Genomic DNA, 57,671 nt, shown 5'->3' with positions numbered 1-57,671 from the left:
CGCTGCGACTCCACCGCGGTCCACTGCGCCACCAGCTCTTCTACCCCGCGGGCAAGCCCCAGCACCGGCCCTGCGACTTTTTCGCCAACATGCGGAAAATCAATAACCTCCACGTCGTTGACCTTGGGAAACCGCGGCTCCGTCAGATTTCCCTTGCCGGGCTTGGCCTTCTCTTCCTTCGCGGCAGCGCGCAGCTGCCCGATGTGGTCACGAATGCCGGCCACGGATGCCGGCAGGTCAATCACCGTGGCCCCCGCCTGCTCAATCGCTTGCGATAGCAAGTCCGCACCCTCAGCACCCTCAGCGCTCTCTGCCGCAGCGTCACCGTCACCATCGCCCGCGGTCACAGACGCAACAAAGCAACCGGTGAGCAGATTGGTGGCGGTCTCCAGGGCTCCGTCGTCAAGCGGATCCACCAGCCATGCACCCGACAACCTCTCGCCTGCAAAGGACGGCGAGAGCTCCACATGCCAAATGACAACGGGCGATGTGGAACTACATACGGCAAGGGTCTGCGGAGCAGCAGCAGGCGTGGAAGTCATGAGGTTGATGGTATCGCGAGTGACGGATCCCACGCGGGGTAGCCTTTATCGCATGTTCGACTTTTTCAAGAAGAAGCCGCGCGAAACCATCAACATGGCCGCCGAGTACACCAACACCCCGCTGTCGAACCAGATGGTCATGCTGTTCGCTGAGGAACTGCCCATCCTCGACAGCAAGGAACGCGCACAGGTCTACCGCGCACTCGAGGCGTACGACGGCCCGCAGATCACCTCGCAGGAAATGCTGCCGGAAGAGATCCGAAAAATTATGGATCTATAGTCTCTCCGTACATTTCACTCGCTTTCCGACGGCCCGTGCGCGGCCTCAAGCGTGACCAACACCTCGGAGCGTCACGGGCGACGGAGCCGGTGCAAAGGGGTAGCCTAGCCTTGATGTCCACTAACACTAACGGCAAGTCCAGCACCGATGCTTCGAACGGTGCCTACGGAGCCGTACACACAGAAGCCAGGACCCTGACCGGTTGGGGTCGTACCGCCCCCGCTAAGTCCCAGGTGCTGTCGACGCCGGACTTGGATGAAATCGTTAACGCCGTCAAGGCTGTCGCAGACCAGAACTCCGACAAGCCTGCCCACCTGCGCCGCGGTGTAATTGCCCGCGGTATGGGCCGCTCTTACGGCGACCCCGCCCAGAACTCGGGCGGTCTGGTCATCGACATGCAGAAGCTCAACAAGATTCACTCCATTGACCAGGAGTCGGCGATTGTTGATGTCGACGGCGGTGTCACGCTGGACCAGCTGATGAAGGCCGCACTGCCCTACGGCCTGTGGGTGCCGGTGCTGCCGGGAACTCGCCAGGTCACTATCGGTGGTGCCATTGGTCCGGATATTCACGGTAAGAACCACCACTCTGCAGGTTCCTTCGGCAACCACGTGCTGTCGATGGAGCTGCTGGTCGCTGACGGCCGTATCCTGCACCTCGAGCCGGAGGGCTCTGCAGATGACCCGGACGGCAAGTTGTTCTGGGCAACTGTCGGCGGCATGGGCCTGACCGGCATTATTGTCCGCGCTCGGATCAAGATGACCAAGACCGAGACGGCCTACTTCATCGCTGACGGCAACATGACCCACACTCTGGACGAGACCATCGAGTTCCACTCCGATGGCTCCGAGGAAAACTTCACTTACTCCTCCGCGTGGTTCGACGCCATCTCGCCGGAGCCGAAGCTGGGACGCGCCGCAATTTCCCGCGGTTCGCTGGCAACCTTGGCTCAGCTGGAGGAATACGCCCCGAAGCTGGCCAAGGATCCGTTGAAGTTCAACGCTCCACAGCTGGTGACTGTGCCGGATATCTTCCCGTCCTTCACCATGAACAAGCTGACCATGATCAGCATTGGTGAGCTGTGGTGGCTGAAGTCCGGTACCTACCGCAACCAGGTGCAGAACCTCACGCAGTTCTACCAGCCGCTGGATCTCATCGGCGAGTGGAACCGCGGCTATGGCTCCAAGGGCTTCCTGCAGTACCAGTTCGTTGTTCCGCGCGAGGCCGTCGAGCCGTTCAAGGAGATTGTCCGCGACATCCAGCGCTCCGGCCACTACTCGGCACTGAACGTATTCAAGCTGTTCGGCGAGGGTAACCGCGCTCCGCTGTCCTACCCGATGCCGGGTTGGAACGTCTGCGTGGACTTCCCGATCAAACCGGGTCTCGGCGCCTTCCTCGATGATTTGGATAAGCGCGTCATGGAGTTCGGCGGCCGCCTCTACCTGGCCAAGGAGTCGCGCACTTCCGCCGCTAACTTCCACCAGATGTACCCCGAGATGCAGAGCTGGCTGGACACCCGCAACGAGATCGACCCGCACGGTGTCTTCGCCTCTGACATGTCGCGTCGACTGGAACTGCACTAAAAGAACCGAGAGGATTTAAGCCCCAATGATTAATGCTGTAGGCGCTGCCCAGTCCATCCTGCTGCTCGGCGGCACCAGTGAAATCGGCCTGGCTATTACCGCCGAGTTCCTGAAGAAGGGCCCGGCCAAGGTCATCCTGGCTTCCCTGCCGAACGATCCGCTGCGCGAGGCCTCCGCTGAGAAGATGAAGGCCGCCGGTGCTTCCGAGGTGGTCACCCTCGACTTCGACGCAACGGACTTCGACTCCCACCCGGAGGTCGTCGAGAAGGCATTTGCCGACGGCGACGTGGATATCTGCATCGTCGCGTTCGGCATGCTTGGCGACGCCGAGGAGCTCTGGCAGAACCAGCGCAAGGCCGTCCTGGCTGCGAACATCAACTACACCGGTGCGATGTCGATGGGTGTTCTGGTTGGTCAGAAGTTCAAGGCGCAGGGCCATGGTCAGTTCATTGCCATGTCCTCCGTTGCTGGTGAGCGCGTGCGTCGCTCCAACTTTGTCTACGGTTCCACCAAGGCCGGCCTGGATGGTTTCTACCTGAACCTGGGTGAGGCCCTGGAGGAGTACGGCGTCAAGACCCTGGTTATCCGCCCGGGTCAGGTCCGTACCCGTATGTCCGCTGACGTGGACGAGGCTCCGTTGACCGTGAACAAGGAAGATGTCGCCAAGCTCGCAGTGAAATCCGTCGAGGCCGGTAAGACCCTGGTCTGGGCTCCGCCGGCATTCCAGCTAGTGATGATGGTGCTGAAGCACATCCCGCGCCCGATCTTCAAGAAGCTGCCGATTTAAGAGCGGGTTTCGAAGGACTCGATAGAACTCAGCGGGGCTTGACGGGCTGACGTACCCACCTTTAGCTCCGCCGTTCGTCGGAGTCCGGTTCCTGTGCAAAACTTGAGGGCATGGTAGACAAGCAGGCCGAAACCTCGAGCGCTGACACCACGGGTGCCGACAACACTAGCGCCAACACAACGGGCGCACGATCCTACAGTGAGCTGGTTGACGAAGATCGCTACGAAATCTTCAACGATGACCAGCTCTCCCTCAAGGCTGCTCTGACCTACCTGTTCGCAGCGCTTGTGGGCGGTTCGGTTATCGCTCTAGCGTCCTGGTTTGTGTTCCACCGCCTGTCGCTGCCGGCCTTTGGCGGCTCGCAGCTGACCAGGGCAGTCGCAACAGCGCTGATTGTCATCACGCTGACGCTCACCACCGTCCTGCTGTATTTCTTCGCCACCAAGGGCAAAGATAATCGCCCCCGGTGGCTAACGTGGTTGACGTACCTGATGGCTTACATGTCACCGGCCATTTTGGCGGTCTCTGCCGTCGGCCTGCCACTGGGCTCGACCAGGCTGTGGTTGGACGGTCTGTCCGTCGACCAGGAGTTCCGCACTGAATACCTCACCAGGATGGCCTCGGAGCCTGGCCTGCATGACATGTCGTACATCGACATTCCGTCTTTCTACCCCGCTGGTTGGTTTTTCCTGGGCGGACGCCTGGCCAATATCCTGGGCATTGCCGGCTGGGAGGTCTTCCAGCCCTGGGCATTGATTACACTCGCTGCCGCTGGCTGTGTTTTGGTCCCGGTGTGGCAACGCCTGAGTGGCTCCCTGCCCGTGGCCACTGGCATTGCGCTGACAACCACGGCGGTCGCCCTGGCGACTGTCGCCGATGAGCCCTACGCCGCAGTCGTTGCTATGGGTCTTCCGGCGATGACCGTGATGGCCTGGCGCGGTCTCACCGGCGCCTGGTCCGCCATGTTTGGCGTGCTCGTCTTCCTGGGTATTTCTGCGACTTTCTACACTCTTTACACTGCCGTAGGCGCGCTTATTGTGGTCGTGTTGGCCGTGGTCGCGTGGACGTCGTCAAGCTCTTGGATGCCCGTAGTGCGTCTGATCATTATGGGCGTGGGATCGATGCTGATTGCGGCGACGGTGTGGGGGCCGTACATGCTGGCGGTTGCGACGGGGGCACCGCGCTCGGGCGCGACAGCGACGCACTACCTGCCCCCGGAGGGCGCGCAGCTGCCTTTGCCGATGCTCGCCGCCAGCGTAATCGGTGTGCTGTGTTTCATCGGTGTCGTGCGCATGCTGGTCAGCGCCACGGAGCCGGATGCCCGCGCGCTCGGCCTGGGCACGCTGGTGCTCTATGGCTGGGTAGTGGCCTCGATGGTGGCGACGCTGCTCGGACGCACGCTGCTGGGGTTCCGCCTCACCGCACCGATTACGTTTATGTTGATTGCGGCTGGTGTGGTCGCGCTTGCCGACGCCCGTCTCAACGGCATCGAGAAGTATTGGCCGCAGGCGGCACCAGCTCACATTGCCAAGCGTGTTTCCGCGGTAATGGCGGCAGTCTTGCTGCTGGCGGGCATTGGCTACGCGCAGTCGATTCCGAATAAGTTGCATGGTGCCATCGACTTGGCGCATACCGACACCGACGGTAACGGCGAGCGCGCGGACCGCTTCCCACCGAATGCCGGGGCGTGGTACTCAGCGGTGGACCAAACGCTGAAGGAGGCCGGGCTCGATCCGGCCCAGACAGTGGTGCTGACGGATGAGAAGAATTTCCAAGCACTCTATCCCTGGTACGGATTCCAGGCGCTGACCAGCCACTACGCTAACCCTCTGGGTGAGTTCGACCGCCGTAATCAGGCATTGGAGGAATGGTCGGAGATTCGCGACCCCGATGAGCTCGTGCAGGCCATGGATGAAACGCCGTGGCGCGGACCGGATGCCATTGTGCTGCGGGGCGAGGTTGAGACACCTGTTGGCGAGGATGCCGCTCCACTGACGTTGGACATCGCGGATGATATCTATCCGAACAATCCGAATGTGGTCTTCCGGAGCCTGAATTTTGCCCGCTCTGCATTTGAGAAGCACTGGGAGCTAAACCAGGTCGGCCCGTTCGTAGTGGCGGTTCGCAAGTAGGTATTGGCAAGTAGGTATTGGGCGGCTATCCCCTGCTATAAACGTGATTCCTGTTACTAATGTGGAAACTGTGATGTAACTTTCGCGTTGCAAACTCAAAGAAAAACGCCAATTACCGTAGTATCTTTCCTTGTGACTGCCGAAACTAAAGAAATCAAAGAAAGTGTCGACGGCTCACCCGAAGTGACCATCGACCGCGTGGAGAGACCGCCTATGGACGGCCCCTCTCCTACGACACTGACTCGTTGGACAGCGATTATCGCTGGAATCGTCGGTTTCATTTGCTTTGTCATCACACCGTTCCTCCCGGTCGTGAATACTCAGTCCTCCGTGTCTTGGCCTCAGCGCGACACACTGAACTCAGTGGATGCACCGCTTATGGCGCAGGCACCGTTGGATCTGAGCGTCGATCTGCCTCTGTCCCTGACGGATGAACTCTCCGACAAGCGGACAACCCTGTTGTCGACTATCCCCCCGACCGCGGATAAGCCGACCAAACGGGGTCTGATGGTGCGTTCGGGCAAGGACGGCCTCGACGTCATTCTGCGCGACAGCGTGGTGATGAGCCTGGATAAGAAGGAGCTTGCCAGCAACAAGGGCAAGATCCTGGAGATCCGCTCAAACGAGCATGAGACCACCGTCAACATCGACGGCGCCAAGAACTCAGATGGTGAGAAGCTCACCGCCACCACACACGGCGATTACCGTCCGCAGGTCACCGGTATCTACACTGACCTGCCCGCTGACGGCGACGCGGCCAAGGCCGTAGCCGATGGACTCGATGTCCACATGAACATCGACTCCCGCTACACCTCACACCCGACAGTGGTGAAGTACATCGTCATGTACTTGGGTCTGCTTCTGACGCTGGCTTCCCTGGTCGCGTTGGCTCGCATTGACCGTATTGATGGTTCCCCCTTCACTCCGCTGTTCAAGCGCGGTGCGTTGAAGCCAACTCCGCTGGACATCCTGGTCGGCACGATTTTGGTTGTTTGGCACTTCATCGGTGGCAACACCTCCGATGACGGTTACATCTTCACCATGGCGCGCGTCTCCGACGAGTCGGGCTACATGGCGAACTACTACCGTTGGTTCGGCGCTCCTGAGTCACCGTTCGGCAGCCCCTACTACGACCTGCTGTCGCTGATGGTGAAGGTGTCCACCTCGTCTCTGTGGATGCGACTACCGGCGCTGCTGTCCGCACTGCTGGTGTGGTTCATTATCTCCCGAATGGTTATCCCGCGCCTCGGCGACAAGATTGCCCAGCGCCGGGTGGCCTACTGGTCTGCTGCTGGTGTGCTGTTGGCCTTCTGGCTGCCGTACAACAACGGACTGCGCCCGGAGCCGGTCATTGCGCTGGGATCCCTGCTGACCTGGGTATTCATCGAGCGCGCAATTCTGACTCGACGCCTGCTGCCAGCTGCAGTCGCAGTGGTTATCGCCACGCTGGCACTGGGCTCGGGCCCAACGGGCCTAATGGCAGTTGCTGCCCTGCTCGCAGGCATCCCGATGCTGGTGCGCATTGTCGTTGAGCGCCATAAGGCTCTCGGTGGTGGTTGGCAGGCCCCACTGATGCAGATTGCACCGTTCCTGGCTGCGGGCACCGCCATCTTGGTCGGTGTCTTCGGCGACCAGACTTTGGCCACGGTCCGCGAGTCCATTCGCGTCCGCAGCATCATCGGCCCGTCGGAGCCTTGGTACAACGAGTACGTCCGCTACTACTGGCTGGTGCTGCAGTCGGTCGACGGCGCCTTCCCACGTCGTTTCCCGGTTCTGATTGCACTGGCGTGCTTGACCATCACGATTGCCGCGCTGCTTCGTCACCGCACCGTTCCGGGGGCTCTGGCCGGCCCGTCGGCACGCCTGGTGTTCATGTTCATCGGCACCATGTTCTTCCTGACCTTCACGCCGACAAAGTGGACGCACCACTTCGGCGTATACGCGGGCATCGCGGCTTCCCTGGCAGCACTTGCCGCCATGGCCATTAGCCATTGGGTAGCAGGTAACCCGCGCAACCAGCTGTTCTTTGCCGGTGGTATCACCTTCATCCTCGCTTTCTCACTGATGGGCATTAACGGCTGGTGGTATGTGTCGTCCTACGGTGTGCCGTGGTTCGACAAGACCATTCAGTTGCGCGGTCACCAGCTGGGTTCAGCAGTATTGGCTCTGGCCTTGCTACTGCTGCTGGCTGGTGCCGTAATGAACTTCGTCCAGGAGTTCCGCACCAAGCCGAAGTCGCAGGAAAAGTCGGCACGCGCGCGCCGCATCAATGCAGTTGCATCGTCCCCGATTGCGGTGACGACGCTGCTGGTGACGATGTTCATGGTGGCTTCGCTGGGCAAGGGCGCAGTATCGCAGTACCCGGCATACTCGGTCGCCGCTGGTAATATCCGCTCCTTGGCTGGTCAGACATGTAATATGGCGAGCGATGTGCTGATGGAAACCGATCCGAACGATGGCTTCCTGAATACCGTCGATGGCAAGCCGCTAGCGGAATCGCTGCGCGGTGGCGGCAAGAACCGTGGCTTCGACCCGAACGGCGTCCCGTCTAATATGAAGGCCGAAGCTGTGGACACCAGCCAGAGCCAGGCAAGTACTGCCGACACTGATGATCAATCTACTGATCCGGAAGCCACAGTTGAGGGCGGTTCCGCGTCGGGCACCGACGGCGGCAAGCGCGCCGACAAGGGTGTCAACGGCTCGCAGGTCGAGCTGCCATTTGGCTTGGATCCGGATAAGGTGCCGGTGCTTGGCTCCTACTCCGAGGACATTCAGCGTCCTGCAAGCCTGGAAACTTCCTGGTTCCAGCTGCCTGAGATTGACGAGGACCACCCGCTACTCGTCGTATCGGCGGCCGGCCGTATCTTCCACCACGACATCAACGGTGTGGCTCAGCAGGGTCGCAAGCTGGTGGCAGAGTACGGTCGCAAGGGCGGCGACGAGGATGGCTTCGAGGTCCTCTCCGAGTCGGAGCCGATTGATATCGGCCCTGCTCCGACCTGGCGTAACCTGCGCTTCCTGACCGAGGAGATCCCAGAGGGAGCGACCGCTGTGCGACTGGTCGCGGAGGACAATGACGTCTCCGAGGATCAGTGGCTGGCACTGACCCCGCCGCGCCTGGCCGAGCTGCAGTCGATGACTGATGTCATTTCGCCGGAAACTGCGACTATCCCGGACTGGCCGGTTGCCTTCCAGTTCCCGTGCCAGCGTCCGTTCGACCACTACGCAGGTGTCGCAGAGCTTCCGGAATACCGCATCACTCCGGACCGTGGCCTGAAGGTCGTCGGTGCAGATGTCTGGCAGTCGGTCGATGGCGGTGGTCCGCTCGGATTCTCCGACGCTGTGAATGAGGCTACGTCCGTACCGACTTACCTCAAGAACGACTGGCGCCGCGACTGGGGTTCCGTCGAGAAGCTCTCGCCACGTCCGAATAAGGACAAGGTCAAGCCGGATGTCGCCGAAATTGAGTATGAAGATATCACTCGCTCGGGTCTATACTCGCCCGGGAAGATGATTGTGAAGGATCCCTAGGCGAAAGAGCCTCGGTGCCTCCTTCACCTAAGGAGCCCGAGTGACTGCACAAACCCGTTCCATCGTTGTCGCCGCAATGGTTGTGACTGACCCGGTGGGGCGGGTTTTGTGCGTTCGTAAGCGGGGTACGGATACGTTCATGCTGCCCGGCGGCAAGTTCGAGCCGGGTGAGTCCGTCGATAACCCGGAGGTCACCGCCGCGCGCGAAGTCTCCGAGGAGCTCGGCGTGGACATCGAGCTATCGCAGCTGCGTCCGTGGAATATCGCCCGTGCGGCCGCCGCCAACGAGGCGGGCTTCGAGGTCGTCGGCCACCATGTGCGCTATGTCGGCGAGTTCACCGATGAGCTGGCGAACGTTCAGCCCCACGCCGAAATTGAAGAGGTCCGCTGGCTCGACCCCTGGCTACCGACCGGGAAAATCGCCCCTATGCTGGTCGAAACCACTCTGCCGAAGCTCCGCGAAGAGCTGCCCCAGCTTGCCGCTGGCCGTGAGCAGCCACAGCGCGCACTGTCGTCACTGACTGTCTTCTGCGGCTCCGGCTTCGGCAACGATCCCGCCTGGCGCGTCACCGCCGAACGCCTCGGCCAGACACTCGCGGAAAATCGGGTGGAGCTCGTCTACGGGGGCGCGGCGATTGGTCTTATGGGCACGGTTGCTAACGCGTCGCTTGACGACGGCGGCAGTGTCACCGGTGTCATCCCCGAGGTCCTGGTCAAGAAGGAAATTGCCCATCCGCGGCTGACTCACCTGGAAACTGTTGCGACTATGGCCGACCGCAAGTCGCGCATGTATGAGCTTGGCGATGCTTTTGTTGCGCTCCCCGGCGGCGCGGGCACGCTGGAGGAGTTCTTCGAAGTGTGGACCCAGCAGCACCTGGGGATTCATGCCAAGCCAGTGGCGTTGCTGGGTCCTTCGGGCTTTTGGGAGCCGCTGTTGGCTCTGCTCCGCAACGTTGTGGATGCGGGTTTTGTGCGGCCGGAGCTTCTCGATGCGCTTATTGTCGTCGACGACGTCGACAAGCTCCTGCCTGCGTTGCTTGCGTGGCGTGCGGGGCGGACGAAGTTTTAGCCCGACCCCAGACCCCACAACATCCTGCTAGTGAGCAGCAGCCAGCTGCTGCAGCTCAGCTTCGGTGCCGTTGAAGACGTCCTCGTCCACGTTGGTCGGGATGCCATCGACGCGGCCGGTGGAGGAACGCTGCCAGAAAGCCATACTCTCCCAACCGCCCGGCAGTGAGGTCGGAGCGCTGTCTTCGTAGGCGGCGAGCCACAGCGGGTAGTCAGTGAAGTCGGTCGAGTTACCCATCGGGTTCTGCCAGAACCAACGGTAGGTGTAAATCATCGGGGTTTCGCCGGTCTTTTCCTCTACGCGCTCGAGGAAGTCCTTGGTCCACTTCTGCAGCTGGGTCGGGTTGAGGCCATTATCCAGCTCGATGTCCAGCACCGGCGGCAGTGTCTTGTCTGTGGAGATTTGCTCATCGCGCTGCTGCAGTGCTTCTACGTACTGGTCAGCCTGCGCAATTGCGGAGCGATCCGGATGTGCCTTGTGGTAGCTGCCCACATACAGACCGGCCTTCGCTGCGGCGATGGAGTCCTCGAGGAAGTACTTCTGGTCACCTTCGACACCGTCGGTGGCCTTGATGAAAGCGAACTTCTGGCCGCTGGCTGCGACCTCGTCCCATTTCAGCGCGACGCCACCTGGGCGCTGCCACTTGGAGACGTCCACGCCGGTCGGCCCCATGTGGAAGCCGGTGCGCGCCGAGTTAGACGATGCATTCTCGGTGGATTGAGACTCAGCGCTCGACTCAGAGTTAGTGGACGAACCGTTGGCACCAGAGTCCTGCGACTCCTGAACAGTCAAGAAGTCGAGCGAGCCCTTGGAATCAGCAGCGGACGGGTTGGAGTGTGCAGATGCGTCCTGTGTTTGTGCGTCTGCCGGTGCAATAACACCCAAGGTCAGCGGCGCAACGGCCACGATACTTGCCAAAGTGGCGCGTCCCGGGCGTCGCTTCAGCACCGCGGTCGCGGAAAGTGGAAGAAATTTCATGGTTTGCACCTTACCCCCTAAACCACTTCAGCCCCATTCGTAAGCCTAAACTTATTCCACCCCTCCAGTCACAGCTTCAATCCGTCCTTGCCCCTAGACTGGCGGCATGACAAATAGCACTAATACTGAGACCCAGTCCGCAACGTCCCAATTCTCAACAACTCCTCGCCCGCAGGATGACCTCTACTTGGCCACCAACGGTGAGTGGATTAACAATCACGTCATCCCGGCTGACCGCCCCATCGATGGCGCCTTTTACAAGCTGAGGGATGAGGCGGAGGAAAACGTCCGCGAGCTCATCACCACTGCCGCCGATGCGGATCCGAATTCCCGCGTCGCTCGCTTGTACAACTCTTTTATGGACGAAGCCGCTATTAATAACGCCGGCGCTGCTCCACTCGCGCAGGATTTAGAAATGATCGCCTCCGCCGAGAACGCACATGAGCTGGCGTTGGCGCTCGGCCACCTCGACCGTCTCGGTGTCGGTGGTGCGCTCGGGTACTGGGTGGAGAAGGATTCCGGCTCGGACCTGGACGCTCTCTATCTGTTGCAGTCGGGTCTCGGCCTCCCGGATGAGGCTTACTACCGCGAGCCGGGTCACGCCGACACCCTCGCTGCCTATGAACAGCATGTTGCCGCTATGTTGAAGCTCCTCTCCTCGCATGACGACGGCGCGGGGGAACTCTCCACCGCGCTTGCTGCATTCGAGTTGGTGGACCCGGCCGCTGCGGCGGCGCGCATCGTGGCTTTTGAAAAGCGAATTGCCGCTGGTCACTGGAATGTGGTCGATACCCGCGATGCACTGAAGACCTATAACAAGACGGCCATTGCTGACCTCCCCACCGGCTTCCCGGTCGCGGAGTGGCTCGCGGCCACCGGTGTCAATGAGACGAACCAGACTGCCATCGACACCATCGTGGTGATGATGCCGTCGTACTTCGAGCACTTAAGCAAGCTGTGGCAGGACACTGACCTGGCAGATCTGCGCCTGTGGGCACTGTGGCGCGTCCTCCACCAGCGTGCCGCCTACCTGTCGGATGACTTCTCCGCGGAGAGCTTTAACTTCTACGGCCGCACCTTGCAGGGTTCGACCGAGCAGCGTGCACGCTGGAAGCGTGGTGTTGCCTTTGCGGACGGGGCGGTTGGGCATGACGTCGGCAAGCTGTATGTGGAAAAGCATTTCCCTCCGGAGTACAAGGAGCAGGTCCTGGAACTGGTGGACTACCTGCTGGCGGCGTACCGGGAGCGCATTTCGCAGCTGCCGTGGATGACGAAGGCGACGCAGGAGCGGGCACTGGAGAAGCTGTCGCTGTTTAAGGCCAAGATTGGTTACCCGGAGCGTTGGCGTGACTACTCGGCGATGGAGCTCGGGGATTCACTGATGGACAATGCTCGCGCTGCCAGCGCTTTTGCGCATGATTATGAGGTGGCAAAGCTGGGCACCCCGGCCAATCGCGATGAATGGCATGGCACTCCGCAGACGGTCAATGCTTTCTACAATCCAGTGGTCAATGACATCACGTTCCCGGCTGCGATTTTGCAGTCTCCGTTCTTCTCACCGGACGCTTCCCCGGCGGAGAACTTCGGCGGTATCGGTGCGGTGATTGGCCATGAGATTGGTCATGGTTTCGATGACCAGGGCTCGCAGTATGACGGTCACGGCAACCTTCACCAGTGGTGGACCGATGAGGATCGCGCAGCTTTTGAGAAGCTGACCTCCGCACTGGTGGACCAGTACGAGGGCCTGGTTCCGCAGGCTCTGCGCGAGCAGGCCGAGGAGGGCGCTGACCTGCCCGGTGTCAACGGTCGCTTCACCCTGGGAGAGAACATCGGTGACTTGGGCGGGCTTGGTATTGCTGTCGTCGCTTTCCGCCGTTTCCTCGCTGCCCGCGGAAAGGAACTCGGGTTGGAGGACACCCCCGAGACCTACCGTGACCTGTTCAAGCAGTGGGCACTGGTCTGGCGTTCCAAGATTCGTCCGGAGTTTGCACGCCAGCTGCTTGCCATTGACCCGCACTCGCCAGCGGAGTTCCGCTGCAACGTCATTGCCAGCAACATCGATGAGTTCCATGAGGCCTTCGGCACTTCAGCGGGGGACGGCATGTGGCGTGAGCCGAATGAGCGCGTGAATATCTGGTAATTCTGCGGGAACCCAACCTGCGCTGCCTTATCCTCCGATGCTTTCCGGGCTCTCCGATGCCTTCCGCAGCCTCCGGGGACAGCCAACGCCTCACCGTTTACTACAAATGCAAAAGCTGACTTTTTGTTTTTGCAAACGTGGAACTAAAATCACAGGTGAGGCGCACGCTTTCCCGATGATCAAGTCGGGCAGGGCCCAATCAAGCGAGGTTCCTGTTACATGTGCGCTTGCTAAGTGCTCTTGCTGGAGGAGGCCGCTGTGGACACTCGCGACATCCAAGCACTCACCGCCGTCAAACTCTATTACGGCGAGGGGCTCACACAGTCTCAGGTTGCAACCGAACTCGGGGTTTCCCGTCCAACGGTCTCTAAGCTGCTCAACCTTGGCCGTGAGCGCGGTTACGTGCGCATTGAAATCCACGATCCGCGCGAGGAAGCCTCAGAGACCGCTACGCAGATGCGGGATCGCTACCAGCTCAACGATGTGCGCCTGGCGCAACCGGCACGCGCTGGCAACGCAGTCTTGCTCCGCGAGTTGGGGCGTGTGGGCGCCGAGCTTCTCGACGAGCTGGTGGTCGACGGTACCCTCGTCGGTGTTTCGTGGGGTAAGACCATGTACTCCGTATCCACGCAATTGAAGTCCAAGGATGTCTCGGGCGTGGAAATTGTGCAGCTCAAGGGCGGAATGAGTCATTCCGATAAGTCGACGAATGACATCCGCACTATTGGCGGGTTCTGCCACGCTTTCCATGCCTATGCCCGCACATTGCCGCTGCCGGTGATTTTCGATTCGGTCGAGACCAAGCGCATCGTGGAACAGGATCGGTTCATCGCCAGCGTATTGGCGCTTGGCCGGACGGTGGACATTGCCGTTTTCACTGTCGGCGCAGTCGACCATGATTCACTGGCCTTGAACTTGGGGCAGCTGTCGGCAACCGAAAAGGACTTACTCGTGGAGCGCGCAGTGGGCGATGCCTTCTCACGCTTCTACCGCCCGGACGGTGGCATTGCGCTGCCAGAGGTCGATGCCCGCACGGTAGGTATCAGCCTCTCTGACCTGCGCCGGATCCCCACTCGGGTACTTGTGGCCGGTGGCGCACACAAGGCCGAGGCTATCGATGTGGCCCTTCGAACAAAGTTGGCCACTCACTTGGTCATTGACGATGCCACCGCCGAGCGCCTACTTTCGCTCGACTCATCGGACTCACTGGGCTCGCCAGACTCACCCCCTAGCTCCACCCCTCCCTCTGCCACGGATTAGCTGTCTCGGGACGCATCAGTACAAAGAACTGACACCCGGGCCCGAGAAGCGTCTCTGCCCTCTTCGACCGATAGACTTAAGCGAGCGCAGATGTCCGCATATATGTTGCAGCCGCTGTCCGGTCGGAGAGGACGATTCTTTAGGTGTCACCAGCACAGCAGATCAAGCACACACTCCAGGCCTACGAGTCGGCGGACGCATCTTTTGCTCAGTCCGCGAAGAAGTTGCCACCCGTGGGGTGGAAAGGTGCGCTCTACGCTCTCAAGCGTGCGGGTATCGAGTTTTTCTTGGAGCTCGGTTTCGACGCCGCCGCGAAGTTGACTTACTACACGGTGCTAACCTTCGCACCCGCACTGCTTGCGATTTACTCAATTGCCACGCTGATGTTGGCCGGTTACACCGATGACCTCAACCGACTGACCGAGGATTTCATCCGCAGCTACATTCCAGCTGAGTATGCCGAACCGATTCGCAATGTCATCTCAACGATTATCGGCTCCGCCACGGGCGGTCTCGTCGCACTGACTATCGGTATTGTCTTTGCGCTGATTTCGTCGTCGGCCTACACGCGCGCATTTTCGCGCACGGCTAACTCCATCTATGGCGTGTCCGAAGGCCGCACGCTTATTCGCTACCACCTGCTCATGGTCGCCATTACGCTATTGCTACTCATTGGCACGGTGGTGCTGCTCATTGCGATTATTGTCAATGACCAGCTAGTTATCACCATCGTCGAACCGGTTGCCCGCCCGTTGGGCATTGAATCGACCACGCGACAGGTCATTGACTTCTGCATCTCCGTCTGGAGTTGGCTGCGCTGGCCGATCATTATCGTCATGTCGATGATCCTGATTGGCTCGCTGTACTACTTCACACCGAACGTGCGCATGCGCAAATTCCGCTGGCTCAGTACCGGTTCGGCACTGGCAATTATCAGCTCGCTGATTATTGGCAAGGCATTGCAGCTTTACCTGTTCAACTTTGCGGCTTCAAACCCCTACGGCGCCATGGGTGCCGTCATTGCTCTCATGACTGCACTTTGGGGCATTAATGTCGTCGTGGTCTTCGGCTTTAAGCTGGATGCCGAGGTTGAGAGGATGCGCCAACTGCGCGCCGGCCTGCCCGCAGAGCGATACATCCAGCTTCCACCCCGAGCTACCGCGGCCGCCGAGGGTGAGCAGAAGATCCATCAGAATCTAGAAAAGCAGGCGGCCGAATTCCGAACTGAGGAACCCGACCGCCTGGATAAAATGCCAGCAGAAGCAACTGAAGATTTTTCCTCGCAGCCTGCTGCTGAGACTGACCCTGCTACCGATCCGTTCAAGAGGATCGACTAGCAGGGCCAGTAACTAACCACACAGCACCTAGCTATAGCGCAATCACACCCACAATTGCAGCGTTGAGCAGGTTGGTGCACAGGCCCGCAATCAGCGCCAGCGGACCGTTCTTGGCAATCTCACCGCGACGCTCCGGCGATAGCGCACCGAAGGAACCGATCTGAATTGCAATGGAAGACAGGTTGGCGAAGCCAGCCAGGGCGAAGGTCGCCAGCATGATGGACTTCGGATCCAGCGAGTCGACGTGCTCCGAGAACGAGGTGTAGCCGACGAACTCGTTCAGAATCGTCTTCTCACCAATGAAGCTACCGACCAGCCCTGCGTTCTCCCACGGCACACCAATCAACCAGGCAATCGGCGCGAAGATCAGGCCGAACAGCCCCTCCAGTGACCAGTTTTCCTGACCGAACCAGCCGCCGATGCCGCCAATCATGGCCGACAGCATCGCAATCACAGCGATGAACGCAATCAACAGACATGCCACAACCACAGCGATACGACCGCCGGCCAACGCACCCGATCCTAGCGCGTCAATGACGTTCTTCGACTCAGTGTCGCGGACATCCTTCACCGACGCATCCAGATCGGATTCCTCCGTCTCCGGCCAGAAAGTCTTCGCAATCAGCAGCGAGCCCGGCGCGTTCATTACCGATGCCGCCAGCAGGTACTCCAATGGCGCACCGAGCAGGGAGTAACCAATCAACGTCGATCCGGCCACCGACGCAAAACCGCCCGACATACATGCGAACAGCTCCGACTTGGTCAGTTTCGGAATATACGGCTTAACGACGAGCGGAGCCTCCGACTGCCCGAGAAAAATCACCGTGGAAGCGAAGACGGACTCCACCTTCGAGGTTCCCATAATGAACTTCAGTGCGGACCCGACATATTCAACGAAGTACTGCACTACCCGCAGGTAGTAGAGGGCGCCGAGGACCGCGCCCAGGAAGATGATCACTGGCAGCACGTTGAGCACGAAGACGAAGTTTTTACCCGTGCCGTCGAAAAGATTACCGAAGACAAACGAGGTGCCCTCATTTGTAAAGTCGATCATCTTCTCAATGGCACCGGCCACGCTCTTCAACGCCTGGAAGCCGGGTTCCCACTTCAGCACTACCAGCGCGAACACCGCTTGCAGCAGCAGGCCAACGCCGAGTGTGCGCCAGTTAATGGCTTTCCTGTTCTTTGAGATAGCAATGGCAAATCCGATGACGAGGATGATGCCCAGTAAGCCTTGCAGTCTATCCATGACTAAGGTCTTCTTTCTTGATAAAAGAGGCTGTGGTGATGATGCCTACAGGTCCTCGGGACCAAAGGCGTAAGGGAGAATTTTTTCAAAGTCAATGCTGGCCGGAGCGCCTAAACCACCATTTTCCGGGCGCTCGGATTCCACAATGACACGCTTGCACCCAAATTCGTGCAGGACCTGCCGACAGGCACCACAGGGGTGGCACGGTGCCGCCTTTCGCCCGACAATGGCACAGGCCGCAATCTTATGGTTGCCGCCGTGCTCCGCGACCATGCGGAACACGGCTGTACGCTCTGCGCAGTTGGTCAACCCATAGGACGCATTTTCCACGTTGCAGCCTGTGACCACCGTGCCGTCGTCAAGCAGAAGTGCGGCACCGACCGGAAAACCTGAATAGGGGACGTACGAGTTTTCCGTGGCTGCGTAGGCCTTAGCCAGTAGTTCTTCGTCTGAAATGTAGGACATTGTGCTCTCCCTCCCCGAGCCTGTTCGAGGTGTTTATGCAAACATACTTATGTGGGTACAAATGGAAAGTTGCCTATTGACATTTGTTCTAGTGCTGATGATAATCGGAATCAGCAGAGTTCACAAGACCAATATCGCTAAGCACGATCGCCTATAAAAGGAGCGAACAATGGCTGAAAAGTTCGATGTAGTTGACGTCATCAAGGTAAAGCGTGATGGCGGTGAGCTCAGTCCGGAAGAGATTTCCTGGGTCATTGATGCCTACACTCGCGGTGTCGTGGGCGATGAACAGATGGCGGCGCTGAACATGGCCATCTTCATCCGCGGCATGAACCGTCGCGAGATTGTGGATTGGACTCAGGCGATGATCGACTCGGGCGAGACCATGAGCTTCGCATCGCTGAGCAAGCCCACCACGGACAAGCACTCCACCGGTGGTGTCGGCGACAAGATCACACTGCCGCTGGGCCCACTGGTGTCCTCCTACGGCGTGGCCGTCCCGCAGCTGTCTGGCCGTGGCCTCGGCCACACCGGCGGCACCCTGGACAAGCTGGAATCCATTCCGGGCTGGCAGGCTGATGTTCCGAATGACCGCTTGATGCAGGTCCTGGAGGATTCCGGCGCGGTCGTCGCAGCAGCCGGTGCGGGCCTGGCACCTGCGGATAAGAAGATTTACGCGCTGCGTGACATCACCTCGACGGTGGACTGCATTCCGCTGATTGCCTCGTCGATCATGTCCAAGAAGATTGCGGAGGGCACCTCCAGCTTGGTGCTGGATGTCAAGGTCGGCTCGGGCGCCTTCATGAAGGATCTGAATCAGGCCCGCGAACTGGCCCGCACCATGGTTGACCTGGGCAACGACGCGGGCGTGAACACCCGCGCGCTGCTGACGGACATGTCCACGCCGCTGGGCCTGACCATCGGCAACGCCCTCGAGGTCCGCGAATCGGTGGAGGTTCTCGCCGGCGGCGGCCCCGCAGACGTCGTGGAGCTGACCTGTGAGCTGGCCCGAAACATGCTGGAGCTGGCCGGCGTACACGATGCTGACGTGGAGCAGGCTCTGAAGGACGGCCGCGCAATGGATTCGTGGAAGAAGATGATCCGCGCTCAGGGCGGCGATCCGGATGCCGCGTTGCCGGTGGCACCTCACACGCACGATGTGGTTGCGCAGGCTGACGGTTACCTGACCAAGCTGGATGCACTGGCTCTCGGCGTTGGTTCCTGGCGCTTGGGCGCAGGACGTGCTCGTAAGGATGATCCGGTGCAGGCCACTGCCGGTATTGAGATTTTCGCCAAGCCGGGAGACAAGGTGGTCAAGGGTCAGAAGCTGCTCACGCTGCACACTGAAACTCCGGATAAGTTCGAGCGCGCTCTCGAGTCCATCGAGCCGGGCATTGAAATCGGCGACACCGCGCCGACAGCCGAGCGCGAGATTATCCTCGATCGCGTGTCCTAGAAAATTTCTGACGGGCTCGCGCCGGCGCCACTTCCCCGCCCCGAGCCCGCCATCTCCCTACTTTGACGCTCTCTCCCAAATTTCCGAAAGGACTTGATTTCTCCCATGACTTCCCGCGCTGATGTTGCCAAGATGATTGACCACACCCTGCTCAAGCCAGAAGCCACCTCTGACCAGGTCAAGGCTCTTATCGCCGAGGCCGCCAAGCTCGGCACCTACTCCATCTGCATCTCCCCCTCGCAGCTCCCAGTCGAGGTGCCTGAGGGCCTGCACATCGCCACTGTCGTAGGCTTCCCCTCCGGTGCGGTGAAGGCCGAGGTCAAAGCCACCGAGGCCGCCCGCGCCGTGGTCGATGGTGCCGAAGAGATTGACATGGTCATCAACATCGCCTTCGCCAAGGAGCACCGCTTCGACGACCTTGAGGCCGAAATCAAGACTGTTCGCGATGCCATTCCGGGCAAGGTTCTGAAGGTCATCATCGAGTCGGCCGCCCTGACCGATGAGGAAATCATCGCAGCTTGCAAGGCCTCCGAGTCCGCAGGCGCAGACTTCGTCAAGACCTCCACAGGTTTCCACCCAGCTGGCGGCGCTTCCGCTCACGCCGTGAAACTCATGCGCGAAACCGTGGGCGACCGCCTTGGAGTCAAAGCCTCTGGCGGTATCCGCGATGCCGCTGCCGCTGAGGAAATGATCGCCGCTGGCGCCTCTCGCCTGGGCCTTTCTTCCTCCGCCGCTGTCCTCGACGGTCTGAAGTAGGCTAACCCCGATGCTCTCCGAACAGCTACAAGCCACCATCACCGATTGGATCGCCCACGATCCGGACTCGGCCACCGCCGCTGAGCTCTCCTCGCTTTACGACGAAGCCAAGGCCGCCAACCCCGATGCGATTGCCGAGCTGGAAAGCCGTTTCGCCGGGCCACTCGAATTCGGCACTGCAGGTCTTCGCGGTGTCGTTGCCGCTGGTCAGTCTCGCATGAACCGTGCCACGGTCATCCGTGCCACCGCTGGCCTGGTTGCGCATCTGAAGAACATTGTGGGCGACGACTTCACCGTGGTCATTGGTTGCGATGCCCGCCACGGCTCCGCCGATTTTCACCGCGATGCCGCCGCGGTTGTCGCCGCAGCCGGTGGCAAGGCCCTGGCTCTGCCACAGCAGCTGCCCACACCGGTGACCGCCTTTGCCGTGCGCCACCTCAATGCCGATGCCGGCATCATGGTCACGGCCAGCCACAATCCACCGAAGGACAACGGCTACAAGGTTTACCTCGGTGGCCGCGCGGTGGAGTCGGATTCCCGCCGAGGCGTCCAAATCATCGCGCCCCATGACAAGCAAATTGCGGACGCCATCGCCGCTGCTCCACCGGCTGATGAGGTCCCGCGTGACTTCGATGCCGTCGAGCAGGTTGGTCCTGAACTACTGGACGCCTATGTGAAACGGGCGGCTGCGCTCGCAACGACGTCGTCAAGCGAAGAGAAGCAGGCAGCGAAGATTGTTCTCACCCCGATGCATGGTGTCGGTGGCGAGACCATCGTGCGCACACTGAACGCGGCAGGTTTCTCGAATGTCAGCGTGGTTGAGAAGCAGTTCGCGCCGGATCCGGAGTTCCCGACGGTATCGTTCCCGAACCCGGAGGAAGCCGGGGCGCTGGATCTTGCGTTTGAGCTGGCACGTGCTGAAGACGCGGATGTCATCATCGCGGCTGATCCGGATGCGGACCGCTGCTCGGTAGCTATTCCGGACAGCGGCGTCGATGGCGGCTGGCGACAGCTCTCCGGCGATGACATCGGTGCGTTTCTGGGTGAAGTCATCGCTGCGGATGCCGAGGCCCGTGGGATTGCGACCGTGACCAATGATGAGGGCGCAGAGTTTCCGGCCACAATGGCTAACTCGATTGTGTCCTCGCGCCTGCTGGGCAAGATTGCCGCAGGTCACGGACTGAATTATCGCGCTACACTGACCGGCTTTAAGTGGATTGCTGGTGTGGACGGGCTCGTCTTCGGCTACGAGGAGGCCATTGGCTACTGCACTGACCCGGCAGTCGTGCGAGACAAAGACGGCGTATCTGCGGCGGTGCGTGTCGCCGACGCGGTGGCGCGACTGAAGGGCCAGGGTCTTGGCATCCAGGACCTGCTGGATGATGTTGCCCGTGCCCACGGTCTCTACAAGACCGCCCCGTTGACCTTCCGTGTCGAGGACCGGTCGCTGATTACCAAGGGCATGGACACTCTGCGCGCCAACCCGCCTGCACAGCTGGCCGGAGCGAAGGTCACGCAGGTCACGGACATGAATGATGGCCTAGACATGGTCGACGCCAAGGGCGAGAGCTATCACATCCCGCCTACTGACGGCATTCTCATCCTCACCGAGGCCAACGACCGCGTCATTGCCCGGCCTTCCGGCACGGAACCGAAGCTGAAGTGCTACCTGGAAGTCGTGCTGCCGGTCGCTTCGGCCGCGATTCCGCACGTGGCCGCGGCCGAGCGGCTCGACCAGATTAAGGCCGAACTCAAGGAAATCCTGGGGATGTAGCCACTAAGCAGCTAACCAATAGGCAGCTACCAGCTACACCTCGCAACAAACTGGGGTGCGCATGAACAAAACGGCCGAAAAATGGCCGTGGGGTTTCACGCGCACCCCAGTTTCGCATGTGCAGCCCGGAGTCTTGGGCCGGCTCACAAGTTACTGACTAGGTTTATGACAAAAACAAGCAGAAATTAGTGCCGAAACTGACATAAACTTAGGCAGTTTCTCGATGGTCACAACCTCATTTGAAGCTCACCACCTCATTTCGGGTCTAGCTAAACCCGTCCTTGCCGCATTTTGCGCAAGACATGCGTCTCCTAACATGCTTTACAGTTTTCCCAGTAATACAATAAAAGCCGTTAACCGTGTCCCCAGGGGATGGAACACCATTCGCTACGCGGGTTGGGCTCATCACAGGGGGAACACTTCCTCCTCGTGATTGGTCGTCCAGCATGTCGCATAACGAGTCCCCCAGCTCAGACCCCAACTACAATTCGAATCCTTCCACCGGTTCTTTCGGCCCCGTGTACCCGAACCAGGCACCTCAACCCCAACCACAGCCGCAGCCCCAATTCGCTGCGCAGCCGGCACCAACTTTCGCTTACGCAGCCCCGGCGTATCCGCAGCAAAGATCAGGTACTTCCGGCGCAATGATTGCGCTCATTTCAGTGCTGGTCGTGGTCCTGCTGGGCCTGGTTGGCGCGGTACTTTATGTCACCCTGAGTAAAGATGACTCGGTAACTGCGGCCGACACACAGACGGCTGCCACTACACAGGCCGCTGCCGATGCTTCGAGCCAGCCCAACCCACCGGTCACACAGACTGAGACCGTGGTTGTTCAAGATTCGAGTGGCTCATCCGGTAATTCGGGCTCGTCTCGCTCATCGGGCCTGGCTGGCGGCAACCTCTCCAGCGCATGGAAGGGCACGTCCTCAACGAGCGATCCGTTCGTTCGAAATGTACACAGCGCCTACGTCCGCTATCGCAATTCCACTGGTGCGGAATCCGGCACCATCACGGCCTACAGCCCAACGACTGGCCTGACCTACAACATGTGGTGCCGTCCTGCTGGCGGCAACATCAAGTGCACGGGCGGCCGTAACGCAGTGGTGTACATCGGCTAACGCATACCGCCCACCGCCACGGTCACAGCACTCCAGTCCGCGACCTACGCCACTGCGTCGTCTAGGCCGCCAGCTAGGTCGTGGAAAATGGCCCGGTTGAGACGAAATGCCTTCTTCGCCTCGTCGACCACGGCATCTTTATCGGCATCCGAAATGCCCAGCTCAGACAGACTCCGTCGGTAGCCGTCGCGGTAGGGCTTAATTTTTCCGATAGCGGAGAAGTCATAGAATCGGGTTCCCTCCGCACCGATGCCGTAATGCTTGGCCAGCATGGACGCAATCACCTGACCACCAGAAAGATCGCCCAGGTAGCGAACGTAATGGTGTGCCAATGCGGCGTTGGCGTTGCCGTTGCTTTCGATTTCACGAAGCTCGGCCACGTAGTTCTTTGTCGCCTCCACTGGCGAGATCTTTTCCCGCCAGTCAGGCCCCACCAAATGTTCAAGGTCGGCCGCCAGAGCCTCCAGGCGCTCCAGCTGCGCATCGTAGACCGCTCTGACCTGCGGCGACTCCGCAGTGGACCGCACTGCCTGCTCCAACGCTTCGTACACAAAGTAGAGCTGACCAGTTAGATCGATGGCCGCCTGCGCATTCAGTTCACCCGCAAGCAGCCTCGACATGAAGTCGGAGTTCTCCGCTTCACTGTGGACACCCGCAGTCTCCACTTTGAGTCGCTCTGCCAGGGGCTGAGCAGCCTGCTTGTCACCTTCTTTAATCGTGTTTTCAACCATGATTTTCTTCTTTCTCTGTGAGGTTCGGAGACTGGGGTGAGAGATTGTGGCCCGCACGCTGAGGCACCAGCACGGGGTTGCCCGCGGAGTCCTGAAGCACTTCCACACCGATGCCGTAGACTTCGCTGACGGTCTGTGCATCCAGGGTTTCCGCAGGCGGGCCTTGCTTTACGACGCGCCCCTGCGCCACCACCACAACGTGATCGGCATACGCCGCTGCGGCGGACAAATCGTGCAGGACCACGACCACGGCTTTGCCCGCCGCCGCGCGGGCGCGCATCATTCCCATGATTTTTTCGGCGTGGTGGAGGTCCAGGGCTGCGGTCGGTTCGTCGAGAAGCACGACAGGAGTGTCCTGGTAGAACACGCGCGCGCTGTGGACGCGGGCGCGCTCGCCGCCGGAGAGGGTCGGGACTTCCCGGTCAAGGAGGTGCGCGACGTCGCATTCAGTGATGACTTCCGCGAGCAGCTCTTCGTTCGGGCAGCCCCAGGGGTTGCGTCCGAAGTTGATTACTTCGCGGCTGGTGAATGGCACGGACAGTTCTTGGCTCTGTACCAGGACGGCGCGGTAGCGGGCCAGGTCGGCGATGGAGAGCTCGGTAATGGAGTGCTCGCCGATCCGGACGTTGCCGCCGCTGAGCTCATGGTCGCCGGAAAGCGCTGCGAGCAGTGTCGACTTTCCAGCACCATTCGGGCCGACCAGCGCGGTGACTTTTCCGGGCTCGGCGACCACGGAAATATCGTTGAGAATGCGGTGACCGTCCAGGGTGATGCTGACATTTTCGGCAGAAATGCCCAGGCCAGAGTGAATTTCCATTAGTGCACCGCCCTCTTCGAACGCAGGAGCAGCCAGAAGAACAGCGGGCCACCGACGATCGAGGTGAGCATTCCCAGCGGCAGGTCCGCACCGGTGATCATGGTGCGGGCCGCGAGGTCGGCCAGCGTTGTGGCCAGCGCGCCGCCGAGGATGCATGCAGGAATCAGCGTGCGATGCGCTGGTCCCAGCAGCAGTCGTGCAGCGTGCGGCACGACCAGGCCGATGAAGACGATGATGCCGGAAAATGCCACACCAGCCGCCACGACCAGGGACGTGCCAAAAATGATGGCGCGACGCAGCGTGACGACGTTAATACCCAGGTGGCGGGCTTGCGCTTCACCAAGACTCAGAATGTCCAGCTTGCGGTAGCTGACCCACATGGCAATTACGGCCGGAACTGTCACCAACGTAATAATGACAACCTGCGTCCAGGTGGCACTGGCAAACGAGCCCATCTGCCAGAACACAATGCGGTCGCGGGCAGCCGTGGAGGCTACGAATGTCAGGAGCGAAACCAGACCACCACAGATGGAGTTCACAGCCACACCGACCAGAATGATTCGAGCGATATCGCGGCCACCGTGCGCATTGGCGGCCACAATAGCCGTGGCTACCGCGCCACCAATAAAAGCTGAGACCGCAATGGCCCAGCTGCTGGCGAAGACACTCAACACTCCGCCGAGCACTCCGGAAAGCCCGGCGGCGGTGCCCAAAACTGTGGCGGTGGCAGCGCCGACCGCGGCGCCGGAGGAAACGCCGATGAGGCCGGGTTCGGCAAGCGGGTTGCCGAACACCGCTTGCAGCGCCACACCTGCGAGGGCGAGCCCCGCGCCAACGAGGCAGGCCAGCGCGATGCGCGGCAGTCGCACTTGCCACAGCACGGTGTCGATGGGCTCTGGCGCGTCACCGAGACCGCCATTGAACACTAGCCTCACCATTGAGCTCAGTGATTCGCCGATGGTAGCGCCGAACTGCCCCACGGAGGCCGACCAACCTATTGCCAGCACCAGCGCTAGGGCGAGTCCAATGAAAACGGCCACCTGTCTGAACGGACTAGTTTTGTTCGCGGTTGTCTGCATTGCTCAGCCAGTCACTTTCCCGCAGTCTTGTCAGCGCCATCACCAGCACCGCCACCGTAGAGAGCATCCGCAATGGCGCGAATCGCACGCGGCGACTGCGAGTCAAAGGACAGCAGCTGCGAATCGGGCACGTCCACAACGGACTCATTCTGGCCCGCCGGGGTCTGTGCGATGCCCGGGATCTCCTTCAGACCTTCAATCCCGCCGACGGACTCCAGGCCACCGGTCATCACCAAGATGGTGTCGGGAGCCGCAGCAATCAGGGACTCCGGAGTAATAGGCGTGAACGCACCCTCAATACCCACGCCCTCACCGGCATCGACACCGCCGAGACGAGTGATCAGAGAACGCCCACCAGAATCCGGTCCCGCAATCATGGCCACACCGGTTCCGCGCACGTAGAGAATCATCATCTTGCGGCCATCGGCCTTGGCCTGCGCGTACTCGGTCGCAGCCGCCAGCTCCTTGTCCAGGTGCTCCTTCACCGGGCCAACTTGGTCAGCCAGGCCGACTGCGCCCGCAACTTCGTCGATAAGCGTGTTGATGGTCTCGGGAGTGCGCTCGTCCGACACATGGACGACGGTGATCCCCGCTTTTTCAAACGTGTCGAAGACACGGCTAGGGCCAATCGTGCCATCGGTAATGATGAGCTCCGGCTTTAGCTTCATCACCGACTCAGCATTGACTGCATGCCCGCCGATGGTGAGGTTCGGCAAATCCTTTACCGCCGGGAAATCGGAGGTGGAGTCGCGCCCCACCAGACGGTCTCCGAGGCCAAGCGTGTAGACCGCACGACTGAGTGCTCCCGCCCGGTCAAGCGTGAGAATACGCTGGTAGTCCTTGTCCGCCGCCGGTTTCGGGTCTTTCAGCAGCACTTCGGGGTTTTCCGAAGGCAGGTTCGCATGCGCGGCACCGTGAGCGGAAATGTTGTCGGCGCGCGGAACCGTCGTCACGCCAGCGCTTGACGACGATGCCCCCTCCCTCGCGGCATCATCGGAACCACAGGCGACTAGTCCTGCGACTAGGACAACACTCAGCAGTGTTCCGGCAAGACTGCGAACGCGACAGGCAGGCACGGTGAACATATTCCCCCTCTGTGAGCTGACGCTGCACGGAGATAGACGACAAAAAGAATGACTAAATAACGACTAACACTAGTAACAAAGAGCTTAGAAAGGACTTTGCTCTACTCACCCAAAGAATCTTAGGCTATCTTTTAGTTCTAGGTTAGCCTACCCTTAAATAAAGATAGTAATTTCTACAGTTTTTCGGAAGGACGTTACCTCCTATGACTACTCGTACACTCCAGCGTCGCGCGGCTTTCCTGGCTATTCCGGCCGTCGCCGCACTTCCACTTCTCGCCGCCTGTGGCGCAGATGACGCGTCCGATGCCGCGCAGGATGCTGCCAACGCCTCGGAAACCACCAGCTCGGCTGCAGATCAAGAAACCGACACCGACGCCAGCGCCGGCGAAGTAACCATGGAGGCCGAGCCGGTCAACGACCTCTCCGAGGGCGATGTCATCTCCGTCGACCTGTCTGGTCTCGACCCCGACTACGGCTACTACGCCGCACTCTGCGCCGCCGAGAAGGCTCCAGGCAACCCCGTCCCGGACTGCACCGGTGACCGCAGTGCCGGCACCCAGTCGCAGCAGTGGATTACCAAGAAGTCCGGCGGCACCACCACCATCGCCGACGACAACACTGCGCACTTCGAGCTCAGCGTCGTCCCCAACGGTGAGGCCGTGGACTGTACTCAGCAGGAGTGCGTGCTGAAGCTCTTCGGCGACCACAGCGAGGGTTTCGAGGACATCACCGAAATCCCGGTTACTTTCGCAAAGTAGCCAAACCACACACGCGCAGGTGTCGCAGACCTAGGCTAAGAGCCATGGAAACCGACCAGCCTGCGACTGCCAAAGAGGCGGCACCGCGCCGCATCACACTCCTGCCCGGCGACGGCATCGGCCCCGAAATCACCGATGCCTGCCGAGGACTCATCACCGGCGTCTTCCCCCACTGGGAACTGAAAGAGGCACATATTGGCTGGTCACAATGGTGCGCGCACGGCAATCCCATCCCACAGGAGACCTGGGAAACACTAGAGCGCAGCGATGCCGCTCTCCTCGCGGCGATTACCTCCAAGCCCGCTCGCGAGGCCGAGGAAGAACTAGCACCGCATCTGAGCGGTACCGGCCTGACTTACCGCTCCCCTGTTCTCCAGCTGCGCCAGCGCCTCGATCTCTTCGCCAACATCCGCCCGGTCACCCTGCCCGGCGCGGCTGCCGACTTCACCATCGTCCGCGAAAACACCGAGGGCCTCTACAGTCACGACTATCTCCTTCCGCCTCACGACGCCCCGGCCGACTCCTCGCACCACCACCTGTGGGCAGAGGTGGTGGAGGACTCGACGGTGGCTCGCGCCGTCGATAAGCGTGGCGAAGTTGCGGTTTCTTTGCGCGTAACGACGTCCTTTGCGTGGCACCGCCTTGCGCAAGCGGCGGCCAAGTTGGCTCTCGCGCGGCAGGCGGCAAACCCCGATTCGGAGGCCACGCCGACGGTGACGGTGGCGGACAAGCCGAATATCCTGCGGGACTCTGCGCGTGTGATCCGCGGGGCGGTTGAGCAGGTGGCGGAGGAGTATCCGCAGGTCACATTCGATTTTGCCAATGCGGATGCCGTGGCAATGCAGCTGGTAACCGACCCGGCGCGCTTTGATGTCATCATCGCGGAGAACCTTATCGGCGACATCCTCAGCGACATCGGTGCTGGGCTGATTGGCGGGCTGGGGCTGGCGGCGTCGGCGAATGTGGGCGACGACTTTGCAGTTTTCGAGCCGGTACACGGTTCGGCACCTGACATTGCGGGTCGCGGCGTTGCTAACCCGGCTGCGTTTTTGCTCTCAGCGGCAATGTGCGCGGAACATCTTGGGGCACCGGCCTCAGAGCTTGCGCCCGCAGCCAAGCTGCGCCAGGCCGTCTACGCCGCCACACGCACCGCGCCGACGTTGGACCTCGGCGGCATCGCGACAACTAGTGAGTTTGTGGCTGCGGTGCGGGCGGAGCTGGGGTTGTAGGCATTGACTCGATTACGAAGCGTAATTAAAGTGGTTGCTATCAATCCCAGCCGTTGACCCTCCGCTGATAAGGAGAGCGCCGATGACTGGGATTACTCATAGGGGGAGGGCCAAGAAATATGAGTAGAAACAGATATAGTGCTGCGCGAGCTGTGCCTTTACGTGAGATCACTAACGAAGACGATCCTTTACACGTTAACTACACCGGGAAACGGGCCCCGAGGACGACGACGAAGAACTCTGAGCCCCTACTGGAACTGGCTGAGGTCAATGCCTTCCAGCGGGTCGGACTCGCGGATGTCCTCCTCCGGCGGCAGCGGCACCTCGCAGAGCACAACTGCCGCACCACACGGGTCCTGCACGGTTGCCAGCGGACCGAACTCGGTGGCCTGCGGGGCGACGAGCACGGAACCGCCCAGTTCCTCAGCCTTAGCGACAGCGGTGTCGATGTTCTCCACGCCGAGGTACGCTAGCCAGCCAACGAAGCTCTTATCGGCCGCATCGGTCTGTGCGGCAACCGAGCTGGCTACCAAACCTGCGAACGGTGCCCCGTCTTCCATCGCGACTGCGAAAGTGCCGTGCTCGTTCTTGTTGCGCACTGCGATTTCCCAGCCAAAGAAGTTGTGGTAGAAGTCCGCGACCTGCTCAAAGGTCTCCTCCGGGCCTGCGACCAGCTCGAACCACACCGGGGTGCCGGGCTCGCCCGCTGCAATGAAGGCCTGCTCACCCGGCTGTTCCAAAAGTCCAATGAGGCCACCGGCGGGGTCGGAAACGACGGCCATCGTGGATCCGTCGACAAGCGGGGTCGGTTCCTGGAAGACCTCAGCGCCAAGCTCGCGCGCCTTCTCGACGGCACCAGTGGCGGAGTCGACATGGAAGTTCACGCGCCACTGGTTGACGAAGGCATCCTCAGCGTCCTTATCGGCCTCAAGCAGCACCGACACCGGCATTCCGGACAGCATGGCAACGCGGCGACCAGCGGATGCCTCGCGGGCATCCTCATGGATTGGCGCGGTATTGCGATAAGCCCACCCGAGAACGCCGCGGTAGAAGCGCTCGGTCTTACGCGGTGCGGCGGAGAGCAGGTCTACGCGCAGGGGCATGCCAAATTCGGCGGGAAATGCGGGCATGAGTTACAAGTTCCTCCACTTTTCAGGATCAAAGTCATCGTCGGCGGTGGCCTCATCAAAGTAGTCATCATCGACTTCATCGGCGGTGGCCACGCGTGCCGACATACCGGCAACAGAGACGACGTCCCCTGGACGCAGCACCTTGCTACGGCGAGTGTCGACCTCACCGTTCACGCTGACCTGGCCCTCAGCAATGAGTTCCTTGGCCAGACCGCCCGTTTCCACCAGGTTGGCCAACTTCAGGAATTGCCCGAGACGGATGGACTCGTCCCGGATTGCGACATCGATAGGCTCCATGCCCTTAAGTGTGTCATACCCGGCGAAAATGGTCGGAGTTTGGCTGGTTCAGAGAGGTTCAGAGCGTCTCATGAAACCTCTATTTCAATAAAAACTCTGAACCTCTGCGGAGCGAAGCAGCGCATCCTAACATGCTTTCCATGTCCTATTCACGGCCAACGAGACGGCCCCTTATCGCCAGCGAAGCACCACCTCGCCCGCCGCTGCGCCATATTGTCGCCGCCTCGGTCGCCGTGAGCCTGCCGCTGATGACCCTGGCACTCATCTCAACTTCTGTCTCTGACCTGCTATTTTTGCCTCCTATTGGCGCTGCCATGGCGCTTATCGTCGGCGCACCGAACCTGCCCCTGGCTCAGCCACGAAATGTCGTGGTCGGACACCTCATCGGCTGCACGACTGGCATCGCAATTCTGCACATGCTGGGTTCGACCATCATTGCTGCAGCGGTTGCCGCCGGCGTTGCCTTCGCGCTCATGCTTCTTGCTCGCGCGGCTCATTCCCCTGCCACCGCTACTGCTATGGTCACCGTACTGATGCCACACGGCCATGGGCTTGCCAACGACTTCCGCTTCATAGGCTTCATTTTCGCTTCGTCAATCATGATCGTGGTGCTTGGCATCCTCGCAAATCGACTGCGCGGCCTTCGGTATCCCACCTACTGGTGGTAGGTGGATTCGGGGCCAAGCGCTCCGGCTAAAAACGGCTATCAGTGGGATAATGACACTCATGCCAAAGCAGTGGATTAACAACACGACGACCGAAAAGATTGTCATCGTCGGCGCTGGCGGTTTTGGGCGCGAAGTGGCTAGCCATATCCGCGATATCAATGACTACGCCGTGGAAAACGGACTGCCACAGCAATGGGAGATTTTGGGGCTCATTGATGATGGCACCCCGGATATGACCTATTTCCACAAGCTAGGCATCGAGTACCTAGGCGATACCAATATTCTCAAGGATCTGCCTAAGGACGTGCACTACGTAGTTGCAATCGGCAACGGCGCTGCTCGACGCTCGATTGCTCACCGTGCAGATTCCACTGGACTTATTCCTGCAACTTTGGTTCATCCTGACACAACAATTGGTGCTGTGGTCAGCATCGGTCCGGGCACAGTTGTATGCCCTGGTGCGCGAATCACTTGCAACATTGAAATCGGCGCTCACTGCCAAGTTCACGTAAACGTGGAGGTCGGCCACGATGCCGTGACAAATAATTTTGTAAGTATCTTCCCGCTGGCCGCCATCTCTGGATTCGTCACTCTCGGTGCGGAATCCACCATTGGGGCTAACTCCGTTATCAATCCGGGCGTGGCCGTCGGCGAAGGTTCATACGTTGGTTCCGGTGCAGCAGTGAACAAGGATGTGCCCGAATACACGCTAGTCGCCGGGGTTCCCGCAAAGGTTAAGAAAACACTGCGATAACAAAAATGCGCTAGCTTAAGAGCCCAACGCTAGCTAGAAGTCTCCTGGCAAGTGCTCTCCTTCTCCTGCTGGCCAGTAAACTGCGTCATCGTCGCCTGGCCTTCCTCCGCAATCCCATCCCGCTTAAGCACGACCAGGATGGTGTCGAGGAGGATTTTGGCGTCGGCAAGCAATGACCAATTGTCGACGTACTGAACGTCCAGCTCAAAGCGATCCTCCCAGGAAAGGCCGTTGCGCCCTGACACCTGTGCGAGGCCAGTGATGCCCGGTCGAACTTCATGGCGACGTGCCTGGCGAGGCGTGTAGAGGTCAAGGTATTTCACAAGCAGTGGGCGCGGGCCGACGAGGCTCATGTCGCCGCGCAGGACGTTAATGAGCTCCGGGAGCTCATCCAAGCTTGTGGAGCGCAGGAGTTTTCCCACCTCGGTGAGGCGCGAGGCGTCGTCTACAAGCCCTTTTGCCGGATCGAGGTGATGCATCGTCCGGAACTTGAGCATGTTAAACAGTTCGCCGTCCTTGCCCGGACGTTCCTGACGGAACAGGACTGGCTTGCCCATAGAGGTTCGCACTGCCAAGGCCGTGGCGCCCAGCACCGGGGACAGCACAATCAGACCTGCCGCCGAGGCTGCGATGTCGATGCCACGCTTGACTGCTCGCTGCGCGCGGATGCCCAATGAATCCACTGGTTATCTCCTACTTTTCGTTGAACATTTCGTGCAAGAGCTTTTCGGCACGCGCATCGACCTCCGCGTTCGGGCGCGTCCTAACCAGCCAACCAATCGCACCTGCCGCCCCAGCCGTCGCAAACGCGGCTGCCGCAACGCGCAGTTTGGTGTTGTCATTCTTGTTGTCAGGCGCGCTTTGCTTGACGACGGTCACCGCTGGCCCCGACTCCGGAACAACCTGCTCTCCGCTATCGGCGACCATGACTGGTTCGGGCTCGGCTGCGGGTACTGGTTCTGGTTCCACTTCAGAGACTGGTTCCGGCTCCGAATCCGTCTCAGATACAGGTTCATCGGCAACTCGCTCGATAGCATTTACCGCCTGCACTGGCTCAGAAGTGAGTTCCTCTTCCTCGGTACTTTCGGTCAACCTAGTCTTGTCACTGCGGAACAAGGAAACGATTCCCACCACAAAGGCAACGAAGAATGCGATTGCGATTTCAAGACCAATTCGCGGCAGCGTCCGGAACCAGTAAATATGCAGGCCGCCCCAAATACGGTCACCCAGACCAGCCGCGAAAGTCACTGCAGTAATAAACAATGCTGGCGCCCACCAGCGCGTCTGCAGTGCAGCATGTCCGCGAGCAACTCCCCAGTTAAACAGGGCAATGCCGAGTCCGAGTACTAATCCGCCGATGACGACACCAATGCTGCCCCACATCCAGTACCACTCACCGGTAGCGTTAGCGGCCACCGAATACCAGTCGTACTTCGGGATTGCCTTCTCTGGCTTCCAATACTTAACCAACTCGTACCCCACTGCACGAGGCAAATCCCAGCTCTCCGGCGCAATCGGCGTTAGCGGAGTCAGCAGGTTTTTTCCGCCTTGAAATTCAAAGCGTCCCTGCTCATGCAGGTCGACCAGATTTGCGAAGGTAACAAATGGATCAGTCAAAGATTCCAGACCAGTGCGGTTAGCTGAATTACCCTTATTGATGCTCTCCTGGTGAGCTTTACGCAGCGTTGCAAACACCATCAACGCACCAGGGCCCATAACAATGGCCAGAAGCTTGATCCAAAAACCCCGCACACGAATCGCGAACAACACCAAGAGCCCAAGCCCCACAGCTGCGATACGCAAGCGGCCTTGTCCACTATGAATATCTAGGACGTACACCGCCGACATGCCTAGCACTACTGGCAATGACAAAACCAGGAGAATCACCGATCGCGACCACCAGGCACCAAAGGAAACCAGCAGGATTCCCACAATTGCCGGGCTTTCAATAATGATGCCAGGCAGTAGATTAGAGGCGCGGAATTGGTACGAAAACGCGTACAGCGCAAGGCCGATGAGGATGAAAAGCCACCGGCCAGGAAGCACCTTTTTATCGAAACGAATTTCTCGACCAAAGCGCCAAGAAATCATGGTCACGAGAAAGGTCAGCAAGTAGGTGAGGCCAACGGCCGTGCGCAACGCTTCGGTTGAAACTCTTGTGTCATCCCACGCTTCGTAAGCAGGAAAAGCTGCCGTAAACAGGGTCACAAGCGCAAATACGCCCAACGGTGTGATTGTCCGACCGCCGTTGCCCAAGAAAGTACGCAGGCAGAAAAAAGCCAACAAAATGGTACCGATCTGCGCCCCCTGCAGCGGATCCGTCCACGATGTCACTACGACGACTGAGAATAGCCACAGAACCGCCTCGATAGCTGTCAGTTGCGATATCCGGGCTATTCCCGTGTCGATAGCTTTGGTCATCCCAGCACTTCCTTCAGAACACCAATCACCCGCGCGACGTCGTCATCGTCCAGCGCCGGACCACTAGGAAGAGTAATGCCGCGGGAGAAAAGATTCTCAGCGGTACCGTTGATGGTCGCTCGCGCGCCCTCATACACCGGCTGCAGGTGCATCGGCTTCCACAGGTGACGAGCCTCGATGTTGGACTCATCCAGCGCCGCAATCACGCTGTCCGGGCTCAGCACGCCCTTATCGACGGCATCCTGTGGCAGCACAATCGAGGTCAGCCAGCAGTTCTCGGTGAACCGCTCGTCGGAGTCAGAGAGCAAGCGGGTACCTTTACCAGGGGCATCGTCGTCAAGCGAGGCGAGCAAATCTAGGTACGCGTCGCGAATCTGGCGACGGCGAGCAATCATGTCGTCCAGACGCGAATGCTGCGCCCGCCCCAGCGCGGCAAGCAGATTGGAAAGACGGTAGTTGTAGCCGATTTCGGTGTGTTCGTACCAAGCGACGGGCTGACGCGCCTGCGTGGACAGGTAGCGCGCGCGGGCGATGAGATCAGCATCGTTGGACAGCAGCATGCCACCGCCGGAGGTGGTCATGATTTTGTTGCCGTTGAAAGACAGCGCGGCGGCACGGCCAAAGCTGCCGGCCGGCTGATCATCGACGCTGGCACCGAGCGCCTCGGCGGCGTCCTCGATGAGCGCGATGCCGAGTTCTTCCAGGCGTGGCGCGAAGGCCGGGTAGTCGGCGCAGCGGCCGAAGAGGTCCACAATCATCACGGCGGGAACGCTCTTGCCCTCGGCAAGCAGTTCATCGACGGTGCGGAGCAGCAGCTCAGGGTCGATGTTGCCGTCCTCTGCGGCATCGACAAACACCGGCGTAGCGCCGACGTAAGCGATGGCGTTGGTCGTGGCCGCGAAGGTCATGGTGGAAACCGGGATGTAGTCACCTTCACCAATCCCCAGCGCGAGCAGCGCCAAGTGCAGGCCAGCAGTTCCAGACGACAGCGCGAGCGCGTGCTCAACACCGCAGCGCTTGGCAATCTCCGCTTCAAACGCGTCTACCTCGGGACCCAACGGAGCCACCCAACCAGAGTGGAGTGCACGAACGACGGCCTGTTCTTCTGCTTCGGTGACTGTCGCGAGCGAAAGAAAGATCCGCTCATTGGGCTTGTTAGTGTCGGCGTTAGTCATTACTTCTGAACCTTTCGAACGCGGTTGAGTACCTCGATGAGCTGGTTGTACAGGCTGTCACGAGCAAAACGCTTCTCACCCAGTTCGCGGTTTCGCTGTCCCGCTGCGCGCATCTCATCGCGGTCGGAGATGATCTCAGCGAATCGCTTGGCCGCAGTCGGAATATCGCGCGAGAGACGCCAGCCGGCATCGTGCTCGGTTGCGGCTTCCTCCAGCCAGCCACCGTGGTTGAATACCACCGGACGCGATGCGGCCATGGCATCGAAGACCTTGTTCAGGGAGTTGCCTTCCAGGCAGGGGTCATCACGCAGCGGTGATAGCGCGATATCGGCGGCAGACACGTACTTGGCGACATCTTCCTTCGGCTGACGGCCGAGGAACATCGCATCGGCATCGAGGCCAGCGTTCTCGGCGCGCTGGTACAACGCATCCGAGTCGCTTCCCTGCCCCAGCAGGACAAAGCGCACATTCTCCACGCCATCACGACGCAGCTGCGCCGCCAAATCCACAAGCCACTCCAGCTGGTAGGACATGCCAAAACCACCGGCGTAGACCGCCACCACGTCATCGCCCCAGCCCTGCTCCTTGCGGAAAGCTGCACGCTGCTCGGCCGGGACATCAAAACGCTCAAAGTCCGACGCATTCGGAATGACGGTCACGCGCTTCTTCGGAGCGACCTCTTTGACGCCATCGGCCATCGACGGCGACAGCGCCACGACCTCGCTCGATGCCGCATAAAATGCCTTCTCCAGTTGCTTGGCCAGGAAAATCGCCACCGGATTATTGAGGTAGCCCAACTTGATTGGCACCTCTGGCCACAGGTCACGAATCTCCGCCACCAACGACGCACGCTGGGTAAACTTCGCCACAATTCCCGGAACCGCCACAGTCAGCGGAGTCGAGGACGCGTAAATCACGTCGGCAGGCACACGGGCAGCAACCGCGGAGGCGCGCACCAGGAAGTTGAAGAAACTGACGATGCGCTCGCGCTTCGACATTTCATTGCGGTACGGAATCGCTAAACGACGCACGTGGATGCCATCGACCGTTTTATCCATGGCCTCATCGCGACCACAGATCATTGTCACCTCGTGGCCTGCAGCGGCCATTCGGCGGGCAAACTCGTAGGGTCGGGAACCACCCGGCTCACCGGGGAGAACAAAGTGCTGGTGGATATAAGTGATTCGCATTGTTTAGCTTTCCTCGATTACGTCGACGGGAAGTTCTTCGTTGGTGGTTGATGGATTTTTCGGGCCTCTGCTCGGCTGCATCAACGCCACTGCGGCAACAACGGCTGCTGCAAAGTAGACAACTGCGCTGGTCCACGCGAGACCGAGGGCGTCTCCGAGAAGAATGCCAATCGGGTAACAAATGACAGCGATAACGGCGGAAATGAGCTCCACTCGGCCAATTCGACGGGGATTGTCGCTGCCGAGAATTTCACCGCACAGGTGTCGGTAGCAGCCGAGCACCACGGCCGCGATAGTCAGTGGCAGCACCAACTCCCGAGCAGGCTCAAACTCATGGCCGAATACCGGCACGATGAGGAAGTAGAGTGCCATACCACCGAGCGCACCAAGCGCGCCGTACGCTGCAGTGACTATGCCAAGGTGTCGGAGCACACGAGACGGGGTGAGTTCGCGACCCCTCTGGTCGCTGGTGCGCTGATCGGCGACTGACTGCGCGACCCAGTACAGCGGCTCTGTCGCCGTCGCCACGACCACGAAAAGGCCTAACGACGCCGGCGAGGCCAGCGCCGGCAGTAAAACGCGCCCCAAGCGTGTGGTCGTCAGCGGTCCGAGACCCGATGCGATGAACGGAGCATTTGTACGAGCCGTCTCTACCACTCCGCCGACACGGGAATCGGTATGCTCGCGTGACTTCGCCAGCGACCAGATTGCCAGGGGCAGCGCCGGGAAGATGTAGGCCGCAGCCCACCAGCGCCAGTCCTCGACTCCAGCGAAATACAGCGCAGTGCTAATCAGCAGCACTGAGCCCTGGAAACAGACGAATACTGCGACGAAGAAAGACACTCGATGGCGGCTGATAGCCATCGCACGAACCATGGAAAATGACACGGTAACCAAGGCGACAATGCCGGCCATTGCCGTCCACGGTCCGTAGACGACACCTGCGATGGCACAGGCAATCAGAGCGACCACAGTCATGGCGAAACCACTCGGAATGAGACCGTGGTCGTAATCATCGCGGCGCAGCAAAAGCCGATCGGCCCCAAAGCCGACGAAGGGCGCCACAATATAGGCGAACTGCAAAACGGTAGCGACCTCGCCTCGACCGGCGGGCCCCAGCACTCGCGCGGAAAGAATACTGACCACAAAGGCGACGACTGCGGCGAGCGCTGAAGCTGCCGAAATCGTCGCAACTGTTCGAACTCTTTGCGCCAGCTGCCCGGAGTTAGAGGAGCTGGTGGTTGTCACGGTGGGGAGTCATCCTAACTATTTTGCTTTCGAGCTAGCGGTTGCAAGTGATTGTGCATCAGCGGGATACGCCGCAATACTGCTTTGCGCCCCACCGAGCTCTGCAAGCCAACGACGTGAAGCATCGTGATTATGTGTGCACTGGAGAATCCGCGAATTCAGCCGTTCCGGCTCAACACGTACCTCAGTGATCAGCGGATGACGATCACCAATCTTGGGAACCTCGCGGTCATCAACCAAGTCCTCGGAGATCTTCTCACCTTCGCGAAGACCCGTGTAGACAATCTCTACGTCTGCGTCATGGAGCCTGATAAGGTTCTCCGCCAGCTCAGCAATCTTGACCGGCTTACCCATCTCCAGCACCAGAGTCTCACCGGACTCTGCAATAACGGTAGCCTGCAGCACCAGCTGCGATGCCTCCGGAATGGTCATGAAGTAGCGCTGAACGTCAGGGTGCGTCACCGTAACCGGGCCGCCCTCTTCAATCTGACGCTGGAAAGTCGTAATGACCGAGCCACGCGAGCCAAACACGTTACCGAATCGGACAGATGCCCAGACACCTTCGTGAGTTTGCCCCATGTGCGCAGTCAGACGTTCTGCGGCGCGCTTGGATTCACCCAGAATCGAGGCTGGGTTCGCAGCCTTGTCCGTGGAAATATTAATAACGGTTGAGACATTGGCCGCAGCGGCTGCATCCAGGACGTTCTGGGTTCCGATGACATTGGTTTGCACTGCTTCTGCAGGGTAGCTCTCCAGCAGCGGCAGGTGCTTGAGAGCTGCAGCATGGTAGACAACATCGGGCTTGCGCTCGGTGAAGATCTGCGTCAGCATTTCCGCGTCACGGATATCAGCCAAGACGGTATCGGAGCCGTCGAGAAGCGCCGAACCCGTCAGCGACAGCTGAGTGGCATGCAAGCCGCCCTCATCGCGATCCAGCATGATAAGTTCTGCCGGCTCAAAGCGGTGAACCTGTCGGCAGATCTCGGAACCGATAGAACCGCCAGCGCCTGTGACCAGCACCTTCTTACCGCGGATTATCGAAGCGACCTTGGATTCATCCAGGTGTAGGGGCTGACGGCCAATGAGGTCGGCGATGTTAATTTCGCGCACCTGCGAGGTAGCGACAGCGCCACGGTGGCGCGAGTACTCCTCCACCGGCGGCAGAATGAGCAGGCGCAGGGACGATTCCTCACAAATGTGGTTGAGGACGTTGATGCACTCAGTGGACAGTGGCTCATCAGTCGCAATAATGACCGACTCCGCCGAAGTGCGCGATGCGACTTCGCCCAGCTGATCAATGCCACGAATCACGCGGAGACCATGGATACGAGAAATATGGTTCTCGCCGCTTTCTTCGGGATCGACGATTCCAACCAAGTGGAAGCGGTTCTCACGGGAAATACCGGAATCCGTAAGGCTGTTAATAAAAAACTTGGCTCGACGGCCTGCACCGAGAACAATCAAGCGATCATCCGTCTGGCGGGAACCAAAGTTGTTGGTGATCCAGCGAGCGAGAGTTCGGGTATAGATACTTGCCAAAGTTGCGACACACCCACCGGCGAACGGAACGTACCACGCAATTTCCGGGACGGTCTTCAGAATTTGAGCCAAACCAGTGGCTGCGGTAGCGCCACCCATGCTGATGGTCAGCAGAACAATATCTTCAGTTCGACTGCCGGGCCATACGCGTTGCGGGTTAGTGTACTCCCCGAGCAGCAGGCCTAGCAGGACAATGACGACTACGGCGACGGCGACAACCAAAAAATTAGTGCCTGATATCTCAGAGAAAGATACCAATTCCCCGCGGACGATTCCGTTAGCGGCGGACAGCGCAACCAGCCAAGCGAGTACATCAAATACACACCAGGCGAGCTGCTTCCAGTCTCGGATAAACATTCTTATGCCTTTTACTGCTGGTTAAATTTCCTAACGCACAATGCGTTCCACAGGCTTGGCATACTATGCGATATAAACTACATTTACAGCTCCTACCCCAAAGGGCTACCCCATCGTTCGGGTAGCCAAAAAGCCACCCTTTCCACCCATCATTCTCCCTGGTAAAACAATGTTTCACCAACTATTTACCGAAGCTTCAATCTGTTTACATTCATATAACTAGCTGTACAAACTAACTTCTAACGTAACCACTTCCTGACGATTGCAATTAATGCAAAATCACCTCTTTATTGAGATGCTTATTCAAGGAAGTATTTGCGTGAATACTCAAACAATCGTTTTTGACAAAAGGGTTACACTTCCCCCGTGAGCACATCATCAACGCGTCGGGCACGCGCTTTCATCATCCGAAAGCCCTTCCTTGCTGCACTGATTACTGCCGTTTCAGTTCTAACGGTGATGGCGCTGTTGCTTGCTACCCTGATGCTGATTCAAAACCGGATGAGTCAGACACAGAACGTCGCCGACACATCGGCCACGCACCAAGAGACACTGCTCATCCTTGGTGTCGATAGTCAAGACTCATCCATGGTGGGACACCGCTCAGATGTCATCATGCTCATGCGTATGCGTCACGATCCGGAGTGGATTGACATTGTCTCTGTGCCGCGAGATTCCCTGGTAGATTTACCCGACTGCGCTGGTTCTCACGCCACCGAGCACTCCGGCAAAAAGGACAAACTGAACTCCGCATTCGCCTACGGATCCGTCGCCGATGTCGATGACCGCGGATCAGCCCAAGCGGGCATGGACTGCGCAGCCATGGCGATTACTGAAGAAGCTGGGATTCCCATCGATGACACCATCGCCACCACTTTCAACGGTGTCACCGGCATCATCGATAGCCTCGGCGGCGCAGACCTCCCCGTCGATGACGGCGGTCGCATCGTCCGCGAAGGCAAAGGTGAGCAGCACTTTTCCGGCCAAGGTGTGGTCACACAGCTTCGCGCTCGCAAGACCGAAACGGGTGGCAGTGACCTCTCGCGCATCAACCACCAGCAGGAAATTCTGGGAGCGCTACTGGATTACTACCGCAGCGAAGGAATCATTGACAGCAGCGGCTCCGTGAACTCCATGAAGGAGTTCACTGCCCTCCTCACCGCCCTAACTAATGGAACGGCCACTACTGTCAGTCTGAATGATGTCCGCAGCCTGATGCAGCGCGCCGCGTCCACACCGGTGTCCACCGCGACACTACCGACAGGCCCTGCCGACGATGGTGTCAATGCGGTCTGGACACAGCAGACCACACAGTTCTGGCAGGCCTACAAAAACGGCGAAGACCTGCCCAAATAAAAGCACTCTTACATGCACCCCTATTAAATACGCAACTAGTATGCGTATTATTGATATATGTCGTCGCCCGCCACACCAGAACCCCAAGCCCCCACAACCAAACCACCTTCTAAACCTGGCAAGAGTCACCGCATGTCCTGGCATCGCAAGGCCAGTATGCCGGTGCGCTGGTGGTTCGCTGCCATCATTGTGGCCGCATTAGTCCACCCATTTGTCTCCGATGGGCGCTGGCTGTTGGTGCACCTCTTTACTCTCGGCGCCGTCACCAACTCCATCCTTATCTGGGGCCGCCACTTCACCGAGAAACTACTGAAAATCGATGTGCCCGATGGCAATCGGCACATTCAGTTAGCAAACATTTACCTGCTCAACGTAGGTGTTGGCGCAACGGTCGTCGGCAAGCTGGGTGATTGGTGGCCAGTGACCACGGCCGGCGCGGCGGTCGTCGGCGTCGCCGTCGCATGGCATGCGATTTCCCTCGGACGCGACCTGGTAGCGAAGCGCAATCGACCATTCGCCATCTCCGTTGCGTACTACGTCGCGTCGGCATGCCTACTGCCGATCGGCGCCGCGCTCGGCGCCATCCTCGCATCTCCGAAGGGCGAAGCGCTTCACGACGACCTCCTACTGGCACATGAAGCCATCAACCTCATTGGCTTCCTCGGGCTCGCGGCCTGCGGCACGCTCATCACCATGTTCCCAGCGCTGTGGCGAACCCAGATGTCGCCGCATTCCCGCCCGAAGCTGGCACTAGTAGTACAGCTCATAGGTATCGCGACTACCACAATCGGTGCACTGACCAGCTTCAACTGGTTCGCCTCCGTCGGCCTTGGCATCATCACTATCGGCTGGGTCATAGCCGCCATTCCGTGGGCGCACAACGTCATGACTGTCGCTAAAGACCCCCGCGACCGCCTCAGCTACCCGGCGCTGTCTGTTGCGGCTGCGGCCGTCTGGCTGATCGGCACACTCACAGTTGCCACAGTCAAGGCGCTTGACGGCAGCTTCGTAATCTCATCCCTTACGCTGCCGCTGGTAATCGGTTTCGGCGCACAATTGCTTATCGGCATGATGAGCCAACTCTTGCCCGCTACCATCGGCGGAGGTGCTGGTCCAGTCTCCGCCGGTATGAAGGAACTTGACCGCGCGGGAGCATTCCGCTGGTCGACCATCAATATTGGTCTGGCACTGTGGCTAATGCCGCTGCCGTCCTGGACCAAAGTAGCGGTCTCCGCAATGGTCTCCCTTGCCTTGGTGTCCTATCTGCCACTTGTCGGCCGTGCCGCGAAGGCTCAGATTGGTGCGCTGAAAGAAAGTCAGAAGGCACGGGCCAACAAAGAAGCAACGCCGAAGCCGGTCGAACTGCACGCAACTGCACGTCGACTCGGTGCTCAAACTACCGCCGCTCTGGCTGTATTGGGCCTGGTAGTGACTATTGGTGTTGCGCTGAGCGGTGGCGGTACGGGAAGCATTAAAACCACCAGCGATGTTGCGCCCACCGGAGAAACCGTCGAGGTCACGGTTACCGCCAACGATATGACCTATACCCCGAACGTTATAGAGGCAAACCCCGGCGACCGACTGGTCATCACCATGGTCAACGCTGATTCCCAGGTCCACGATCTGCGCTTGGCCACCGGCGAGGACACCGGACGTGTCGCCCCTGGCAACTCCGCCACCATTGAAGTGCCGGTTGTTCCCGGTGACATTGACGGCTGGTGCACCATTGCTGGTCACCGACAGATGGGCATGACCCTCACAGTCAATACAGGTAGCACTGATCATTCACACCACACCGGAGGTGGCAACCACGCTGACCATGCCACTCCCGGTGCGCTCGGGAATGTCGGCGAGCAACCCGGCCCGGATTCCCCCACCATCAACCCGCTATTAGAACCCGCCGAGGACGCCACGGTTCACCACGTCACCCTGAGAGCCAGCGAGTTCACCGGCTACGCTGCCCCTGGAGTCGAGCAGCAGCATTGGGTATTCAACGGCAAACCGCTGGGGCCAACCCTGCGCGGCAAGGTGGGCGACGAGTTCGTCGTCACGCTCATTAACGATGGCACGATGAGTCACTCCATCGACTTCCACGCGGGCATCGTTGCACCGGATGAACCTATGCGCGACATTGCCCCTGGTGAACAGCTTGAGTACCGCTTCCGTGCCGACCGGGCGGGTATCTGGATGTACCACTGCGCAACCATGCCCATGTCCATGCACATCGCTGCCGGCATGCACGGTGCTGTCATTATCGACCCACCGAATCTCACCGAAGTCGACCACGAAGTTCTTCTGGTGCAGTCGGAAAGTTACTGGGGCGAGGACGGCCCCGATGCCGACAAGACCATGGCCGAGGACCCCGATATCTACAAGTTCAACGGCTACCCCGACCAGTATCTCACCCACCCGATTCGTATTCGCGCAGGTGAGACGGTACGTTTCTGGTTACTGGCCGCAGGCCCCAACAAAGGCACGAGCTTCCACATCGTCGGCACGCAGTTCCATCGCGTGTACAAAGAGGGAACACTTTTGCTTGACGACGGCGTGGGCGGCGCCCAAGCCCTTGACCTCGGTGCCGCGCAGGGTGGTTATGTTGAGGCCGAATTCCCGGAGCCAGGCACGTACCACTTTGTTGACCACCAGATGGTGCATGCCGAAATGGGGGCACGCGGCAACATAGTGGTGAACTAAACCAGGGTTTACAACTTAATTGGAGCGTCTTCTGGCTCCACCGCGCGAGGCAGGTTGGACTCGCCCATCAGGTACTGGTCCACAGCCTCGGCGCAGGCGCGGCCTTCGGCGATAGCCCACACAATCAAACTGGCACCGCGGCCATTGTCACCGGCCACGAACACCGGACCGTCGAAGTTCTGCTCGATGTCGCTGCGCACGGCAAGGTAGTCGTCGTCACGCATCATCACACCGCGATCGTTGAACTGAATACCCAGCTCATGCGGCAGGCCCCCGCGCTCCGGACCGGAGAAGCCCAGAGCAATGAGAACTAGGTCGGCATCGAGCTCGAAATCCGTGTCCTCCATGGGCACGCGCTTCCCATCGATGACCTCGACCTCGTTGGCGGACAGACCGGTCACGTGACCGTCCTCGCCGTGGAAGGAGACGGTGTTGACGTTGAAGACGCGCTTGCCCAGCGTCTCACCGGTGACGCGAGCGTTAAGGCCGAGCGCCTCGGTAACCTCTGGCGGCTCGGAACCGGTGATGGTGTACTCACCTTCTTCGTGGGCAGTCGCCACGCGCCAGACCAGCGGGTACATCGGCCACGGAGTCGACGCCGCACGGGACTTCGGAGCCCGCGGACGGATATCGAACTGCGTGACGGACGCAGCACCTTGACGCAGCGCGGTACCAAAGCAGTCAATACCGGTGTCGCCACCGCCAATGACGACAACCTTCTTGCCCTTGGCATCAATTGGCGGGCTGTCGAGCTCGCCTACGGCAACGCGGTTGGCACCCGGCAGGTACTCCATAGCCTGGTGAATGCCCTCGAGGTCACGGCCATCGACGGGCAGGTCACGAGCCAGCGAGGCGCCGGTAGCTAGGACCACTGCATCGAAGTCGGCCAGGTCAGCGGCTGTCGGTGAGATGTAGGTGCGGAACTCAGTACCCTCAATCTCCATCTGCTCAAGGCGACGGTCGAGGAAGCGCTGCTCCATCTTGTAGTCCGGAACGCCGTAGCGCATCAGACCACCGATCTTGTCGTCACGCTCGAAGACCGTGACATCATGCCCGGCGCGAGTGAGCTGCTGTGCTGCAGCAAGGCCCGCCGGCCCGGAGCCGATGACAGCAATGTGTTGGCCGGTGTCGAAAGTCGGCACAATCGGCTGCACCCAGCCCTCATCGAAGCCGCGTTCAACGATGGCCAGCTCAATATTCTTAATGGTCACCGCATCGTCGTTGATGCCGAGCACACAACCGCCCTCGCACGGAGCCGGACACAGGCGACCGGTCCACTCGGGAAAGTTATTGGTGGCGTGCAAGCGCTCGAAAGCCTCGTGCCAGCGGTTCTGACGAACCAGGTCATTCCACTCCGGAATGATGTTGCCCAGAGGGCAGGCCGAGTGACAAAACGGCACGCCGCAGTCCATACAGCGGGTCGCCTGCTGTTGCAGGTGCTCCTGACTAGCCTCCTCATAGACTTCTTTCCAGTCCATCAGACGCAGCGGAACCGGGCGATGAGCAGGCTCTTCGCGTTGGAACTTCATGAAACCCTTCGGATCAGCCATTGCTTACTGCCTCCATGATTGCCTCGTTGATGTCAGCGTCGTTGTCCTTTGCCTTCGCGACTACGTCGAGAATTCGGGCGTAATCACGCGGCATAATTTTGATGAACTGTGCAGCCGGGAACCGAGTCTTAGAACCCGTGAGCTTGCGGTGCTTCGACAGCGTTGCCTCCAGCCAGCTGATGTCCTCATCGTCGAGCGGCACGATGTCGACCAACTCGGTGTTGATGTTCGCTCGCGTCGCCTCGTTATCCAGCAGGTAGGCGATACCGCCACTCATACCGGCGCCGAAGTTGTGACCGACCGGGCCCGCCACTACGACGCGGCCACCGGTCATGTACTCGCAACCGTGGTTACCGATGCCCTCGACCACGGCCGTGGCACCGGAGTTACGCACGCAGAAGCGCTCGCCGACGGTGCCGCGGACGAAGATTTCACCGCTAGTGGCACCGAAACCAATGACGTTGCCGGCAATCGTGTCGGTAGCCACATCCGCGGTTGGCGGGGCCGAACGTGAAGGTCGGACCACAATCTTGCCGCCGCATAGGCCCTTGCCGACGAAGTCGTTGGCATCGCCCTCCAGCTTGATAGTCACACCGGCTGGCAGGAACGCGCCCAGCGAGTTACCGGCAGAACCGAGCAGGTTGACGACGATAGAGTCGTCGGCAAGCCCCTGCTTACCTGCGACCTTGGTGACTTCGTACCCGAGGCGCGTGCCCACGGAACGGTTCACATTGCTGATGGCGTGGTGCAGCGCCACTGGCGTCGGCGCCAACCCGTTCGCACGCGCCGTACGCAGCGCGGGCTGCGCTTCGTCGATGAGGCGCTCGTCCAACGCCCCCTCGAGGCCGTGGTCCTGCGCCTTCGTGCAGTAGGAATCCTGATCCACAAAGAAGGGGCTCTCGGCAACGTGCAGGATTCGCTCTAGGTCAAGCTTTGCGACGCGCGGAAGGTTGCCCAGATTCTTGCGCGGACGCAGGCACTCGGCATGTCCGACCGCTTCATCGATGGTGCGGAAACCCAGCTCAGCGAGGTATTCACGGACCTGCTGGGCGATGAAGGTGAAGAAGTTGACCACGTGCTCGGCACGGCCGGTGAACTTGCTCCGCAACGTCGGATTCTGGGTGGCAATACCGACTGGGCAGGTGTCCAGGTGGCAGACGCGCATCATGACGCAGCCCTCAACCACCAGCGGAGCGGTAGCAAAACCAAACTCCTCAGCGCCCAACAGCATCGCGACCACGACATCGCGACCGGTCTTGAGCTGGCCATCGCACTGCACGCGGATGCGGTCGCGCAACCCGTTGAGCATCAGGGTCTGCTGGGTTTCAGCGAGCCCCAGCTCCCACGGACCGCCCGCGTGCTTGAGGCTGGTCAGCGGCGAGGCACCAGTGCCGCCATCGTGGCCGGAGATCAGCACAACGTCGGCATGCGCCTTCGACACACCAGCGGCGACAGTACCCACACCCTGCTCGGAGACGAGCTTCACGTGAATGCGGGCGCGCGGGTTGGCGTTCTTGAGGTCGTAAATGAGCTGCGCCAAATCCTCAATCGAGTAGATGTCGTGATGCGGTGGTGGCGAGATCAGACCCACGCCCGGGGTGGTGATGCGCACTTCCGCAATCCACGGGTAGACCTTGTTCGGTGGCAACTGGCCGCCTTCGCCGGGCTTTGCACCCTGGGCCATCTTAATCTGGATGTCGGTGCAGTTGGACAGGTAGTGGCTGGTCACACCGAAGCGGCCCGACGCTACCTGCTTGATGGCAGAGCGTTTCCAATCGCCGTTGGCCTCCATTTCGAAACGGTCTGGATCTTCGCCGCCCTCGCCGGAATTGGACATCGCACCCAGGCGATTCATAGCGATGGCCAGCGTCTCATGTGCCTCCGCAGAGATGGAGCCGTAGCTCATCGCGCCGGTGGAGAAACGCTTGACGATGCTGGAGACCGGTTCAACCTCTTCAATGTCGATCGGCTCGCGGTCCGAGGCGAACTCGAGCATGCCGCGCAGAGTTGCCAGCTGCTTGGTCTGCTCATCGACCTTGTTGGTGTAGTCGCGGAAGACCGCGTACTGACCAGTGCGGGTCGCATGCTGCAGCGTGTAGATGGTCTCCGGGTTGAATAGGTGGTACTCGCCTTCGCGACGCCACTTGTACTCGCCGCCGAGATCCAGCTCGCGGTGTGCTTGCTCTTCCGGACGCGGCAGGAATGCGCTGCGGTGACGAGCTGCAACGTCTTCTGCGACCTCGTCGAGACCGATACCCTCCAGCGGAGAAACAGCGCCGGTGAAGTACTCGTCCAGGAACTCCTGCGACAGACCGACGGTGTCGGCCAGCTGTGCGCCACGGTAGGACTGCAGTGAGGCGATACCCATCTTGGACATGACCTTCAACACGCCCTTGGAGGCGGCCTTACAGTAGTTCGAGCAGGCCTGATCCAGCGTCAGATCACCAAGCTGATCCTTCATGCGCAGCTCATCGATGGTTTCGAAAGCCATGTACGGATTAATGGCATCGGCACCAAAGCCCAGCAGCATGGCCATGTGGTGCACCTCGCGGGCGTCGCCAGCCTCAATGATGAGGCTGGCGCGCGTGCGAGTGCGCTCCTCCACCAGGTGGTGGTGGACCGCAGAGGTCAGCAGCAGCGACGGGATGGGGGCAAAGCGCTCATTGGACTCGCGGTCAGACAGCACAATCAGTCGGGCACCACGGTCGATGGCCTCAGAGACCTCACGGCGGACACGACGGATAGCGTTGCGCAGGCCGCGGCCACCGCGGGCGACCGGGTACAGGCCGGAGATGACCTCGGCACGGAACTCGGAATACTCCTCGTTCTTGCCTGCCTGGCACAGGGTGACAAAGTCGTGGTTGTCCAGGATTGGATGCTCAAGCCGGATGCGACGGGCGGCATCGGCAGTGGGCTCCAGGATGTTGGTCTCTGCGCCCAGCAACGTATTCATGCTGGTGATGGACTTTTCGCGCAGCGAGTCCAACGGCGGATTGGTCACCTGTGCAAACCGCTGCGAGAAGAAGTCGAACAGCATGCGAGGGCGGTTGGACAGTGCTGCAATCGGCGTGTCCGAGCCCATCGAACCCAGGCCCTCCGCGCCGGTGAGTGCCATCGGGCGGATGATTAGGTCAACGTCTTCTTCGGTGATGCCGAAGACGCGCTGTCGCAACACCGCGCGGGCATGCGGCATGTACTGGTAGCGCTCTCGTGGCAAATCGGCGATGTCGACCAGGCCCTCTTTGATCCATTCCTCGTAGGGCCCAGTGGCGGCCAGCGTGGACTTAATCTCCTTGTCCTCAATAATGCGGCCGGCCTTCATGTCCACCAGGAACATACGCCCCGGCTGTACGCGCGTGCGCTGCACAATGTGCTCCGGCGGGATATCCAAGACACCAGCTTCGGAGGCCATCACCACCAGGCCCTCGTCGGTCACCCAGATGCGCCCCGGGCGCAGGCCATTGCGATCCAGGGTGGCACCGATGACCTGGCCGTCGGTAAAGCAGATGGCGGCGGGGCCGTCCCACGGCTCCATCAGGCAGGCATGGTACTCGTAGAACGCGCGAACCTGCGGGCTGAGGTTATCGTCGTGCTCCCAGGCCTGCGGAACCATCATCATGACCGCATGCGGGAGACTACGACCACCGAGATGCAGTAGCTCCAGGGCCTCGTCGAAACGCGCAGTGTCAGAACCGTTGGGATCGCACACCGGCAGTGCGCGGTCGATATTGCCCAGCTTGCCAGAGCGAATCAGCGACTCGCGGGCGCGCATCCAGTTCTCGTTGCCGCGCACGGTGTTGATTTCGCCATTGTGAGCGACGTAGCGGTACGGGTGTGCCAGTGGCCAGGACGGGAAAGTGTTCGTGGAAAAGCGCGAGTGCACGATGGCAAGCGCGGAAGTGACTTCTTTCTGTTGCAGGTCAAGGTAAAAATCCTTCAGCTGCGGTGTAGTCAGCATGCCCTTGTAGACGATCGTGCGACTGGACAGCGACGGGAAGTACACGGTGTCACCACCAGAGCCCTCGCCGGCGCCCTGTTCACCCAGCTCGCGCTCGCAGCGTTTACGCAGGAAGAACATCTTGCGGTCGAGATCAATATCGCTGAGCTGGCGCCCCTCGTAGTTCTTCGCGGTAACGAAGAGCTGACGCAGCACCGGCATAGCCTGGCGGGCCATCTGGCCAAGCCCGTCAGCGTTAATCGGCACATCGCGCCATGCCAAAATCTCGATGCCCTCTTCGGCGCAGATGTCCTCAATAGCCCGGATGGCATCGAGGGTGGCCATGCGCGACTGCGGCAGGAACGCAATACCGGTGGCGTAGGTGCCAGCCGGTGGCAAAATGACGCCTTCTTTACTCAGCTCAGCGCGGTAGTAGGCATCCGGCACCTGAATGAGAATGCCGGCACCGTCGCCAGTGGTCTTCTCGGCACCAGCGGCCCCGCGGTGGTCGAGGTTGACCAGTGCCTGAATGCCCTTTTCCACAATGTCATGGGTCTGGCGACCGTAAATGTCGGCGACAAAGGCCACGCCACACGCATCGTGTTCGTTCGACGGGTGGTAGAGACCTTCCCTCTGAGGACCACGAGGCAATGTGGCCGCTGTTTCGGTCAGAGTCATGGCTGTCTTAGCTGTCATGGCTGTTTTCCCCTTATAGGTGCAATGTGCCAATTGGGGGACACGGGTTATCTATATTTCCAACTGTTTTAACAATGCACTTTCATCTAGGCGTATTGCAATACGTATTTAGGGAATTAGCTATATTTACCCACCCCCGAAGGAGCTAGAACACCCTTCCCGTTCGACTAAAACCGGGCTTTTACTACCCGCTTTAACGCCATAACCCCCTAATCGAGCTACCACCCCCGCTAACTACGCACAATTGTTCGATTCTTTAGCAAACCTCCCTCCATACCCAATCCGCTCCCACCGCTATGGTTAGCTCCATGCTCGTCAACCGTCGTTTCCGCTCGCCACTGCAGGGCCTCGCCCTCCTTATCGGCGCAGCGACAATCCTCAGCGGCTGCACGGCTCCCACAGCCCCCACTCCAGAGAGCCAGTCATACAGCCCGGCACCGGCACCCGCATTTACGCCCGAGCCAGAGGAACCCGCGCCCGAGATTCCTGAAGCGCCCGACGCCCCGGACACCCCAGCGCCCGGCACATCGCCTATCGACGGCATCCGTAGCGCCCTCAACCAGCTGGAGGTAAAAGGGCGCGCACCGAAAACCGGCTATGCGCGCGATGAGTTCGGGCAACGTTGGAGCGACGACGTCTCTGCCGAGTTTGGGCACAACGGATGTGACACGCGAAACGATATTTTGAATCGTGACCTTATTAATAAGGAGTACAAACCAAATAGCCACGATTGCGTCGTGCTTTCAGGGCAATTACTGGATCCCTATACCGGCACGATGATTGAGTTCCAGCGTGGCCGCGATACCTCTTCTGCCGTTCAAATCGACCATGTCGTAGCCTTAAGCGACGCCTGGCAAAAGGGGGCACAGCAACTCCCGCCCGAGGTTCGGCAGGACTTTGCCAATGACCCCCTCAACCTCTTGGCCGTCGATGGCCCCGCCAATCAACAGAAGCGGGATAGCGATGCCGCATCCTGGGTACCCGCCAATAAGCCATTTCGCTGCCAGTATGTCGCTCGCCAGGTGGCAGTAAAACAGAAATACCACCTGTGGCTCACACAGGCGGAGTACGATGCCATCGACCGTTGGCTCTCTACCTGCACACCAGAGGATGAGCCCACACTTGCCGCCCTAACCCTGAATTAGGGCAACTTCCTCCGACGCTCACCGATGCCGCACACCGAGGCTCAAGCCAGCGAATATGCCACCTATTCAGCTACGCACTCGCAACCTCCGCCCCTCCTAGTCTCGAACATTTCTATTTTTCAGAAGATTCCTAGCCCCCTAATTTCTGGGGGCGACCGCCATTCAGCTACTGCCCGCCCCGTCAAACAAACCAACCGAAAACCCTGGGTTCATAGAGTTATATACGTCAATATCAGAATTGAATTCGTTACCGCAGTGTTATCCTTTCGTTATATTCACTGCTTCCTGTCGGTTTATAACTGTTTGATAACACTGTATCCTCGAGCCCGTACGCGAAAAGGTATCCGTCGTAAAGCATTGCGCACGCCGACTGCGTATTTTTTACTTTTCTTCGTGGAAACTACTTTTTGACGCGGCACAGGTTTGTTAAAGTCTGGTTGTTACAAAATCGCACTACCGTGACTGATGGTGTCAGTGTGACTAAAGAGTCGCTTGGCGCTATTAATCGCTTGTCCATCATCTTGGAGGATTCTCACCCATGGCAGCTGAAATGAAGGCTCCGGAAGTACCACTTGGGCTCCAAATCAAGGCTTTTGCCCAGTCGATTCCACCACTCCTGCGTACTGGTGCCCTGTACATGACTCCGAAGACGGCGCCGAAGATTCTCGATTACCTGCGTCGCCTGAAGTTCTCCGTCGCCAGCCTGATTTCCATGAGTGCGCTGCGCTACCCGGATCGCCTCGCCCTTGTCGACGATGACGGTGAACTCACCTATTCTCAGCTGCTTGACAACGCCCACGCCCTGGCTCGCGCCTTGATGGACCGTGGCATGACCCAGAAGTCCAGCTTCGGCGTTATCGCACGCAACGGCCGCGGCATCATCCTGCCGATGGCCATCAAGGGATTCATCGGCTCCGAAATTATGCTGATGAACATCGGCTCCGGCCCGACTCAGATTCGCGGTGTCGTTGACCAGAATAAGGCCAAGTTCCTGTTCGTCGATGACGAGTTCCTGGGCAACCTGCCAGAAGACCTCGACGATGTCACCGTCGTTATTACCTCCGTGACCAAGCCGGAGACCCGCAAGAACGCGGGCAAGAACTTCGTGTTCATGGAAGACCTCATTGAAGAAGGTCGTACATCGAACGCCAAGCTAGATCCGAAGCCGGAGCAGGGACGCATCATCATCATGTCCTCCGGCACCACCGGCATCCCGAAGGGTGTCCTGCGCAATGAGCCGAAGACACCGGCAACTGTGGGTGCAATCGCCGATCGTATTCCGTGGCGCCGCAACATGGTCATTCACCAGTCCGCATCCATGTTCCACGCCTGGGGCTGGGCAAATGTGCTGATTGGCATGGCTACCGGCTCCACCATTGTCACCATGCGTGTCTTCGACCCGAAGAAGGCTGTTGACCAGTGTGAGCAGTACGGCTGTAACGGCATGATTTCCGCGGCCTTCTTCCTGCGCCAGATCAAGGACGTTCTGGATGAGGAGCCGAACCGCAAGATTGGCCCGTTCCGCTTCATCGTCTCCTCTGGTAACGCCATCCCGGGCTGGCTCGTCTCCGCGCTGACTCACCGCTTCGGTCCGGTTATTTGTAACTTCTACGGCTCCACCGAGGCCGGCCTGTGCTCCATCGCATCCGGCGCGGACCTCGCAGCTCGCCCGGACTCCGCAGGTCGCCCGGCAATTGGCGCCAAGGTTCGCATCCTGGGTGACGACGGCAAGGAAGTCGAGCCGGGTGAGGTTGGCATGATCCACACCGCTCAGGAGCTCTCCTTCATCGGTTACCTGAACAAGAAGGACAAGTTCACCACCGTCGATGGCCTGTTCCAGATTGGTGACCTCGGCCGTATCGACCAGGACGGCTACCTGTACATCTGTGGTCGCTCCGACGACATGGTGATCAAGGGCGGCGAGAACGTCTTCCCACGCGAGGTCGAAGAAATTCTGGGCCCGGTGCCGGGCATCGCCGATGTCTTCTGCCACGGCAGCAACGAAAACGACGAGATTTTCGCTGACCTGTTCCTCTACGTTGTCCGCGAGGACAATGAGGCCGGCAAGAACCTCACCGAGGACATGCTGCGCGAGTACGTCCGCGAAACTCTGGCCGAGCACTCCACTCCGGACCGCGTCTTCTTCGTCGACTCCCTGCCGCGCAACGCCATCGGCAAGGTTGTCCCGCGCGAGGTCAAAGCAATGCACGAGCGCCTGAACCTGGACGCTCAGTAAGAAGCCTGCACACGAAAGTGTGCCCACCGGCTATCCGCCTGGTGGGCACACTTTTTGCTTATCTTCGCTACCTTTTACACGGCTATCCGCGCGGGCGCACCTGGATTTCATCCACGTTGGCATCCGCTCCGGTATCAACGGCCAGACGTACTGCGGCTGCGATCGATTCAGGCCGCATGAACTTCGTTCCGTCGTAACGCCAATCCGCATCATCGCGGTGCCAATTCGACTGCAGCTGAACCTGCATATCGGTATCGACGCGCCCAGGGTGCACGGAGCTGACTCGTACCGCGCCCCGCTCTTCCTCGCGCAGCGCATCGGTGAAGGCCCGCAGCGCGAACTTCGACGCTGCATACGGTGAAGTACCAGCTGAAGCGCGGAATCCCGAGCCCGAGTTGATGGTTACCAGCGTGCCCTCCGCCTTGCGCAGCGCTGGCAGCAGCTGGCGTGTCAGGTCGGCGACGGCGACGACGTTGATGTCCATAATTCGCGACCAGTCCGCACGCGAAACCTCCGCCACGTCCCCATCGACGTACACGCCCGCCGAGTGCACGAGCACATCCAGCCCGCGCCCACCGAGCGCCTCCAACAGCTTTGCCACTTCCGCGTTTACGGCGTCGGTATCACCCAGATCAGCAACGAATACGCTTGCCGACGGCAACTGCGACGCCACCTTCTCGGCAGACTCAGCACTGGTAGCGCCCACAATGACATGGTGGTCACGGGAGAGATCCTTGGCGACCGCCAGGCCAATACCACGGCTTGCACCCGTGACCAGGGCAATCTTGGTGTCAGCGGCAATATCGATGCTCATGTACGGCTCCTCTATGTAGTCGGTTTACTTCTTCGGCTTCGCGCCGCCCACCTGGTCGATGGGGGTCACCTGCAGGAAGTCAATGTTGACGCGCTTCGGACGGGTGGCCGCGAACACAATGATGTCGGCAACATCATCGGCGGTCAGCGACTCAACGCCATCGTAGACCGCTGCGGCCTTGGTCTCGTCGCCGTCGAAACGCACGAGTGAGAAGTCGGTGTGGACGCGCCCCGGATCGATTTCGGTGACGCGCACGCCATCGGCAGCAACCTCTTGACGCAGGACTTCCACCAGCGCGCGCTCAGCGTGCTTGGCTGCGTTGTAACCGGCGCCGCCGGTGTAGACCTGACGGCCGGCAATCGAGCCGACGGTGAGCACAATGCCGCTAGTGGACTTCAATGCGGGCAGCAGCGCGCGGGTGACGCGCAGGGTGCCCAGCACGTTGACCTCGTACATCCAGCGCCACTTTTCCTCGACAGCGCCTTCAACCGATTCCATGCCCCAGGCGCCACCGGCGTTGTTAACCAGCACGTCGACGCGCGGTTCGGCCTTAGCCAGCGCCGCCACATCGGCGTCAGAGGTGACGTCAACCTTGTAGACCGTCGCTTCACCACCGGCAGCGCGAATCTCCTCCGCGACAGCCTCCAGCTTGTCCTCGCGGCGGGCTCCCAGCACAACGCGGAAACCTTCAGCTGCGAACTGCTTGGCAGTGGCTGCACCAATACCGGAAGAAGCACCGGTAACTACAGCTACTTTCTTGCCATTAGTTGAAGTTTCAGAGGTCATGGGGGCTCAACTCCTTGCTACATGCGTCTACTAATATTCCCGACTGTAGTCATACGACACCCTCCTGCGCCGAAGACTGCGCGTGCTTTACACCTGATGTTCCACGTGAAACGTATATAAAACTGTGCCGGAATTTTTCCGATTCACCTCATACACAGCCGCTAAAACCGCGATACTGGTTGCATGTCTGACCAGCCTCACTTCCCACATCTTCTCTCCCCTCTCGACGTCGGTCCTCTAACTCTGCGCAATCGCATCATCATGGGCTCAATGCACTCCGGCCTGGAAGATCGCACCCGTGATATCCCCAAGCTGGCTGCCTACCTTGGTCGACGCGCCGAAGGTGGCGTGGGGCTCATCGTCACCGGCGGTTATGCTCCCAACATCGAAGGTTGGCTGACTCCGGCCGGTTCGATGATGGCGTCGAAGCGCATGGCGGACAATCACCGCCGCGTTACTGACCTCGTGCACTCCCACGGCAGCCACATCGTGCTGCAGGTGCTGCACGCCGGTCGTTACAGCTACAGCCCGCTGGCTCGCTCCGCCAATACCGGTCAGTCGCCGATTAGCCCGTTTAAGGCTCACCGCCTCACCGGCTTTGATGTCTCGCGCACCATTGGCGCCTACGTCCGCGCCGCGAAGCTCGCGAAACGTGCCGGTTACGACGGCATCGAGGTTATGGGTTCCGAGGGTTACCTGCTCAACCAGTTCCTGGCCGAGCGCACCAACCACCGCTCGGACAACTGGGGTGGCAGCGCCGAGGCTCGCATGCGCCTGCCCATCGAAATTGTCCGTCGCATTCGCGCCGAGGTGGGCGAGGACTTCCTGCTGCAGTACCGCATTTCGCTGCTTGACCTGGTGGAAGACGGCCAGACCTGGTCCGAGACCACTGAACTCGCGCAGCGTCTGGTCGAGGCTGGCGTCGATGTCTTCAACACCGGTATCGGCTGGCACGAAGCACGCGTCCCCACCATCGTTACGTCCGTGCCGCGCGCCGCATTCACGGATCTGACTGGTCGTCTCCGTTCGCTTGTCGACGTCCCGGTGGCAGCCTCCAACCGAATCAATCGTCCCGAGATTGCGGAGAAGATCCTCGCTGACGGCGATGCGGACCTGATTTCCATGGCCCGCCCACTGCTGGCTGACCCGGACTTCGCCATCAAGGCGGGCGATGGTCGAGCTGACCAGATCAACACCTGCATCGCCTGTAACCAGGCCTGCTTGGACCACACCTTCGCGGCCAAGCGCTCCACCTGTTTGGTCAACCCGAAGGCTGCTTACGAAACCGAGTTGGTATCCGTGCCGGTGTCGAAGGACAAGGCCAAGCACGTCGCCGTCATCGGCGCTGGTGTGGCTGGACTCGCTTTCGCGGAAGCCGCAGCTCAGCGCGGCCACCACCCGGAGATTTTCGAGGCCGCCGACCAGATTGGTGGCCAGTTCAACCTCGCCGCAAAGATTCCGGGCAAGGAGGACTACGGCGAGACGCTGAAGTACTTCTCCCGCCGTCTGGAGGTACTCGAAGTTCCAGTTCACCTGAGCACGCGTGCCGACGTCGACGAGCTCAAGACCAAGTTTGACCACGTGATTGTGGCCACGGGTGTCACCCCGCGCATCCCGGGCATTGACGGTATCGACCACGAGAAGGTCATTCGTTACGACGAGCTGCTCTCGGGTGCGAAGCAGGCCGGCAACAAGGTGGCCGTCATCGGTGCTGGCGGTATCGGTGTGGACGTGTGTGAATACCTCACTCGCAAGCCGAACCAGACCATCGAAGCCTGGAAGGACGCCTGGGGCGTCGGTGACCCTGCGGAGTTCCGCGCGGGTCTGACCAAGCCGGGCACGGTCTCTGGCGCAGCTGAGGAGTTTGAGGTTGAGCGCGAGGTGCACCTGCTGCAGCGCAAGACCTCCCGCATCGGTAAGGGCCTGGGCAAGACCACTGGTTGGGTTCACCGTGCGGAGATCAAGAAGGCCGGTGTCAAGCAGTACACCGGCGTCACCTACAACCGTATCGATGACGAGGGCCTACACATCACCATCGATGAAAAGCCACAGGTCATCGCAGTTGACAACGTGATTGTCTGTACTGGTCAGGTATCCAATCTGGACTGCCTGGGCGGCAAGGATCGCGAGAGCGTCACCGGCGATAACTCCAATGTCACCATCATCGGTGGCGCGGACGTGGCCGCTGAGCTGGACGCTAAGCGTGCCATCCGCCAGGCCGTCGAGGTAGCGCTCGCGCTGTAGGGCTAGGGCTGCTACGCCTCGTAGCGGTCGGTGTAGGCGCGCTGCTCGAACTCGAAACGGCCCGGGTGAGCCGGGAACTCACCCGGGACACCGATGGCCAGCAACAGCGCTACCGCCACATCGGTGTCACCGGCACCGATAGCTTCCTTGACCTTCTGCTCACTAAAGCCCGTCATCGGGGAGCTAGCCCAACCAAAGGCGCTGGCAGTGACCATAGCGAAAGAAGCGGCAATCATGGCGTCGCGGATTGCGAACTCGCGGGAGAGACCCTTTTCCTCGCGGACCTTATGGAAGGAGGTCATCGAGGCTTCCCGCTCGGCAGCGGCAACTTCGTCCCACAGGCCAGTCGCCTTGTTGGCCTCAACCAGGCGTGGAATACCGCGCTTCCAGCCGGTCGGCTCACCAATGAAGGCGAGCAGCAGCGGCGCATTGGCAACCTGCTTCTGACCACCGGCAGCTTCCACTACCTGCTGGCGCACCTCAGGGTCCTCGATGCGCACGATAGCCCGAGACTGAATGTTAAAGGCGCTGGGAGCTTCCAGAGATAGCTCCAGGAGGCGGCGCACGTCAGCGTCGTCAAGCGGTTCGTCAGCATAGACGCGCGTGGCACGGCGGTTGCGGATGATGTTCTCAAATTCGGTGGCGAACTGGTCGCGCGGAGAATGCGAAGTCATGCATTAAAGAATAACTGTTTGCCAACCTTCGAGTTCGAGCAGCCAGCGCTTCATTTCGCGGCCGCCGGCATAGGATCCGAAAGACCCCGCTCCCCCACTGGCGGGCACCACGCGGTGACAGGGAATCAGAATGCCCAGCGGATTGGTGGCACAGGCCGAGCCGGCAGCTCTGGCGGCACGGGGTGATCCGGCCATTTCAGCGAGCTCACCGTAAGTTACGACCTGGCCATACGGCACATCGCGCAGTGCGGTCAGCGCACGGGCGCGGAAAGAATCCTGGGTGAATATGTCGCAGTCCAGCGGCAGCGCAAACTCACGGCGCTGCCCGGCAAAGTACTCGCGGAACTGCCGCGCTGCCTGTTCCGCCACCGCTTGCGCTTCGGGGTCGGCGGCGCTGGGGTCGTCGTCAAGCACGGGGCCTAAGAGATTGACTTCGACGACCCCGCGAGCGGAGGTGGCGATTCCAAGCACGCCGAAAGGCGTTTCTACCTGGGAAATCGCCATAAAACCTCCTACTTAGCCCTTGTTGGCCTGGAACCAGGCCAGCAGCTCGTCCCACTCCTTCTCGTGACCGGAGCGGAAGTAACCACCGTAGCCCACGCCC

Annotated in this window: 45 protein-coding genes (2 of these 45 cut by a window edge); 22 read left to right on the top strand and 23 right to left on the bottom strand. The window is 60.0% G+C overall.

All coding sequences use genetic code 11. From position 1 onward, the window contains the following. On the bottom strand, positions 1 to 575 hold the 5' portion of the coding sequence (locus HMPREF3135_RS09310) for a hypothetical protein (RefSeq protein ID WP_070439314.1). The gene continues 79 nt to the left of window position 1, outside the view; 575 of the gene's 654 nt are visible here — the first part of the coding sequence; the start codon lies at positions 573 to 575; its stop codon lies off the left edge, out of view. 19 nt (positions 576 to 594) lie between these two features. Between HMPREF3135_RS09310 and HMPREF3135_RS09305 the strand changes: the two genes are divergently transcribed. From HMPREF3135_RS09305 to HMPREF3135_RS09280, 6 genes are all read left to right on the top strand, one after another. Continuing rightward, entirely contained in the window at positions 595 to 822 is a 228-nt protein-coding gene (locus tag HMPREF3135_RS09305) for a hypothetical protein (RefSeq protein ID WP_005510976.1), read from the top strand. A gap of 113 nt (positions 823 to 935) precedes the next feature. Beyond that, positions 936 to 2,405 carry a decaprenylphosphoryl-beta-D-ribose oxidase gene (locus HMPREF3135_RS09300; RefSeq protein WP_070439311.1) on the top strand — a complete coding sequence of 490 codons (1,470 nt, stop codon included), beginning with the start codon at positions 936 to 938 and terminating at the stop codon, positions 2,403 to 2,405. A gap of 25 nt (positions 2,406 to 2,430) precedes the next feature. Then, positions 2,431 to 3,192: a decaprenylphospho-beta-D-erythro-pentofuranosid-2-ulose 2-reductase gene (locus HMPREF3135_RS09295; RefSeq protein WP_069359684.1), complete on the top strand. Its 762-nt coding sequence runs from the start codon at positions 2,431 to 2,433 to the stop codon at positions 3,190 to 3,192. Positions 3,193 to 3,302: 110 nt separating this feature from the next. Further along, positions 3,303 to 5,324, top strand: coding sequence for a galactan 5-O-arabinofuranosyltransferase (locus tag HMPREF3135_RS09290; RefSeq protein WP_070439308.1), 2,022 nt, complete (start codon positions 3,303 to 3,305; stop codon positions 5,322 to 5,324). Between the two features lie 132 nt (positions 5,325 to 5,456). Next, positions 5,457 to 8,855, top strand: a complete 3,399-nt coding sequence (locus HMPREF3135_RS09285) for an arabinosyltransferase domain-containing protein (protein ID WP_070439305.1) — start codon at positions 5,457 to 5,459, stop codon at positions 8,853 to 8,855. Between the two features lie 40 nt (positions 8,856 to 8,895). Next, positions 8,896 to 9,924, top strand: a complete 1,029-nt coding sequence (locus tag HMPREF3135_RS09280; RefSeq protein ID WP_070439301.1) for a TIGR00730 family Rossman fold protein — start codon at positions 8,896 to 8,898, stop codon at positions 9,922 to 9,924. Positions 9,925 to 9,951: 27 nt separating this feature from the next. Here the strand turns inward: HMPREF3135_RS09280 and HMPREF3135_RS09275 are convergent, their stop codons facing one another. Further along, on the bottom strand, positions 9,952 to 10,902 hold the full coding sequence (locus HMPREF3135_RS09275) for a glycoside hydrolase family 25 protein (RefSeq protein WP_070439298.1): 951 nt from the start codon (positions 10,900 to 10,902) through the stop codon (positions 9,952 to 9,954). 106 nt (positions 10,903 to 11,008) lie between these two features. Between HMPREF3135_RS09275 and HMPREF3135_RS09270 the strand changes: the two genes are divergently transcribed. From HMPREF3135_RS09270 to HMPREF3135_RS09260, 3 genes are all read left to right on the top strand, one after another. Continuing rightward, positions 11,009 to 13,042, top strand: coding sequence for a M13 family metallopeptidase (locus tag HMPREF3135_RS09270; protein WP_070439295.1), 2,034 nt, complete (start codon positions 11,009 to 11,011; stop codon positions 13,040 to 13,042). A 258-nt stretch (positions 13,043 to 13,300) separates the two neighbouring features. Continuing rightward, positions 13,301 to 14,302: a sugar-binding transcriptional regulator gene (locus tag HMPREF3135_RS09265; RefSeq protein WP_070439353.1), complete on the top strand. Its 1,002-nt coding sequence runs from the start codon at positions 13,301 to 13,303 to the stop codon at positions 14,300 to 14,302. Between the two features lie 143 nt (positions 14,303 to 14,445). Beyond that, the gene (locus HMPREF3135_RS09260; RefSeq protein WP_246818332.1) at positions 14,446 to 15,639 is read left to right on the top strand and encodes a YihY/virulence factor BrkB family protein; all 1,194 of its coding nucleotides are present in this window, start codon (positions 14,446 to 14,448) and stop codon (positions 15,637 to 15,639) included. Between the two features lie 31 nt (positions 15,640 to 15,670). Here HMPREF3135_RS09260 and HMPREF3135_RS09255 read toward each other — a convergent pair whose 3' ends face one another. After that, entirely contained in the window at positions 15,671 to 16,888 is a 1,218-nt protein-coding gene (locus HMPREF3135_RS09255) for a NupC/NupG family nucleoside CNT transporter (protein ID WP_048732023.1), read from the bottom strand. 45 nt (positions 16,889 to 16,933) lie between these two features. Further along, a complete protein-coding gene (locus HMPREF3135_RS09250) occupies positions 16,934 to 17,353 on the bottom strand; it encodes a cytidine deaminase (RefSeq protein ID WP_048732021.1) in 420 nt (139 codons plus the stop codon). Between the two features lie 169 nt (positions 17,354 to 17,522). Here HMPREF3135_RS09250 and HMPREF3135_RS09245 point away from each other — a divergent pair, with 169 nt between their 5' ends. The 4 genes from HMPREF3135_RS09245 to HMPREF3135_RS09230 all read left to right on the top strand — a co-directional run bounded on the left by HMPREF3135_RS09245 (position 17,523) and on the right by HMPREF3135_RS09230 (position 22,457). Further along, positions 17,523 to 18,809, top strand: coding sequence for a thymidine phosphorylase (locus HMPREF3135_RS09245; RefSeq protein WP_049172492.1), 1,287 nt, complete (start codon positions 17,523 to 17,525; stop codon positions 18,807 to 18,809). A gap of 105 nt (positions 18,810 to 18,914) precedes the next feature. Then, positions 18,915 to 19,565, top strand: a complete 651-nt coding sequence (gene deoC / locus HMPREF3135_RS09240; protein WP_016421813.1) for a deoxyribose-phosphate aldolase — start codon at positions 18,915 to 18,917, stop codon at positions 19,563 to 19,565. 10 nt (positions 19,566 to 19,575) lie between these two features. Further along, entirely contained in the window at positions 19,576 to 21,339 is a 1,764-nt protein-coding gene (locus HMPREF3135_RS09235; RefSeq protein WP_070439292.1) for a phospho-sugar mutase, read from the top strand. 644 nt (positions 21,340 to 21,983) lie between these two features. After that, the gene (locus HMPREF3135_RS09230) at positions 21,984 to 22,457 is read left to right on the top strand and encodes a hypothetical protein (RefSeq protein ID WP_242458691.1); all 474 of its coding nucleotides are present in this window, start codon (positions 21,984 to 21,986) and stop codon (positions 22,455 to 22,457) included. A 44-nt stretch (positions 22,458 to 22,501) separates the two neighbouring features. Here the strand turns inward: HMPREF3135_RS09230 and HMPREF3135_RS09225 are convergent, their stop codons facing one another. The 4 genes from HMPREF3135_RS09225 to HMPREF3135_RS09210 are packed head-to-tail and all read right to left on the bottom strand — an operon-like array spanning position 22,502 to position 26,169. After that, positions 22,502 to 23,188, bottom strand: coding sequence for a biliverdin-producing heme oxygenase (locus tag HMPREF3135_RS09225; RefSeq protein ID WP_070439286.1), 687 nt, complete (start codon positions 23,186 to 23,188; stop codon positions 22,502 to 22,504). Then, a complete protein-coding gene (locus tag HMPREF3135_RS09220) occupies positions 23,181 to 24,005 on the bottom strand; it encodes a heme ABC transporter ATP-binding protein (RefSeq protein ID WP_083280647.1) in 825 nt (274 codons plus the stop codon). The genes HMPREF3135_RS09225 and HMPREF3135_RS09220 overlap by 8 nt, the downstream gene beginning before the upstream one ends. Beyond that, complete coding sequence (locus HMPREF3135_RS09215; RefSeq protein WP_049172506.1) at positions 24,005 to 25,084, bottom strand: FecCD family ABC transporter permease; 1,080 nt, start codon at positions 25,082 to 25,084, stop codon at positions 24,005 to 24,007. The genes HMPREF3135_RS09220 and HMPREF3135_RS09215 overlap by 1 nt, the downstream gene beginning before the upstream one ends. 11 nt (positions 25,085 to 25,095) lie before the next feature. Further along, positions 25,096 to 26,169 carry a heme/hemin ABC transporter substrate-binding protein gene (locus tag HMPREF3135_RS09210; protein WP_070429106.1) on the bottom strand — a complete coding sequence of 358 codons (1,074 nt, stop codon included), beginning with the start codon at positions 26,167 to 26,169 and terminating at the stop codon, positions 25,096 to 25,098. 203 nt (positions 26,170 to 26,372) lie between these two features. Here HMPREF3135_RS09210 and HMPREF3135_RS09205 point away from each other — a divergent pair, with 203 nt between their 5' ends. Together HMPREF3135_RS09205 and HMPREF3135_RS09200 are read left to right on the top strand one after the other, a co-directional pair. Beyond that, positions 26,373 to 26,927 (top strand): neocarzinostatin apoprotein domain-containing protein, encoded by a 555-nt coding sequence (locus HMPREF3135_RS09205; RefSeq protein ID WP_070439283.1) that lies wholly within the window; start codon positions 26,373 to 26,375, stop codon positions 26,925 to 26,927. 44 nt (positions 26,928 to 26,971) lie between these two features. Further along, positions 26,972 to 28,156, top strand: coding sequence for an isocitrate/isopropylmalate family dehydrogenase (locus tag HMPREF3135_RS09200; protein ID WP_070429104.1), 1,185 nt, complete (start codon positions 26,972 to 26,974; stop codon positions 28,154 to 28,156). A gap of 248 nt (positions 28,157 to 28,404) precedes the next feature. Here the strand turns inward: HMPREF3135_RS09200 and HMPREF3135_RS09195 are convergent, their stop codons facing one another. After that, positions 28,405 to 29,286, bottom strand: coding sequence for a glyoxalase/bleomycin resistance/extradiol dioxygenase family protein (locus HMPREF3135_RS09195; RefSeq protein WP_070429103.1), 882 nt, complete (start codon positions 29,284 to 29,286; stop codon positions 28,405 to 28,407). A 3-nt stretch (positions 29,287 to 29,289) separates the two neighbouring features. Continuing rightward, positions 29,290 to 29,583: an RNA-binding S4 domain-containing protein gene (locus tag HMPREF3135_RS09190; protein WP_070429102.1), complete on the bottom strand. Its 294-nt coding sequence runs from the start codon at positions 29,581 to 29,583 to the stop codon at positions 29,290 to 29,292. A 140-nt stretch (positions 29,584 to 29,723) separates the two neighbouring features. On the opposite strand from HMPREF3135_RS09190, the gene HMPREF3135_RS09185 reads away from it, so the two are divergent. Together HMPREF3135_RS09185 and HMPREF3135_RS09180 are read left to right on the top strand one after the other, a co-directional pair. Then, positions 29,724 to 30,251 carry an HPP family protein gene (locus HMPREF3135_RS09185; RefSeq protein WP_224784065.1) on the top strand — a complete coding sequence of 176 codons (528 nt, stop codon included), beginning with the start codon at positions 29,724 to 29,726 and terminating at the stop codon, positions 30,249 to 30,251. A 58-nt stretch (positions 30,252 to 30,309) separates the two neighbouring features. Next, a complete protein-coding gene (locus HMPREF3135_RS09180) occupies positions 30,310 to 31,005 on the top strand; it encodes a NeuD/PglB/VioB family sugar acetyltransferase (RefSeq protein WP_070429134.1) in 696 nt (231 codons plus the stop codon). 29 nt (positions 31,006 to 31,034) lie between these two features. Here the strand turns inward: HMPREF3135_RS09180 and HMPREF3135_RS09175 are convergent, their stop codons facing one another. Genes HMPREF3135_RS09175 through HMPREF3135_RS09150 form a run of 6 tightly spaced genes read right to left on the bottom strand, consistent with a single transcriptional unit; the run spans position 31,035 to position 38,935 of the window. Continuing rightward, positions 31,035 to 31,688: a sugar transferase gene (locus HMPREF3135_RS09175; RefSeq protein ID WP_070439280.1), complete on the bottom strand. Its 654-nt coding sequence runs from the start codon at positions 31,686 to 31,688 to the stop codon at positions 31,035 to 31,037. Positions 31,689 to 31,698: 10 nt separating this feature from the next. Further along, positions 31,699 to 33,426 carry a hypothetical protein gene (locus tag HMPREF3135_RS09170; protein WP_070439277.1) on the bottom strand — a complete coding sequence of 576 codons (1,728 nt, stop codon included), beginning with the start codon at positions 33,424 to 33,426 and terminating at the stop codon, positions 31,699 to 31,701. Next, entirely contained in the window at positions 33,423 to 34,601 is a 1,179-nt protein-coding gene (locus HMPREF3135_RS09165; RefSeq protein ID WP_070429098.1) for a DegT/DnrJ/EryC1/StrS family aminotransferase, read from the bottom strand. Before HMPREF3135_RS09165 ends, HMPREF3135_RS09170 begins: the two co-directional genes overlap by 4 nt. Next, the gene (locus HMPREF3135_RS09160) at positions 34,601 to 35,791 is read right to left on the bottom strand and encodes a glycosyltransferase family 4 protein (protein ID WP_049189805.1); all 1,191 of its coding nucleotides are present in this window, start codon (positions 35,789 to 35,791) and stop codon (positions 34,601 to 34,603) included. The genes HMPREF3135_RS09165 and HMPREF3135_RS09160 overlap by 1 nt, the downstream gene beginning before the upstream one ends. A 3-nt stretch (positions 35,792 to 35,794) precedes the next feature. Next, entirely contained in the window at positions 35,795 to 37,039 is a 1,245-nt protein-coding gene (locus tag HMPREF3135_RS09155) for a lipopolysaccharide biosynthesis protein (RefSeq protein WP_049189806.1), read from the bottom strand. 18 nt (positions 37,040 to 37,057) lie between these two features. Then, positions 37,058 to 38,935 (bottom strand): polysaccharide biosynthesis protein, encoded by a 1,878-nt coding sequence (locus tag HMPREF3135_RS09150; protein WP_049189807.1) that lies wholly within the window; start codon positions 38,933 to 38,935, stop codon positions 37,058 to 37,060. Between the two features lie 366 nt (positions 38,936 to 39,301). Between HMPREF3135_RS09150 and HMPREF3135_RS09145 the strand changes: the two genes are divergently transcribed. Both HMPREF3135_RS09145 and HMPREF3135_RS09140 read left to right on the top strand, forming a co-directional pair. Next, positions 39,302 to 40,291: an LCP family protein gene (locus HMPREF3135_RS09145; RefSeq protein WP_141737765.1), complete on the top strand. Its 990-nt coding sequence runs from the start codon at positions 39,302 to 39,304 to the stop codon at positions 40,289 to 40,291. A gap of 132 nt (positions 40,292 to 40,423) precedes the next feature. Next, on the top strand, positions 40,424 to 42,985 hold the full coding sequence (locus tag HMPREF3135_RS09140; protein ID WP_070439274.1) for a multicopper oxidase domain-containing protein: 2,562 nt from the start codon (positions 40,424 to 40,426) through the stop codon (positions 42,983 to 42,985). Between the two features lie 8 nt (positions 42,986 to 42,993). Here HMPREF3135_RS09140 and HMPREF3135_RS09135 read toward each other — a convergent pair whose 3' ends face one another. Together HMPREF3135_RS09135 and gltB are read right to left on the bottom strand one after the other, a co-directional pair. Then, positions 42,994 to 44,535, bottom strand: coding sequence for a glutamate synthase subunit beta (locus HMPREF3135_RS09135; RefSeq protein ID WP_070429096.1), 1,542 nt, complete (start codon positions 44,533 to 44,535; stop codon positions 42,994 to 42,996). Then, positions 44,528 to 49,150, bottom strand: coding sequence for a glutamate synthase large subunit (gene gltB, locus HMPREF3135_RS09130; RefSeq protein WP_070429133.1), 4,623 nt, complete (start codon positions 49,148 to 49,150; stop codon positions 44,528 to 44,530). The genes HMPREF3135_RS09135 and gltB overlap by 8 nt, the downstream gene beginning before the upstream one ends. A gap of 314 nt (positions 49,151 to 49,464) precedes the next feature. On the opposite strand from gltB, the gene HMPREF3135_RS09125 reads away from it, so the two are divergent. Together HMPREF3135_RS09125 and HMPREF3135_RS09120 are read left to right on the top strand one after the other, a co-directional pair. Then, positions 49,465 to 50,313, top strand: coding sequence for an HNH endonuclease family protein (locus tag HMPREF3135_RS09125; RefSeq protein WP_070429095.1), 849 nt, complete (start codon positions 49,465 to 49,467; stop codon positions 50,311 to 50,313). A 538-nt stretch (positions 50,314 to 50,851) separates the two neighbouring features. Continuing rightward, complete coding sequence (locus HMPREF3135_RS09120) at positions 50,852 to 52,549, top strand: AMP-binding protein (protein WP_049193377.1); 1,698 nt, start codon at positions 50,852 to 50,854, stop codon at positions 52,547 to 52,549. 82 nt (positions 52,550 to 52,631) lie between these two features. On the opposite strand, the gene HMPREF3135_RS09115 is transcribed toward HMPREF3135_RS09120, so the two are convergent. After that, positions 52,632 to 53,363: an SDR family oxidoreductase gene (locus HMPREF3135_RS09115; protein ID WP_016421787.1), complete on the bottom strand. Its 732-nt coding sequence runs from the start codon at positions 53,361 to 53,363 to the stop codon at positions 52,632 to 52,634. 24 nt (positions 53,364 to 53,387) lie between these two features. After that, complete coding sequence (locus HMPREF3135_RS09110; RefSeq protein WP_049193380.1) at positions 53,388 to 54,149, bottom strand: SDR family oxidoreductase; 762 nt, start codon at positions 54,147 to 54,149, stop codon at positions 53,388 to 53,390. 183 nt (positions 54,150 to 54,332) lie between these two features. Here HMPREF3135_RS09110 and HMPREF3135_RS09105 point away from each other — a divergent pair, with 183 nt between their 5' ends. Continuing rightward, positions 54,333 to 56,393 carry an oxidoreductase gene (locus tag HMPREF3135_RS09105; protein ID WP_070429094.1) on the top strand — a complete coding sequence of 687 codons (2,061 nt, stop codon included), beginning with the start codon at positions 54,333 to 54,335 and terminating at the stop codon, positions 56,391 to 56,393. 11 nt (positions 56,394 to 56,404) lie between these two features. Here HMPREF3135_RS09105 and HMPREF3135_RS09100 read toward each other — a convergent pair whose 3' ends face one another. The 3 genes in view from HMPREF3135_RS09100 to HMPREF3135_RS09090 are tightly spaced (at most 12 nt apart) and all read right to left on the bottom strand, a layout consistent with a single transcriptional unit that may run on beyond the window. Then, positions 56,405 to 57,067, bottom strand: coding sequence for a nitroreductase family protein (locus HMPREF3135_RS09100; RefSeq protein ID WP_049172542.1), 663 nt, complete (start codon positions 57,065 to 57,067; stop codon positions 56,405 to 56,407). 3 nt (positions 57,068 to 57,070) lie between these two features. Further along, complete coding sequence (locus HMPREF3135_RS09095) at positions 57,071 to 57,571, bottom strand: methylated-DNA--[protein]-cysteine S-methyltransferase (RefSeq protein ID WP_070429093.1); 501 nt, start codon at positions 57,569 to 57,571, stop codon at positions 57,071 to 57,073. 12 nt (positions 57,572 to 57,583) lie between these two features. After that, positions 57,584 to 57,671: the final stretch of an alpha/beta hydrolase family protein gene (locus HMPREF3135_RS09090; protein ID WP_049189819.1), read on the bottom strand. The gene runs 860 nt beyond the window's last position; only the last 88 of its 948 coding nucleotides appear in the window; its start codon lies beyond the right edge, outside the window; it ends in the stop codon at positions 57,584 to 57,586.

It is taken from the genome of Corynebacterium sp. HMSC14H10 (assembly GCF_001807105.1).
Classification (GTDB): domain Bacteria; phylum Actinomycetota; class Actinomycetes; order Mycobacteriales; family Mycobacteriaceae; genus Corynebacterium; species Corynebacterium jeikeium_D.
This window is presented reverse-complemented; position numbering and strand designations above follow the sequence as displayed.

What these genes read in the sequence shown, in the direction of transcription:
- HMPREF3135_RS09305 (WP_005510976.1), top strand. Translation starts at nt 595, where the DNA reads ATGTTCGACTTTTTCAAGAAGAAGCCGCGCGAAACCATCAACATGGCC.
- HMPREF3135_RS09300 (WP_070439311.1), top strand. Translation starts at nt 936, where the DNA reads ATGTCCACTAACACTAACGGCAAGTCCAGCACCGATGCTTCGAACGGT.
- HMPREF3135_RS09295 (WP_069359684.1), top strand. Translation starts at nt 2,431, where the DNA reads ATGATTAATGCTGTAGGCGCTGCCCAGTCCATCCTGCTGCTCGGCGGC.
- HMPREF3135_RS09290 (WP_070439308.1), top strand. Translation starts at nt 3,303, where the DNA reads ATGGTAGACAAGCAGGCCGAAACCTCGAGCGCTGACACCACGGGTGCC.
- HMPREF3135_RS09275 (WP_070439298.1), bottom strand. Translation starts at nt 10,902, where the DNA reads ATGAAATTTCTTCCACTTTCCGCGACCGCGGTGCTGAAGCGACGCCCG.
- HMPREF3135_RS09270 (WP_070439295.1), top strand. Translation starts at nt 11,009, where the DNA reads ATGACAAATAGCACTAATACTGAGACCCAGTCCGCAACGTCCCAATTC.
- HMPREF3135_RS09255 (WP_048732023.1), bottom strand. Translation starts at nt 16,888, where the DNA reads ATGGATAGACTGCAAGGCTTACTGGGCATCATCCTCGTCATCGGATTT.
- HMPREF3135_RS09250 (WP_048732021.1), bottom strand. Translation starts at nt 17,353, where the DNA reads ATGTCCTACATTTCAGACGAAGAACTACTGGCTAAGGCCTACGCAGCC.
- HMPREF3135_RS09245 (WP_049172492.1), top strand. Translation starts at nt 17,523, where the DNA reads ATGGCTGAAAAGTTCGATGTAGTTGACGTCATCAAGGTAAAGCGTGAT.
- deoC (WP_016421813.1), top strand. Translation starts at nt 18,915, where the DNA reads ATGACTTCCCGCGCTGATGTTGCCAAGATGATTGACCACACCCTGCTC.
- HMPREF3135_RS09235 (WP_070439292.1), top strand. Translation starts at nt 19,576, where the DNA reads ATGCTCTCCGAACAGCTACAAGCCACCATCACCGATTGGATCGCCCAC.
- HMPREF3135_RS09230 (WP_242458691.1), top strand. Translation starts at nt 21,984, where the DNA reads ATGATTGCGCTCATTTCAGTGCTGGTCGTGGTCCTGCTGGGCCTGGTT.
- HMPREF3135_RS09225 (WP_070439286.1), bottom strand. Translation starts at nt 23,188, where the DNA reads ATGGTTGAAAACACGATTAAAGAAGGTGACAAGCAGGCTGCTCAGCCC.
- HMPREF3135_RS09220 (WP_083280647.1), bottom strand. Translation starts at nt 24,005, where the DNA reads ATGGAAATTCACTCTGGCCTGGGCATTTCTGCCGAAAATGTCAGCATC.
- HMPREF3135_RS09215 (WP_049172506.1), bottom strand. Translation starts at nt 25,084, where the DNA reads ATGCAGACAACCGCGAACAAAACTAGTCCGTTCAGACAGGTGGCCGTT.
- HMPREF3135_RS09210 (WP_070429106.1), bottom strand. Translation starts at nt 26,169, where the DNA reads ATGTTCACCGTGCCTGCCTGTCGCGTTCGCAGTCTTGCCGGAACACTG.
- HMPREF3135_RS09205 (WP_070439283.1), top strand. Translation starts at nt 26,373, where the DNA reads ATGACTACTCGTACACTCCAGCGTCGCGCGGCTTTCCTGGCTATTCCG.
- HMPREF3135_RS09200 (WP_070429104.1), top strand. Translation starts at nt 26,972, where the DNA reads ATGGAAACCGACCAGCCTGCGACTGCCAAAGAGGCGGCACCGCGCCGC.
- HMPREF3135_RS09195 (WP_070429103.1), bottom strand. Translation starts at nt 29,286, where the DNA reads ATGCCCGCATTTCCCGCCGAATTTGGCATGCCCCTGCGCGTAGACCTG.
- HMPREF3135_RS09190 (WP_070429102.1), bottom strand. Translation starts at nt 29,583, where the DNA reads ATGGAGCCTATCGATGTCGCAATCCGGGACGAGTCCATCCGTCTCGGG.
- HMPREF3135_RS09185 (WP_224784065.1), top strand. Translation starts at nt 29,724, where the DNA reads ATGTCCTATTCACGGCCAACGAGACGGCCCCTTATCGCCAGCGAAGCA.
- HMPREF3135_RS09180 (WP_070429134.1), top strand. Translation starts at nt 30,310, where the DNA reads ATGCCAAAGCAGTGGATTAACAACACGACGACCGAAAAGATTGTCATC.
- HMPREF3135_RS09170 (WP_070439277.1), bottom strand. Translation starts at nt 33,426, where the DNA reads ATGACCAAAGCTATCGACACGGGAATAGCCCGGATATCGCAACTGACA.
- HMPREF3135_RS09165 (WP_070429098.1), bottom strand. Translation starts at nt 34,601, where the DNA reads ATGACTAACGCCGACACTAACAAGCCCAATGAGCGGATCTTTCTTTCG.
- HMPREF3135_RS09160 (WP_049189805.1), bottom strand. Translation starts at nt 35,791, where the DNA reads ATGCGAATCACTTATATCCACCAGCACTTTGTTCTCCCCGGTGAGCCG.
- HMPREF3135_RS09150 (WP_049189807.1), bottom strand. Translation starts at nt 38,935, where the DNA reads ATGTTTATCCGAGACTGGAAGCAGCTCGCCTGGTGTGTATTTGATGTA.
- HMPREF3135_RS09140 (WP_070439274.1), top strand. Translation starts at nt 40,424, where the DNA reads ATGTCCTGGCATCGCAAGGCCAGTATGCCGGTGCGCTGGTGGTTCGCT.
- HMPREF3135_RS09135 (WP_070429096.1), bottom strand. Translation starts at nt 44,535, where the DNA reads ATGGCTGATCCGAAGGGTTTCATGAAGTTCCAACGCGAAGAGCCTGCT.
- gltB (WP_070429133.1), bottom strand. Translation starts at nt 49,150, where the DNA reads ATGACTCTGACCGAAACAGCGGCCACATTGCCTCGTGGTCCTCAGAGG.
- HMPREF3135_RS09125 (WP_070429095.1), top strand. Translation starts at nt 49,465, where the DNA reads ATGGTTAGCTCCATGCTCGTCAACCGTCGTTTCCGCTCGCCACTGCAG.
- HMPREF3135_RS09120 (WP_049193377.1), top strand. Translation starts at nt 50,852, where the DNA reads ATGGCAGCTGAAATGAAGGCTCCGGAAGTACCACTTGGGCTCCAAATC.
- HMPREF3135_RS09115 (WP_016421787.1), bottom strand. Translation starts at nt 53,363, where the DNA reads ATGAGCATCGATATTGCCGCTGACACCAAGATTGCCCTGGTCACGGGT.
- HMPREF3135_RS09110 (WP_049193380.1), bottom strand. Translation starts at nt 54,149, where the DNA reads ATGACCTCTGAAACTTCAACTAATGGCAAGAAAGTAGCTGTAGTTACC.
- HMPREF3135_RS09105 (WP_070429094.1), top strand. Translation starts at nt 54,333, where the DNA reads ATGTCTGACCAGCCTCACTTCCCACATCTTCTCTCCCCTCTCGACGTC.
- HMPREF3135_RS09100 (WP_049172542.1), bottom strand. Translation starts at nt 57,067, where the DNA reads ATGACTTCGCATTCTCCGCGCGACCAGTTCGCCACCGAATTTGAGAAC.
- HMPREF3135_RS09095 (WP_070429093.1), bottom strand. Translation starts at nt 57,571, where the DNA reads ATGGCGATTTCCCAGGTAGAAACGCCTTTCGGCGTGCTTGGAATCGCC.